Origin of the sequence: Nonomuraea africana (assembly GCF_014873535.1) — a bacterium.
GTDB classification, from domain to species: Bacteria; Actinomycetota; Actinomycetes; order Streptosporangiales; family Streptosporangiaceae; genus Nonomuraea; species Nonomuraea africana.
In genome coordinates, this window is sequence record NZ_JADBEF010000001.1 from 8,403,239 (window position 1) to 8,457,748 (window position 54,510).

At 69.6% G+C, this 54,510-nt stretch carries 68 protein-coding genes (2 of these 68 only partly in view); 54 read left to right on the forward strand and 14 right to left on the reverse strand.

Features of this window, described 5'->3' with window-relative positions; translation table 11 throughout:
- From rplB to truA, 32 genes are all read left to right on the forward strand, one after another.
- Positions 1–513, forward strand: the 3' portion of a protein-coding gene (gene rplB, locus H4W81_RS40290) for a 50S ribosomal protein L2 (protein ID WP_192779596.1). Its footprint begins 324 nt before the window's first position; only the last 513 of its 837 coding nucleotides appear in the window; its start codon lies beyond the left edge, outside the window; the stop codon is at positions 511–513.
- A gap of 11 nt (positions 514–524) precedes the next feature.
- On the forward strand, positions 525–803 hold the full coding sequence (gene rpsS, locus H4W81_RS40295) for a 30S ribosomal protein S19 (RefSeq protein WP_012887835.1): 279 nt from the start codon (positions 525–527) through the stop codon (positions 801–803).
- A gap of 30 nt (positions 804–833) precedes the next feature.
- Entirely contained in the window at positions 834–1,187 is a 354-nt protein-coding gene (gene rplV / locus H4W81_RS40300) for a 50S ribosomal protein L22 (RefSeq protein WP_192779597.1), read from the forward strand.
- Positions 1,187–2,041: a 30S ribosomal protein S3 gene (gene rpsC / locus H4W81_RS40305; protein ID WP_192779598.1), complete on the forward strand. Its 855-nt coding sequence runs from the start codon at positions 1,187–1,189 to the stop codon at positions 2,039–2,041. Before rplV ends, rpsC begins: the two co-directional genes overlap by 1 nt.
- 2 nt (positions 2,042–2,043) lie before the next feature.
- Positions 2,044–2,463 (forward strand): 50S ribosomal protein L16, encoded by a 420-nt coding sequence (gene rplP, locus H4W81_RS40310; RefSeq protein WP_192779599.1) that lies wholly within the window; start codon positions 2,044–2,046, stop codon positions 2,461–2,463.
- On the forward strand, positions 2,463–2,699 hold the full coding sequence (gene rpmC / locus H4W81_RS40315; RefSeq protein WP_192779600.1) for a 50S ribosomal protein L29: 237 nt from the start codon (positions 2,463–2,465) through the stop codon (positions 2,697–2,699). The genes rplP and rpmC overlap by 1 nt, the downstream gene beginning before the upstream one ends.
- Positions 2,692–2,967, forward strand: a complete 276-nt coding sequence (gene rpsQ, locus H4W81_RS40320) for a 30S ribosomal protein S17 (RefSeq protein WP_192779601.1) — start codon at positions 2,692–2,694, stop codon at positions 2,965–2,967. The genes rpmC and rpsQ overlap by 8 nt, the downstream gene beginning before the upstream one ends.
- 192 nt (positions 2,968–3,159) lie before the next feature.
- The gene (gene rplN, locus H4W81_RS40325; protein ID WP_043623452.1) at positions 3,160–3,531 is read left to right on the forward strand and encodes a 50S ribosomal protein L14; all 372 of its coding nucleotides are present in this window, start codon (positions 3,160–3,162) and stop codon (positions 3,529–3,531) included.
- Positions 3,532–3,539: 8 nt separating this feature from the next.
- On the forward strand, positions 3,540–3,830 hold the full coding sequence (gene rplX, locus H4W81_RS40330) for a 50S ribosomal protein L24 (RefSeq protein WP_225960718.1): 291 nt from the start codon (positions 3,540–3,542) through the stop codon (positions 3,828–3,830).
- Positions 3,830–4,405 carry a 50S ribosomal protein L5 gene (gene rplE, locus H4W81_RS40335; protein ID WP_183650874.1) on the forward strand — a complete coding sequence of 192 codons (576 nt, stop codon included), beginning with the start codon at positions 3,830–3,832 and terminating at the stop codon, positions 4,403–4,405. Before rplX ends, rplE begins: the two co-directional genes overlap by 1 nt.
- Positions 4,406–4,407: 2 nt before the next feature.
- Complete coding sequence (locus H4W81_RS40340; protein WP_192779603.1) at positions 4,408–4,593, forward strand: type Z 30S ribosomal protein S14; 186 nt, start codon at positions 4,408–4,410, stop codon at positions 4,591–4,593.
- Positions 4,594–4,755: 162 nt separating this feature from the next.
- Positions 4,756–5,154, forward strand: a complete 399-nt coding sequence (gene rpsH, locus H4W81_RS40345) for a 30S ribosomal protein S8 (protein ID WP_192779604.1) — start codon at positions 4,756–4,758, stop codon at positions 5,152–5,154.
- An 18-nt stretch (positions 5,155–5,172) separates the two neighbouring features.
- Positions 5,173–5,715 (forward strand): 50S ribosomal protein L6, encoded by a 543-nt coding sequence (gene rplF / locus H4W81_RS40350; RefSeq protein ID WP_192779605.1) that lies wholly within the window; start codon positions 5,173–5,175, stop codon positions 5,713–5,715.
- A 2-nt stretch (positions 5,716–5,717) separates the two neighbouring features.
- Complete coding sequence (gene rplR, locus H4W81_RS40355; RefSeq protein ID WP_192779606.1) at positions 5,718–6,101, forward strand: 50S ribosomal protein L18; 384 nt, start codon at positions 5,718–5,720, stop codon at positions 6,099–6,101.
- A 25-nt stretch (positions 6,102–6,126) separates the two neighbouring features.
- Positions 6,127–6,759, forward strand: a complete 633-nt coding sequence (gene rpsE / locus H4W81_RS40360) for a 30S ribosomal protein S5 (RefSeq protein WP_183650857.1) — start codon at positions 6,127–6,129, stop codon at positions 6,757–6,759.
- Positions 6,760–6,761: 2 nt separating this feature from the next.
- Positions 6,762–6,944 (forward strand): 50S ribosomal protein L30, encoded by a 183-nt coding sequence (gene rpmD / locus H4W81_RS40365; protein ID WP_020542293.1) that lies wholly within the window; start codon positions 6,762–6,764, stop codon positions 6,942–6,944.
- Positions 6,945–6,946: 2 nt separating this feature from the next.
- Positions 6,947–7,402: a 50S ribosomal protein L15 gene (gene rplO / locus H4W81_RS40370; RefSeq protein ID WP_192779607.1), complete on the forward strand. Its 456-nt coding sequence runs from the start codon at positions 6,947–6,949 to the stop codon at positions 7,400–7,402.
- Between the two features lie 169 nt (positions 7,403–7,571).
- Positions 7,572–8,888, forward strand: coding sequence for a preprotein translocase subunit SecY (secY, locus tag H4W81_RS40375; RefSeq protein WP_192779608.1), 1,317 nt, complete (start codon positions 7,572–7,574; stop codon positions 8,886–8,888).
- On the forward strand, positions 8,888–9,538 hold the full coding sequence (locus H4W81_RS40380; RefSeq protein WP_192779609.1) for an adenylate kinase: 651 nt from the start codon (positions 8,888–8,890) through the stop codon (positions 9,536–9,538). The genes secY and H4W81_RS40380 overlap by 1 nt, the downstream gene beginning before the upstream one ends.
- A 119-nt stretch (positions 9,539–9,657) precedes the next feature.
- The gene (gene map / locus H4W81_RS40385; RefSeq protein WP_192779610.1) at positions 9,658–10,464 is read left to right on the forward strand and encodes a type I methionyl aminopeptidase; all 807 of its coding nucleotides are present in this window, start codon (positions 9,658–9,660) and stop codon (positions 10,462–10,464) included.
- A 34-nt stretch (positions 10,465–10,498) separates the two neighbouring features.
- Complete coding sequence (locus tag H4W81_RS40390; RefSeq protein ID WP_225959025.1) at positions 10,499–10,885, forward strand: DUF1707 SHOCT-like domain-containing protein; 387 nt, start codon at positions 10,499–10,501, stop codon at positions 10,883–10,885.
- Between the two features lie 96 nt (positions 10,886–10,981).
- Positions 10,982–11,380: a hypothetical protein gene (locus tag H4W81_RS40395; RefSeq protein ID WP_192779612.1), complete on the forward strand. Its 399-nt coding sequence runs from the start codon at positions 10,982–10,984 to the stop codon at positions 11,378–11,380.
- A gap of 189 nt (positions 11,381–11,569) precedes the next feature.
- Entirely contained in the window at positions 11,570–12,133 is a 564-nt protein-coding gene (locus H4W81_RS40400) for a hypothetical protein (RefSeq protein WP_192779613.1), read from the forward strand.
- Complete coding sequence (locus tag H4W81_RS40405) at positions 12,130–12,840, forward strand: class F sortase (RefSeq protein WP_225959026.1); 711 nt, start codon at positions 12,130–12,132, stop codon at positions 12,838–12,840. The genes H4W81_RS40400 and H4W81_RS40405 overlap by 4 nt, the downstream gene beginning before the upstream one ends.
- 196 nt (positions 12,841–13,036) lie before the next feature.
- On the forward strand, positions 13,037–13,258 hold the full coding sequence (gene infA / locus H4W81_RS40410) for a translation initiation factor IF-1 (RefSeq protein WP_012887858.1): 222 nt from the start codon (positions 13,037–13,039) through the stop codon (positions 13,256–13,258).
- Positions 13,259–13,283: 25 nt separating this feature from the next.
- Positions 13,284–13,397: a 50S ribosomal protein L36 gene (rpmJ, locus tag H4W81_RS40415; RefSeq protein WP_003956441.1), complete on the forward strand. Its 114-nt coding sequence runs from the start codon at positions 13,284–13,286 to the stop codon at positions 13,395–13,397.
- A gap of 193 nt (positions 13,398–13,590) precedes the next feature.
- Positions 13,591–13,971 (forward strand): 30S ribosomal protein S13, encoded by a 381-nt coding sequence (rpsM, locus tag H4W81_RS40420; RefSeq protein ID WP_049576926.1) that lies wholly within the window; start codon positions 13,591–13,593, stop codon positions 13,969–13,971.
- A gap of 123 nt (positions 13,972–14,094) precedes the next feature.
- Positions 14,095–14,499 (forward strand): 30S ribosomal protein S11, encoded by a 405-nt coding sequence (gene rpsK, locus H4W81_RS40425; RefSeq protein ID WP_020542285.1) that lies wholly within the window; start codon positions 14,095–14,097, stop codon positions 14,497–14,499.
- Between the two features lie 20 nt (positions 14,500–14,519).
- Positions 14,520–15,146, forward strand: coding sequence for a 30S ribosomal protein S4 (rpsD, locus tag H4W81_RS40430; RefSeq protein ID WP_183650836.1), 627 nt, complete (start codon positions 14,520–14,522; stop codon positions 15,144–15,146).
- 226 nt (positions 15,147–15,372) lie between these two features.
- On the forward strand, positions 15,373–16,389 hold the full coding sequence (locus H4W81_RS40435) for a DNA-directed RNA polymerase subunit alpha (protein ID WP_192779614.1): 1,017 nt from the start codon (positions 15,373–15,375) through the stop codon (positions 16,387–16,389).
- Positions 16,390–16,669: 280 nt separating this feature from the next.
- The gene (rplQ, locus tag H4W81_RS40440; RefSeq protein ID WP_192779615.1) at positions 16,670–17,206 is read left to right on the forward strand and encodes a 50S ribosomal protein L17; all 537 of its coding nucleotides are present in this window, start codon (positions 16,670–16,672) and stop codon (positions 17,204–17,206) included.
- 62 nt (positions 17,207–17,268) lie between these two features.
- Complete coding sequence (gene truA, locus H4W81_RS40445) at positions 17,269–18,126, forward strand: tRNA pseudouridine(38-40) synthase TruA (RefSeq protein WP_192779616.1); 858 nt, start codon at positions 17,269–17,271, stop codon at positions 18,124–18,126.
- On the opposite strand, the gene H4W81_RS40450 is transcribed toward truA, so the two are convergent.
- The 3 genes from H4W81_RS40450 to H4W81_RS40460 form a co-directional block, all read right to left on the reverse strand.
- Complete coding sequence (locus H4W81_RS40450) at positions 18,116–20,521, reverse strand: hypothetical protein (protein WP_192779617.1); 2,406 nt, start codon at positions 20,519–20,521, stop codon at positions 18,116–18,118. The genes truA and H4W81_RS40450 overlap by 11 nt on opposite strands.
- 195 nt (positions 20,522–20,716) lie before the next feature.
- Positions 20,717–21,520: a hypothetical protein gene (locus tag H4W81_RS40455; RefSeq protein WP_192779618.1), complete on the reverse strand. Its 804-nt coding sequence runs from the start codon at positions 21,518–21,520 to the stop codon at positions 20,717–20,719.
- Positions 21,521–21,555: 35 nt separating this feature from the next.
- Positions 21,556–22,317, reverse strand: a complete 762-nt coding sequence (locus tag H4W81_RS40460) for a CAP domain-containing protein (protein ID WP_192779619.1) — start codon at positions 22,315–22,317, stop codon at positions 21,556–21,558.
- A gap of 308 nt (positions 22,318–22,625) precedes the next feature.
- Between H4W81_RS40460 and rplM the strand changes: the two genes are divergently transcribed.
- Genes rplM through H4W81_RS40480 form a run of 4 tightly spaced genes read left to right on the forward strand, consistent with a single transcriptional unit; the run spans position 22,626 to position 25,495 of the window.
- Entirely contained in the window at positions 22,626–23,069 is a 444-nt protein-coding gene (rplM, locus tag H4W81_RS40465) for a 50S ribosomal protein L13 (protein WP_192779620.1), read from the forward strand.
- Between the two features lie 28 nt (positions 23,070–23,097).
- Positions 23,098–23,622: a 30S ribosomal protein S9 gene (gene rpsI / locus H4W81_RS40470; RefSeq protein ID WP_192779621.1), complete on the forward strand. Its 525-nt coding sequence runs from the start codon at positions 23,098–23,100 to the stop codon at positions 23,620–23,622.
- 1 nt (position 23,623) lies between these two features.
- A complete protein-coding gene (glmM, locus tag H4W81_RS40475; RefSeq protein WP_192779622.1) occupies positions 23,624–24,973 on the forward strand; it encodes a phosphoglucosamine mutase in 1,350 nt (449 codons plus the stop codon).
- Between the two features lie 54 nt (positions 24,974–25,027).
- Entirely contained in the window at positions 25,028–25,495 is a 468-nt protein-coding gene (locus H4W81_RS40480; protein ID WP_192779623.1) for a hypothetical protein, read from the forward strand.
- 189 nt (positions 25,496–25,684) lie between these two features.
- Here the strand turns inward: H4W81_RS40480 and H4W81_RS40485 are convergent, their stop codons facing one another.
- The 5 genes from H4W81_RS40485 to H4W81_RS40505 are packed head-to-tail and all read right to left on the reverse strand — an operon-like array spanning position 25,685 to position 30,025.
- Positions 25,685–26,401, reverse strand: coding sequence for an ABC transporter permease (locus H4W81_RS40485; RefSeq protein WP_192779624.1), 717 nt, complete (start codon positions 26,399–26,401; stop codon positions 25,685–25,687).
- Entirely contained in the window at positions 26,401–27,315 is a 915-nt protein-coding gene (locus tag H4W81_RS40490) for an ABC transporter ATP-binding protein (protein ID WP_318782372.1), read from the reverse strand. The genes H4W81_RS40485 and H4W81_RS40490 overlap by 1 nt, the downstream gene beginning before the upstream one ends.
- Entirely contained in the window at positions 27,312–28,166 is an 855-nt protein-coding gene (locus tag H4W81_RS40495) for an ABC transporter permease (protein ID WP_192779625.1), read from the reverse strand. The genes H4W81_RS40490 and H4W81_RS40495 overlap by 4 nt, the downstream gene beginning before the upstream one ends.
- Complete coding sequence (locus tag H4W81_RS40500; RefSeq protein ID WP_192779626.1) at positions 28,159–29,052, reverse strand: ABC transporter ATP-binding protein; 894 nt, start codon at positions 29,050–29,052, stop codon at positions 28,159–28,161. The genes H4W81_RS40495 and H4W81_RS40500 overlap by 8 nt, the downstream gene beginning before the upstream one ends.
- Before the next feature lie 10 nt (positions 29,053–29,062).
- Positions 29,063–30,025 (reverse strand): DUF389 domain-containing protein, encoded by a 963-nt coding sequence (locus H4W81_RS40505; protein ID WP_192779627.1) that lies wholly within the window; start codon positions 30,023–30,025, stop codon positions 29,063–29,065.
- Between the two features lie 63 nt (positions 30,026–30,088).
- On the opposite strand from H4W81_RS40505, the gene H4W81_RS49020 reads away from it, so the two are divergent.
- Positions 30,089–30,220 (forward strand): hypothetical protein, encoded by a 132-nt coding sequence (locus tag H4W81_RS49020; RefSeq protein WP_264083225.1) that lies wholly within the window; start codon positions 30,089–30,091, stop codon positions 30,218–30,220.
- Here the strand turns inward: H4W81_RS49020 and coaA are convergent.
- Complete coding sequence (gene coaA, locus H4W81_RS40510) at positions 30,192–31,094, reverse strand: type I pantothenate kinase (RefSeq protein WP_192781329.1); 903 nt, start codon at positions 31,092–31,094, stop codon at positions 30,192–30,194. The two genes, H4W81_RS49020 and coaA, sit on opposite strands and share 29 nt — an antisense overlap.
- A 411-nt stretch (positions 31,095–31,505) precedes the next feature.
- Between coaA and H4W81_RS40515 the strand changes: the two genes are divergently transcribed.
- The 12 genes from H4W81_RS40515 (at position 31,506) to tsaD (ending at position 40,653) form a co-directional block, all read left to right on the forward strand.
- The gene (locus H4W81_RS40515) at positions 31,506–31,670 is read left to right on the forward strand and encodes a hypothetical protein (protein WP_192781485.1); all 165 of its coding nucleotides are present in this window, start codon (positions 31,506–31,508) and stop codon (positions 31,668–31,670) included.
- A 19-nt stretch (positions 31,671–31,689) separates the two neighbouring features.
- Positions 31,690–32,040, forward strand: coding sequence for a holo-ACP synthase (locus tag H4W81_RS40520; RefSeq protein WP_192779628.1), 351 nt, complete (start codon positions 31,690–31,692; stop codon positions 32,038–32,040).
- Between the two features lie 9 nt (positions 32,041–32,049).
- Positions 32,050–33,513, forward strand: coding sequence for an NAD(P)H-hydrate dehydratase (locus tag H4W81_RS40525; protein ID WP_192779629.1), 1,464 nt, complete (start codon positions 32,050–32,052; stop codon positions 33,511–33,513).
- A 12-nt stretch (positions 33,514–33,525) separates the two neighbouring features.
- A complete protein-coding gene (gene alr / locus H4W81_RS40530) occupies positions 33,526–34,668 on the forward strand; it encodes an alanine racemase (protein ID WP_192779630.1) in 1,143 nt (380 codons plus the stop codon).
- Entirely contained in the window at positions 34,665–35,714 is a 1,050-nt protein-coding gene (locus H4W81_RS40535; RefSeq protein WP_192779631.1) for an alpha/beta fold hydrolase, read from the forward strand. Before alr ends, H4W81_RS40535 begins: the two co-directional genes overlap by 4 nt.
- Positions 35,711–36,166 (forward strand): tRNA (adenosine(37)-N6)-threonylcarbamoyltransferase complex ATPase subunit type 1 TsaE, encoded by a 456-nt coding sequence (tsaE, locus tag H4W81_RS40540; RefSeq protein ID WP_337959980.1) that lies wholly within the window; start codon positions 35,711–35,713, stop codon positions 36,164–36,166. Before H4W81_RS40535 ends, tsaE begins: the two co-directional genes overlap by 4 nt.
- A gap of 137 nt (positions 36,167–36,303) precedes the next feature.
- Positions 36,304–36,999: a hypothetical protein gene (locus H4W81_RS40545; protein WP_192779632.1), complete on the forward strand. Its 696-nt coding sequence runs from the start codon at positions 36,304–36,306 to the stop codon at positions 36,997–36,999.
- A gap of 11 nt (positions 37,000–37,010) precedes the next feature.
- The gene (locus H4W81_RS40550; RefSeq protein ID WP_225959027.1) at positions 37,011–37,550 is read left to right on the forward strand and encodes a class F sortase; all 540 of its coding nucleotides are present in this window, start codon (positions 37,011–37,013) and stop codon (positions 37,548–37,550) included.
- Between the two features lie 19 nt (positions 37,551–37,569).
- The gene (locus H4W81_RS40555; RefSeq protein ID WP_192779634.1) at positions 37,570–38,502 is read left to right on the forward strand and encodes a phosphotransferase family protein; all 933 of its coding nucleotides are present in this window, start codon (positions 37,570–37,572) and stop codon (positions 38,500–38,502) included.
- 39 nt (positions 38,503–38,541) lie between these two features.
- Complete coding sequence (gene tsaB / locus H4W81_RS40560; protein WP_192779635.1) at positions 38,542–39,186, forward strand: tRNA (adenosine(37)-N6)-threonylcarbamoyltransferase complex dimerization subunit type 1 TsaB; 645 nt, start codon at positions 38,542–38,544, stop codon at positions 39,184–39,186.
- A gap of 11 nt (positions 39,187–39,197) precedes the next feature.
- On the forward strand, positions 39,198–39,629 hold the full coding sequence (gene rimI / locus H4W81_RS40565; protein WP_192781331.1) for a ribosomal protein S18-alanine N-acetyltransferase: 432 nt from the start codon (positions 39,198–39,200) through the stop codon (positions 39,627–39,629).
- Positions 39,622–40,653 carry a tRNA (adenosine(37)-N6)-threonylcarbamoyltransferase complex transferase subunit TsaD gene (gene tsaD, locus H4W81_RS40570; protein WP_192779636.1) on the forward strand — a complete coding sequence of 344 codons (1,032 nt, stop codon included), beginning with the start codon at positions 39,622–39,624 and terminating at the stop codon, positions 40,651–40,653. The genes rimI and tsaD overlap by 8 nt, the downstream gene beginning before the upstream one ends.
- A gap of 6 nt (positions 40,654–40,659) precedes the next feature.
- On the opposite strand, the gene H4W81_RS40575 is transcribed toward tsaD, so the two are convergent.
- The gene (locus H4W81_RS40575) at positions 40,660–41,592 is read right to left on the reverse strand and encodes a WD40 repeat domain-containing protein (protein WP_192779637.1); all 933 of its coding nucleotides are present in this window, start codon (positions 41,590–41,592) and stop codon (positions 40,660–40,662) included.
- Between the two features lie 52 nt (positions 41,593–41,644).
- Between H4W81_RS40575 and H4W81_RS40580 the strand changes: the two genes are divergently transcribed.
- Positions 41,645–41,917 (forward strand): hypothetical protein, encoded by a 273-nt coding sequence (locus H4W81_RS40580; protein ID WP_192779638.1) that lies wholly within the window; start codon positions 41,645–41,647, stop codon positions 41,915–41,917.
- A 10-nt stretch (positions 41,918–41,927) separates the two neighbouring features.
- Here the strand turns inward: H4W81_RS40580 and H4W81_RS40585 are convergent, their stop codons facing one another.
- The 3 genes from H4W81_RS40585 to H4W81_RS40595 are packed head-to-tail and all read right to left on the reverse strand — an operon-like array spanning position 41,928 to position 46,657.
- A complete protein-coding gene (locus H4W81_RS40585) occupies positions 41,928–44,345 on the reverse strand; it encodes an endo-beta-N-acetylglucosaminidase (RefSeq protein ID WP_192779639.1) in 2,418 nt (805 codons plus the stop codon).
- Between the two features lie 14 nt (positions 44,346–44,359).
- Complete coding sequence (locus H4W81_RS40590; protein WP_192779640.1) at positions 44,360–45,580, reverse strand: glycoside hydrolase 5 family protein; 1,221 nt, start codon at positions 45,578–45,580, stop codon at positions 44,360–44,362.
- Between the two features lie 45 nt (positions 45,581–45,625).
- The gene (locus H4W81_RS40595; RefSeq protein WP_192779641.1) at positions 45,626–46,657 is read right to left on the reverse strand and encodes a LacI family DNA-binding transcriptional regulator; all 1,032 of its coding nucleotides are present in this window, start codon (positions 46,655–46,657) and stop codon (positions 45,626–45,628) included.
- Positions 46,658–46,756: 99 nt separating this feature from the next.
- Here H4W81_RS40595 and H4W81_RS40600 point away from each other — a divergent pair, with 99 nt between their 5' ends.
- The 4 genes from H4W81_RS40600 to H4W81_RS40615 are packed head-to-tail and all read left to right on the forward strand — an operon-like array spanning position 46,757 to position 52,807.
- The gene (locus H4W81_RS40600) at positions 46,757–48,034 is read left to right on the forward strand and encodes an ABC transporter substrate-binding protein (protein WP_192779642.1); all 1,278 of its coding nucleotides are present in this window, start codon (positions 46,757–46,759) and stop codon (positions 48,032–48,034) included.
- Entirely contained in the window at positions 48,034–48,906 is an 873-nt protein-coding gene (locus tag H4W81_RS40605; RefSeq protein ID WP_192779643.1) for a carbohydrate ABC transporter permease, read from the forward strand. The genes H4W81_RS40600 and H4W81_RS40605 overlap by 1 nt, the downstream gene beginning before the upstream one ends.
- Position 48,907: 1 nt before the next feature.
- Positions 48,908–49,774 (forward strand): carbohydrate ABC transporter permease, encoded by an 867-nt coding sequence (locus H4W81_RS40610; RefSeq protein WP_318782374.1) that lies wholly within the window; start codon positions 48,908–48,910, stop codon positions 49,772–49,774.
- Between the two features lie 27 nt (positions 49,775–49,801).
- Positions 49,802–52,807 carry an alpha-mannosidase gene (locus tag H4W81_RS40615; protein WP_192779644.1) on the forward strand — a complete coding sequence of 1,002 codons (3,006 nt, stop codon included), beginning with the start codon at positions 49,802–49,804 and terminating at the stop codon, positions 52,805–52,807.
- Between the two features lie 377 nt (positions 52,808–53,184).
- Here the strand turns inward: H4W81_RS40615 and H4W81_RS40620 are convergent, their stop codons facing one another.
- On the reverse strand, positions 53,185–54,510 hold the 3' portion of the coding sequence (locus H4W81_RS40620; protein ID WP_192779645.1) for a coiled-coil domain-containing protein. Its footprint extends 255 nt past the window's final position; 1,326 of the gene's 1,581 nt are visible here — the last part of the coding sequence; its start codon lies beyond the right edge, outside the window — the gene reads right to left on this strand; it ends in the stop codon at positions 53,185–53,187.

The window sequence follows — 54,510 nt, forward strand, 5'->3', positions numbered from 1 at the left end:
ACCGGCCTCAAGCAGGGCGACTCGATCGAGAACGGCCCCGCGGCCGACATCAAGCCGGGCAACTGCCTGCCGCTGCGCAACATCCCGACCGGTACCTTCATCCACGCGGTGGAGCTCCGTCCGGGCGGCGGCGCCAAGCTCGGCCGGTCCGCCGGCGCGCAGATCCAGCTGCTCGCGAAGGAGGGCCAGTACGCCACGCTGCGTATGCCCTCCGGCGAAATGCGCATGGTCGACGTGCGCTGCCGCGCGAGTGTCGGTCAGGTCGGCAACGCCGAGCAGGCCAACATCAACTGGGGTAAGGCCGGCCGTATGCGGTGGAAGGGCAAGCGCCCGACCGTCCGTGGTGTGGCCATGAACCCCGTCGACCACCCGCACGGTGGTGGTGAGGGTAAGACCTCCGGTGGTCGCCACCCGGTCAACCCCAAGGGCAAGCCCGAGGGCCGTACCCGTCAGGCGAACAAGGCCAGCGACAGGCTGATCATCCGCCGTCGGTCCAAGAGGAAGAAGCGGTAGGAGCAGCCGAAATGCCACGTAGCCTTAAGAAGGGTCCCTTCGTGGACGACCACCTTCAGAAGAAGGTCGACGTCCAGAACGAGAAGGGCACCAAGAACGTCATCAAGACGTGGTCGCGGCGTTCCATGATCGTGCCCGACATGCTCGGTCACACGATCGCCGTTCACGACGGCCGCAAGCACGTCCCGGTGTTCGTCACCGAGTCGATGATCGGTCACAAGCTCGGCGAGTTCGCTCCCACGCGGACCTTCCGTAGCCACGTCAAGGAAGACCGCCGCAGCCGGCGGTAAGCGCCTTCAGAAGCATCAGAGGAGTAAGCGATGGAAGCCAGGGCTCAGGCGCGGTTCGTCCGTGTCACGCCCCAGAAGGCCCGCCGCGTGGTGGACCTTATTCGCGGGCTGCCCGCTTCGGAGGCGCAGGCCGTGCTGCAGTTCGCCAGCCAGGCGGCGAGCGAGCCGATTTACAAGGTGCTCTCGAGCGCGATGGCGAACGCTGAGCACAACTTCAAGCTCGACCCGCAGACGCTCGTCGTGAGCCGCGCGTGGGTCGACGAGGGCCCGACGCTGAAGCGGTTCCGTCCGCGTGCACAGGGTCGCGCCTATCGGATCAACAAGCGGACGAGCCACATCACCGTGATCGTGGAGTCCCGCGAGCCGAAGGGAAGGACCCGATAGTGGGCCAGAAGGTTAACCCGCACGGGTTCCGCCTCGGCATCACGACCGACTTCAAGAGCCGGTGGTACGCCGACAAGCTGTACAAGTCGTACGTCGCTGAGGACGTGGCGATCCGTCGCATGCTGCAGAAGGGCATGGAGCGGGCCGGCATCTCCAAGGTCGAGATCGAGCGTACGACCGACCGCGTCCAGGTCGACATCCACACCGCGCGTCCCGGCATCGTCATCGGTCGCCGCGGCGCCGAGGCCGACCGCATCCGCGGCGACCTGGAGAAGCTGACCAAGAAGCAGGTCCAGCTCAACATTCTCGAGGTCAAGAACCCCGAGATCGACGCCCAGCTCGTCGCGCAGGGCGTGGCCGAGCAGCTCTCCAGCCGTGTCTCGTTCCGCCGCGCCATGCGCAAGGCGATGCAGTCGGCCATGAAGAGCGGCGCCAAGGGCATCAGGGTCGCCTGCTCGGGTCGTCTGGGCGGCGCCGAGATGTCGAGGTCGGAGTTCTACCGCGAGGGTCGTGTGCCGCTGCACACGCTTCGCGCGGACATCGACTACGGCTTCTACGAGGCCCGCACCACCTTCGGCCGCATCGGCGTGAAGGTGTGGATCTACAAGGGTGAGGCTCCGACGAGCCGCGCCGAGCGTGAGGCGGCTGCCGCCGGCGCTCGTGCCGGCCAGCGTCGTGACCGCGACGACCGTCGCGGTGGCGGCGGCGGCGACCGTCCCCGTCGTGGTGGTGGCGCCGGTGGCGCCCGCCGCGGTGGCGCCGGTCGCGGCGACCGCGCCCCCAGGACTGAGGCGGCTTCGCAGGCCGCCCCCGAGACCGGCCCGGCTGCGCAGCCGGGTGCTGAAGGGAGCTGACCATGCTGATCCCTCGCAGGGTCAAGCACCGCAAGCAGCACCGGCCCGACCGCAGTGGCGCCGCCAAGGGCGGCACCAGGGTTGTGTTCGGCGAGTTCGGCATTCAGGCCGTTGAGCACTCCTACGTGACCAACCGCCAGATCGAGTCGGCTCGTATCGCCATGACCCGCCACATCAAGCGTGGTGGCAAGGTGTGGATCAACATCTACCCCGACCGTCCGCTCACCAAGAAGCCCGCCGAGACCCGCATGGGTTCCGGTAAGGGTTCGCCGGAGTGGTGGATCGCGAACGTCAAGCCTGGGCGCGTGATGTTCGAGCTGTCCGGCGTCGCCGAGCCCATCGCTCGCGAGGCGCTGACGCGCGCGATCCACAAGCTGCCGATGAAGTGCAAGATCGTTAAGCGTGAAGTGGGTGAGGCGTGATGGCTAAGGGCCTGACCGCCGGAGAGCTGCGGCTCGAGGACCAGGACACCCTGGTTCAGAAGCTGAAGGAGGCGAAGGAGGAGCTGTTCAACCTCCGCTTCCAGGCGGCGACCGGTCAGCTGGAGAGCCACGGGCGGCTGCGTGCCGTCCGCCGCGAGATCGCCCGTATCTACACCGTGATGCGTGAGCGCGAGCTCGGCATTGTCACGGTCGAGAAGGAGACGAGCGATGTCTGAGGCAACCGAGAAGACCGCGCGGCACTACCGCAAGACCCGTGAGGGCCTGGTCGTCAGCGACAAGATGGACAAGACCGTCGTCGTCGCTGTCGAGGACCGCGTGAAGCACCCGCTGTACGGCAAGGTCATCCGCCGTACGACCAAGTACAAGGCGCACGACGAGGCCAACACCTGTGGCGTCGGCGACCGCGTTCTCCTCATGGAGACCAGGCCGCTGTCCGCCACGAAGCGCTGGCGTGTCGTCGAGGTGCTTGAGAAGGCCAAGTAAGGTCTTCCGCATAGATGCGCGCCTCGTGGGGGGTGGAGACACCCCCCATGACGGTGTCCAAGGACGCGGGGGCGTGCGCCCTCGCGTCGCCTGCGGTGCGGCCCCTTCGGGGGTTGTGGCCGGAGGACCAAGACCACACAGAGTTCCGCCAGGCTCAGCGATGAGAACCGGCGGAGACCAACAGGAGTTGACGTGATCCAGCAGGAGTCGCGACTCAAGGTCGCCGACAACACGGGTGCCAAGGAGATTCTCTGCATCCGCGTTCTCGGTGGCTCGGGTCGGCGCTACGCGGGAATCGGCGACGTCATCGTCGCCACGGTGAAGGACGCGCTTCCCGGCAGCACTGGTGTGAAGAAGGGCGACGTGGTCAAGGCCGTCGTCGTCCGTACGGTGAAGGAGCGCCGCCGTCCCGACGGCTCCTACATCCGCTTCGACGAGAACGCCGCCGTCATCATCAAGGACAGTGGTGACCCTCGCGGCACCCGCATCTTCGGCCCGGTGGGCCGTGAGCTGCGTGACAAGAAGTTCATGCGCATCATCTCGCTCGCGCCGGAGGTGCTGTGATGACGAAGCTGCACGTGAAGAAGGGTGACCTGGTTCAGGTCATCGCCGGCAAGGACAAGGGTGCCAAGGGTCGTGTGATCTCGACGAACCCGCGCGAGGACCGCGTGGTGGTCGAGGGCGTCAACATGATCAAGAAGCACTCCAAGGAGAACCTCAACGGTCCTCGCGGCGCCAAGCAGGGCGGCGTCGAGACCATGGAGGCTCCCATCCACGTGAGCAACGTCAAGAAGCTCAAGGATGAAGAGAAGCCTGCCAAGAAGGCCGACAAGAAGGCCGACGAGTCGGGTGAGGACAACTGATGACTGCGACGACCACTGAGACCGAGCGTCCGACGCCGCGCCTCAAGACGAAGTACCGCGAGGAGATCATCGCGAAGCTTCGTGAGGAGTTCGGCATCGAGAACATCATGCTGGTGCCCGGCCTGACCAAGATCAAGGTCAACATGGGTGTCGGCGAGGCGGCTCGCGACTCGAAGCTCATCGAGGGCGCTGTCCGTGACCTCACCACGATCACCGGCCAGAAGCCCGCGGTCGTCAGGGCCCGCAAGTCCATCGCGCAGTTCAAGCTGCGTGAGGGCATGCCGATCGGCGCGCACGTCACGCTGCGCGGCGACCGCATGTGGGAGTTCCTCGACCGTCTGCTCTCGCTGGCGCTGCCCCGCATCAGGGACTTCCGCGGCCTGTCGCCCAAGCAGTTCGACGGCAACGGCAACTACACCTTCGGTCTCACCGAGCAGGTCATGTTCCACGAGATCGACCCGGACAAGGTCGACCGGCCGCGAGGCATGGACATCACGGTCGTGACCACGGCGAAGAACGACGATGAGGGCCGGGCGCTGCTGAAGCTCCTCGGGTTCCCCTTCAAGGAGGCCTGATCATGGCGAAGAAGTCGCTGATCGCCAAGGCGGGGCGGAAGCAGAAGTTCGAGGTTCGCGCTTACACGCGTTGCTCGCGTTGCGGCCGTCCGCGCGCCGTCTACAAGAAGTTCGGCCTGTGCCGCGTGTGCTTCCGTGAGATGGCACACCGCGGCGAGCTGCCGGGCATCACCAAGTCCAGCTGGTAGGTACCCTGAGGGGCGGCCCGTTGCGGACCGCCCCTCGGTACTGCTGGCCGTACCGAGAAATATCAACCGGGCGCTGATCCAAGCGCCCATGACCGCGCCGAAGGTCCACCGGCAGAGCAATGCTTGGCCGACTGGAAACCGCGGCGAGGAAGGCCGTTGGCCATGACGATGACCGACCCGATCGCAGACATGCTGACACGTCTGCGCAACGCGAATTCGGCGTACCACGACTCCGTGACCATGCCGTATTCGAAGATCAAGGCGCACATCGCCGAGATCCTCCAGCAGGAGGGCTACATCCAGTCTTGGACCGTCGAGGACGCCAAGGTTGGAAAGAACCTCGTGGTGGAGCTGAAGTTCGGGCCGAGCCGTGAGCGTTCGCTCGCGGGGCTGCGCCGGGTTTCCAAGCCCGGGCTGCGTGTTTACGCGAAGAAGGACAACCTGCCTCGAGTCCTGGGCGGGCTGGGCGTCGCGATCATCTCGACGTCCGCCGGTCTCATGACCGACAAGCAGGCTGGCAAGCGTGGAGTAGGCGGGGAAGTCCTCGCCTACGTCTGGTAGCGGGGGGAGGAACACAGCATGTCGCGAATCGGACGGCTGCCCATCCCTGTGCCCAGCGGCGTCGACATCACGATCGACGGCCAGGATGTCCAGGTCAAGGGCCCGAAGGGCACGCTTTCACACAAGGTCGCCGAGCCCATCACTGTGGCTCGCGAAGAGGACGGCACCATCGCCGTCGCTCGACCGAACGACGAGAACAAGAACCGCGCTCTGCACGGTCTGTCTCGGACGCTGATCGCCAACATGGTGGCCGGTGTCACCCAGGGCTACTCCAAGACCCTGGAGATCGTCGGTGTCGGTTACCGCGTCGCGGCCAAGGGCCCGACGCAGCTGGAGTTCGCTCTGGGCTTCAGCCACCCGGTGATCGTCGATGCCCCCGAGGGCATCACCTTCCGCGTCGAGAAGCCGACCCTGTTCCACGTGGACGGCATCGACAAGCAGAAGGTGGGCGAGGTCGCCGCCAACATCCGCAAGCTGCGCAAGCCTGACCCCTACAAGGGCAAGGGCGTGCGTTACCAGGGCGAAGTAATCCGCCGCAAGGTCGGAAAGGCTGGTAAGTAGGCATGGCTCCCAAGACTGCGTACAGCAAGCACACGGCTGCTCGCACCGTCTCGCGGGCCCGCCGTCACGGCCGCGTCCGCAAGAAGGTTGTCGGTACGGCCGCGCGTCCGCGCCTGGTCGTCAACCGCTCGACCCGTCACCTGTTCGTGCAGATCGTGGACGACACCGTCGGCCACACGCTGGTCAGCGCCTCCACCATGGACGCCAGCCTGCGCACTGCCGAGGGCGACAAGACCGATAAGGCCAAGAAGGTCGGCGAGCTCCTCGCTCAGCGGGCCAAGGAAGCCGGGATCACCGCCGTCGTCTTCGACCGTGGCGGTAACCGCTACGCGGGTCGCATCGCGGCTCTCGCGGACAGCGCTCGCGAAGGCGGGCTCGAGTTCTAATGGCTACTGAGAAGAGGAACCACTGATGGCTGCAGCTCCGCGTCGCGGTGGCGGCACCGGTGGCGAGCGGCGTGACCGTCGTGACGATCGCCGCGGTGGCGCCGCTGACAAGGGCGTCTCGTACATCGAGCGCGTAGTGAAGATCAACCGAGTGGCCAAGGTCGTGAAGGGTGGTCGTCGCTTCAGCTTCACCGCCCTGGTTGTCGTCGGTGACGGCAACGGCCTGGTCGGCGTCGGCTATGGCAAGGCCAAGGAAGTCCCCGCGGCCATCGCCAAGGGTGTCGAGGAGGCGAAGAAGCACTTCTTCCGCGTCCCCCGCATCCAGGGCACCATCCCGCACACCGTGCAGGGTGAGGAGGCGGCCGGCGTCGTCTTCCTTCGTCCGGCCTCCGCTGGTACCGGTGTCATCGCCGGTGGTCCGGTGCGCGCCGTTCTGGAGTGCGCCGGTATCCACGACGTCCTGTCCAAGTCGCTCGGCTCGGACAACCCCATCAACATCGTGCACGCCACCGTGGCGGCGCTGAAGGGCCTCTCCACGCCCGAGGCGATCGCGGCGCGTCGTGGCCTGGCGATCGAGGACGTCGCTCCCGCGAGGATGCTCAAGGCTCGCGCCGAGGGCCTCGCCGAGGCTGCTGCGGCGGCTAAGGCGGTGAGCTAGTCATGGCACGCCTGAAGATCACTCAGGTTCGCTCGAAGATCGGTGGCAAGCAGAACCAGCGTGACTCGCTGCGTTCGCTTGGCCTGAAGCGAATCGGCGATGTCGTCGTCAAGGAGGACCGTCCCGAGATCCGTGGGATGGTCGCCGTGGTGACGCACCTCGTCGAGGTGGAAGAGGTCGACTAGTCATGACTGACAAGGCTCCGCTGAAGATCCACGACCTGCGTCCCGCCAAGGGCGCCAACAAGGCCAAGGTCCGCAAGGGTCGTGGCGAGGCGTCCAAGGGCAAGACGGCCGGTCGTGGCACCAAGGGCACGACGTCGCGGACCACGGTTCCCCTCGGTTTCGAGGGTGGCCAGATCCCGCTGCAGCGTCGTCTGCCCAAGCTCAAGGGCTTCTCCAACGCCCTGTTCAAGACGACCTACCAGGTCGTCAACCTGGACAAGATCGGTGAGCTGTTCCCCGAGGGTGGCGATGTCACCGTCGAGACGCTGGTCTCCAAGGGCGCTGTTCGCAAGAACCAGCCGGTGAAGGTCCTCGGTACCGGCGAGATCTCCGTCGCGGTGAACGTGCAGGCTCACGCCTTCTCGGGTTCCGCCAAGGAGAAGATCGCCGCTGCTGGTGGGTCTGTTACCGAGCTGTAAGTGGCATTACGCGGCACGGGGGTTCTGACAATGGGCCCCCGTGCCTGTAGTGCGTTAGAGTTCGCGAGACGGCAGGCTTCTGTCCTGCTCGCCTGACCTTGAGACTTCAGATGGCTGATCCCCGCACCATCGCAGACCCATACCGCCATCATGGCGTGCTGGAGGGACCGTGCTGACCGCGTTTACCCGGGCGTTCCGGACGCCGGACCTGCGCAAGAAGTTGCTCTTCACCTTGGGCATCATCGCGCTGTTCCGCCTCGGCTCGGTTCTTCCGACTCCGGGTGTTCACACCGAGAACATTCGCGCCTGTCTCGCCCAGGCCCAGGCTGGCGACTCCGGCAACATCTACGGCATGGTGCAGCTGTTCAGCGGCGGCGCCCTGCTGAAGCTGTCGGTGTTCGCGCTGGGCATCATGCCCTACATCACGGCGAGCATCATTCTTCAGCTGCTCGTGGTCGTGATTCCACGACTCGAGGCCCTGAAGAAGGAGGGCCAGGCAGGACAGACGAAGATCACGCAGTACACGCGGTATCTGACGATCGGTCTCGCCGTCCTCCAGTCGACCGCCTTCATCGCTCTCGCGCGCTCGGGACAGCTGTTCCCGCAGTGCAACCAGCAGGTGCTGCTCGAGCCCAACAACGTGTTCAGCATCGTGACGATGGTCGTCATCATGACGGCCGGCACCTCGGTCATCATGTGGCTGGGTGAGCTCGTCACCGACCGCGGCGTCGGCAACGGCATGTCGATCCTCATCTTCACGCAGGTCGTCGCGGTCTTCCCGTCGGAGCTGCTGAACATCTACCGCGTGAACCCGTTCACCTTCGCGATCGTCATGGTCGTCGGCATCTTCATGATCGCCGCAGTGGTCTTCGTCGAGCAGGCCCAGCGTCGCGTCCCCGTGCAGTACGCCAAGCGCATGGTCGGCAGGCGCATGTACGGCGGCACCTCCACCTACATCCCGCTGAAGGTGAACCAGGCCGGCATCATCCCGGTCATCTTCGCCTCGTCGCTGCTCTACCTCCCGCAGCTGCTGGTCTCCCTGTTCGCCAACGCGACGGCGGAGGACATCAACCCGGTGGTCGAGTGGGTCTCGCGGAACCTGGTCACGGGTGACACCCCGGTCTACATGGCCACGTTCTTCCTTCTCATCGTGTTCTTCACCTACTTCTACGTGTCGATTACCTTCAACCCCGCTGAAGTCGCCGACAACATGAAGAAGTACGGTGGGTTCATCCCGGGCATCCGTCCGGGTCGGCCCACGGCCGAGTACCTGAACTTCGTTCTGACCCGTCTCACCGCTCCCGGTGCGCTCTACCTCGGTCTCATCTCGATGGTGCCGATCGTCGCACTGGCGGTCGCGGGAGCCAGCCAGAACTTCCCGTTCGGAGGGACGAGCATCCTGATCATGGTTGGTGTCGGCCTTGACACGGTGAAGCAGATCGAGAGCCAGCTGCAGCAGCGCAACTACGAAGGTTTCCTGCGGTAGTGCGTCTCGTTCTGGTCGGGCCCCCCGGAGCGGGTAAGGGGACACAGGCCCAGTTCATCGCATCGAACCTGTCCATCCCGAAGATTTCGACAGGTGACATCTTCCGTGCCAACGTCTCGGGCGGCACGGAGCTCGGCAAGCTCGCCAAGACCTACATGGACCGCGGCGACCTTGTGCCCGACGAGGTCACCATCGCCATGGTCCGCGACCGCCTCTCCGAGGACGACGCGCAGGACGGTTTCCTGCTCGACGGGTTCCCCCGTAACGTCCCGCAGGCCGAGATCCTTCGCGACATGCTCAAGGACTGGGTTCAGAAGCTCGACCTGGTCCTGGAGCTCGTGGTCGACGACGAGGAGGTCGTCCGGCGACTGGCCGGGCGGCGCACCTGTAGCCAGTGCGGTCGCATCTGGCACGTCGAGTTCGACGACAAGAAGGACGACGTCTGCGACGCCTGCGGCGGCACGCTCTTCCAGCGTGACGACGACAAGGAAGACACCGTCAGGCACCGCCTGGAGGTCTACCAGCAGCAGACCGCGCCGCTGATCCGCTTCTACGCCGACGAGGGCATCCTGATCGGGGTCGACGCGACAGGCCCGGTCGAGGAGATCACCCAGCGCGCGATGAAGGAAATCCGTCCGTACGCCGGTTAGCACGAAGCGACGACGCCGACCCCAGATGACCGGGGTCGGCGTTGTTGCGTCATCAGCCCCGCTATGGGGGAATTGGGCTCCGGTGTTCGCCCGTTGAACCACCCTGGGGGGTGTCGAACTTGTTCAAGAAGAACAGGCATGGAATCCAGATCAAGTCGCCCGAGCAGCTGGAGAAGATGCGCGCGGCCGGTCTGGTGGTCGGGCGCACGCTGGACCTGCTGAAGAGGTCGGTCGAGCCGGGCATGACGCCGCTCGACCTCGACGCGATCGCGGAGAAGGCGATCAGGGACGAGGGCGCGATCCCGTCCTTCAAGGGCTACCAGGGTTTCCCGGCGAGCATCTGCGCCTCGGTGAACCACGAGGTGGTCCACGGCATCCCCTCGACCGAGCGCAAGCTGCGCGAGGGCGACATCATCTCCATCGACTGCGGGGCGATCCTCGACGGGTGGCACGGGGACTCGGCGGTGACCGTACCGGTGGGCGAGGTCTCGCCCGCGCTCACCGAGCTGATGCGGGTGACGGAGGAGTCGATGTGGCGCGGCATCGCCGCGCTGACCGTCGGCCGCCACCTGTCGGACATCGGCTACGAGGTCGAGAAGTACGTCCGCTCCCAGGGACGCTACGGCATCCCCCAGGAGTACGGCGGGCACGGCATCGGCACCGAGATGCACATGGACCCGTGGGTGGCCAACCACGGACGTCCGGGCCGCGGTCCCGTGCTCGAGGCGGGCATGTGCCTGGCGATCGAGCCCATGGTGAACCTGGGCACCCAGCGCACCCGCGTGCTGGACGACGACTGGACCGTCGTGACGATCGACGGTAAGGCCTCCGCGCACTTCGAGCACAGCGTCGCCGTGACACATAATGGACCTTGGGTGCTAACCGCCCTCGATGGGGGCAAAGAGCGCCTGTCGCAGCTGAACTGACGCGGGAGTGGTGGGGATGGCGCAGAGCCCCGAAATGCGTGCATCAGACGTCGACCGCGACCGGGTGGCAGCCATCCTCCGCGAACACACGGCGCAGGGACGCATCACGGTCGAGGAGTTCAACGAACGGCTCGAGCAGGTCTACCAGAGCAAGACCTACGGCGAGCTGGCCAAGGTGACCGTGGACCTGCCCGAGGTCGATCTGCGCGCCCAGCCCGCGCGCGTGTCCGCGCCCAGCCCCGCCCCCGCCGGTCTGCACTCCGGCATGAAGGGCGCCTGGGCGGCGTGGGCCTCCGCCGTCGCGGTCACCTCGGTGATCTGGCTGCTGACCGACTTCGGCGGCTACTTCTGGCCGATGTGGGTGGCGGGGCCGTGGGGCGCGCTGTTGCTGGTGAGCACCATCTTCGGCGGCAAGAAGTAGGGCTTTGTGTGCACTAGTGCACTGTGTGGATTTCTGCGCGGAAGGTCCGGTGCGCTCTTCCTAACGTGAGTCGTACATCACTCACAGGAGGAAACAATGCGCAGGATTCTCGTTGCGGCAGCCCTCGCCGGCTCGGTCGCCACCGGCCTCGCCGCCGCTCCGGCCGCCCAGGCCGCCACCACCGAGGCGGCCGCCTCGACCAGCGGCTGGGGCAAGTACTTCTCCAGCGACGGCAAGGCCTACACCTTCGGCAAGTCCTACCAGACGCACGGCAAGGTCTACACGCACTGGTACGGCGTGGACAAGCCCGGCGGCAAGCGGGGCTACGTCTGGTTCGAGTACTACAAGGGCGGCCACTGGTACAAGTTCAGCCAGGGCTGGGACGGCAAGCACAGCGGCTCGTGGGGTGCCAAGGGGATCAAGAAGATCTACACCTACACCTGCTGGGGCGACTCCAAGTTCGACAACTGCGGCGGGAAGTACCGCATCTACTAGACCAGGGGCTTTTCAGGGGGGTTCTGACGTAGAAGGCCCGCCGGTGACAGTGATCATCGGCGGGCCTTCGCTGTTCCTCTGTCCCGGTACGACAGCCAATAGACGCAGTCTTTACCGCTGGTGGTAGTTGGCGGCAGTCGGGCCGGGTAGGTGATCTTTGACGAGGGAAACCGTCGCATTGGGGGGACGATGGGCCTGGGGCGGTATTCCGGTCGGCTGGCGCGGGTCACGCTGCTGGCGGCGGCGACCGGGACGCTGGCGGCGGGAGCCCTACCGCAGGACCAGGCGGGCAGGGATGAGGAATACGTCTATATGACGCCGAATCCCGCCAAGCCCGGCAGCCAGGTGGCGATCACCACCAACGCCTGCCTCAAGTCCACCAACGTGTCGGCCGTGTCCAGGGCCTTCCCTGGATACAGCGTGTTCCTCTCGCTCAAGAACGGCCGGATGCACGGCTCGACCACGCTCCCGCGCAGCCTGTATCCGAGCCAGTACGCGGTCGCGGTGCGGTGCGCGAACGAGGAGGCGACAGGCTACTTCAGGGTCATCCAGCACGCGCGCCATCCGACCTTCGGGCCGCACACCGGCGGCGGCGGGCTGGCGCTGGGGTCCGATCCGGCGGAGCGGGCCGGATCGGAGTCGTCCAGAGCGCCGTGGCTGGCCGGCGCGATCGCCGTCCTCGTGACGGTGGCGGGCACCGGCGCGGTCCTCGTCAGGAGAAGGCGTCGTCCAGGGCGAGACGGCGCCCCATGAGCACGTGTCCGCCCGGCCCCGCGTGTCGGCGGCCGATGGGGCCGGGTGGACACGTCATCGTCGCGGTCACGCTGCTGGCCGCGGCCGGCTGCATGCCGGTCGAGGCAGCGCCGCGTCCTGCGGCACGGACACCGGTGGCGGCGGCGCCCCGTCCCGTGGCGCGGGTGCCGCCGTTCTTCAGCGAGTCGACGGTGCGCGACCCGTGGCCCACGCCGCTGGCGGGGGAGTTGTCGAGATCCGAGCCGACGCACGTGCTCATCCCGCGCGTCGGGGTGAGCGCGCCGCTCGTGGTGCTGGGGGTGGGAGACGACGGCCAGCTCGCCGTGCCTCCGCTGGACCACGCCAACATCGCGGGCTGGTACGGCGGTGGCCCCACTCCTGGGGAGAGGGGCTCGGCGGTCATCGCCGGGCACCTCGACACCACGACGGGGCCCGCGGTCTTCGCGAGACTGTCCGACGTGCGCGTCGGCGACACGGTCGCCGCGGTCAGGGGTGACGGTACTGTGGCGGTGTTCTCCGTCGAGCGGATGGAGCGGACTCCCAAGTCGCGCTTCCCCGCCGACGAGGTCTACGGCTCCACGAGCGAGCGCAAGCTCGTGCTGGTGACCTGCGGTGGGGCTTTTGACCGGATCCGCCGGTCGTACACCGACAACCTCATCGTGCACGCGGTGTTCCGAGCGGCGTACGCAGCCTCGGACCTGAGGTAGCCTAGAGCATGGTTGTGTCAGGACACCTGGCATGCGTTTCGCATTTCGCGCCCAGGTGTCGTACACTCCTTAGTCGGCTCACTATGGCCATCCTGTGTTGGCGGTCCTGCAGACCGCCGCTCTCATTCGATGCGGATGGCCGCGGCTGCTTAGTGAACCGAAACCTCAGACGACCGATCAGTGAAACGCGAGGGACATGGCCAAGAAAGACGGCGCCATCGAGATCGAGGGCACTGTGGTTGAGTCGCTCCCGAACGCGATGTTCAGGGTGCAACTCGACAACGGCCATAAGGTCCTGGCCCACATCAGCGGACGGATGCGGATGCACTACATCCGAATCCTGCCGGACGACCGGGTAGTCGTGGAACTGAGCCCTTACGACCTCAGTCGTGGGCGGATCGTCTACCGATACAAGTAAAACGTCTGAGGAATCACGAAGGACTATGAAGGTTAAGCCGAGCGTTAAGAAGATCTGCGACAAGTGCAAGGTGATCCGCCGGCACGGTCGTGTCATGGTGATCTGCGACAACCTGCGCCACAAGCAGCGCCAGGGCTAGGTCGCCACAAGGCTTTTCCGAGTCCGCCCCTCGAGGGAGCGGGCTCGACGCATGAGAAGCCTGAACCGGTAATCGCGCTTCACACCCGCTCTCGAGCGGGACACCCTCGGTCGGAGGCCGAGGCCCTCACCCCGGGCATGGGGAGGGGAGTGGGGCGCCAGACCTCCGCCACAGTGAAGGAGAATGCCCGACCATGGCTCGCCTGGTTGGCGTCGACCTCCCCCGCGAAAAGCGGCTGGAGATCGCTCTCACCTACATTTACGGAATCGGCCGCACCCGGGCCCAGGAGATCCTCCAGGCCACCGGCGTCAGCGGTGACCTTCGCGTGCACCAGCTGAGCGACGCTGAGCTCGTCCCGATGCGTGACTACATCGAGGCGAACTTCAAGATCGAGGGTGACCTGCGCCGCGAGGTCCAGGCCGACATCCGTCGCAAGATCGAAATCGGTTGCTACCAGGGCATCCGGCACCGGAAGGGTCTTCCCGTCCACGGCCAGCGCACCCAGACCAACGCGCGTACCCGTAAGGGCAAGAAGAAGACCGTCGCCGGTAAGAAGAAGCCCGGTAAGAAGTAGTCCCCGGAGCGGCGAACGCTCAGGCCCGAGAGCGGAAGCTCGCGTAACCAGCGAGGGCCCAGAGAGTGCGACCGTTCTACACAGTAGCCGCGGGACCGATGAACTCAGGAGTGAAGGCAAAGAATGCCTCCTAAGAGCCGCCAGGGTGCGCCCAAGAAGGTGCGCCGCAAGGAAAAGAAGAACGTCGCTCACGGGCACGCCCACATCAAGAGCACGTTCAACAACACGATCGTTTCGATCACCGACCCGAACGGGAACGTGATCTCCTGGGCCAGCGCCGGCCACGTGGGTTTCAAGGGCTCCCGTAAGTCCACCCCGTTCGCCGCGCAGATGGCTGCGGAGAACGCCGCCCGCCGCGCCATGGAGCACGGCATGCGCAAGGTCGACGTCTTCGTGAAGGGCCCCGGCTCCGGCCGCGAGACCGCGATCCGTTCGCTGCAGGCGACGGGCCTCGAGGTCGGCTCCATCCAGGACGTGACCCCGGTTCCGCACAACGGCTGCCGTCCGCCGAAGCGCCGCCGCGTCTGACACCCAGGAGATAGTGACAAATGGCTCGTTACACGGGCGCGGACTGCAAGCTCTGCCGTCGCGAGAAGACCAAGCTCTTCCTCAAGGGCAGCAAGTGCGAGTCCGCGAAGTGCCCCATCGAAATCCGTCCTTACCCGCCGGGTGAGCACGGTCGCGGTCGTCCCAAGGAGTCTGAGTACCAGCTCCAGCTTCGTGAGAAGCAGAAGACCCGCCGCATCTACGGCGTCCTCGAGAAGCAGTTCCGCAACTACTACGAGGAAGCCAACAAGAAGGGCGGCAAGACCGGCGAGAACCTCCTCCAGATCCTGGAGAGCCGTCTCGACAACGTGGTCTACCGCGCCGGTTTCGCCCAGTCGCGCGACGCCGCTCGCCAGCAGGTCCGTCACGGCCACATCCTGGTGAACGGCAAGAAGGTCGACATCCCGTCGTACCGCGTGCGTGAGCACGACATCGTCGAGGTCCGCGAGAAGGCCGCCAACCTGCTGCCCTACGAGGTCGCCAAGGCGACCGCGGGCGACAAGACGGTCCCGGCCTGGCTGGGCGTCGTGCCGGAGAAGCTCCGCGTCCTGGTTCACCAGCTGCCGGTTCGCCAGCAGATCGACACCCAGGTCCAGGAGCAGCTGATCGTCGAGCTCTACTCCAAGTAAGAGCTCAACCCTGAGAGCCACCCGCGATCGCGGGAGGCCTCAGGAGCCCGACGTCGCGGGCTCGAGGTCTGCTCGAGTCCGCGGGGCCGGACAAAAGCTTCCCCTTTGGCTGGGGTTACCTGGCCACGGGGCAAGAATGGGGTACGGCGTGCCGTACCCCATTTAGGCTGTTCATCGGAGTGGCGTCATATAGCGGGCGCCGCACGACAAGGGGAGACCCGAAGACATGCTGATCGCTCAGCGTCCGACTCTTCTCGAAGAGTCGATCGACGAGACCCGGTCCAAGTTCATCATCGAGCCGCTGGAGCCGGGCTTCGGCTACACCATCGGCAACTCGCTGCGCCGCACGCTGCTGTCGTCCATTCCGGGCGCGGCCGTGACGAGCATCCGCATCGAGGGAGTGCTTCACGAGTTCTCGACTGTTCCCGGGGTCAAGGAGGATGTCACCGACATCATCCTGAACCTCAAGGAGCTGGTCGTCTCCTCCGAGCACGACGAGCCCGTCGTGATGTACCTGCGCAAGCAGGGCCCCGGCGAGGTCACCGCCGCCGACATCGCGCCTCCGGCCGGTGTCGAGGTGCACAACCCCGACCTGCGCATCGCCACGCTGAACGGCAAGGCGAAGCTGGAGATGGAGCTGACCGTCGAGCGCGGTCGCGGCTACGTCTCCGCCGCGCAGAACAAGCAGCCGGGCCAGGAGATCGGTCGCATTCCGATCGACTCGATCTACTCGCCGGTGCTCAAGGTCACCTACAAGGTCGAGGCGACCCGTGTCGAGCAGCGCACCGACTTCGACCGGCTGATCCTCGACGTCGAGACCAAGGCCGCCATGAAGCCCCGCGACGCGGTGGCCTCGGCGGGCAAGACCCTCGTCGAGCTGTTCGGCCTGGCGCGCGAGCTCAACGTCGAGGCCGAGGGCATCGACATCGGCCCGTCGCCGACGGACGCGGCTCTGGCCGCCGACCTGGCGCTGCCGATCGAGGAGCTCAACCTCACGGTCCGTTCCTACAACTGCCTCAAGCGCGAGGGCATCCACACCGTGGGTGAGCTCGTGGCCCGCAGCGAGCAGGACCTGCTCGATATAAGGAATTTCGGCGCCAAGTCGATCGAAGAGGTCAAGCAGAAGCTGCACGAGATGTCGCTGGCGCTCAAGGACTCCCCGCCCGGGTTCGACCCGAGCGCGGTGGCCGGCGGCGGCTACGACGACGACGACAGCGCGTACGTCGAGACCGAGCAGTACTAGCAGACTCAGGTCCGGGGTCTCGGGGAGGGTCCTCCACGAGACCCGCGGGCCACTCGGGCGAGGGCCCTGTGTCCCTCGCCCGTCCGCAGGGGAGCAATCCCCTGCGGACGCCGTACGCCAGGGGGCCGGGGAGACCGGGCGCCAGGCGACGGGACAACGGGCGGGGGAGCTCTCCCCGGCCCGGACGCAGCTGGTTATCGCGGGCCTTTCGCGGAAGGCCTGGCGGCCCGACTCCGGTACCTGACACGGCCGGGGCGGGTTCACTCTCAAGGAGAACGCAATGCCCAAGCCCACCAAGGGTGCACGTCTTGGCGGCAGCCCGGCTCACGAGCGGCTGATCCTGGCGAACCTCGCCACGGACCTGTTCCGCCACGGCCGCATCACCACCACCGTGACCAAGGCCAAGCGCGTCCGCCCGCTGGCGGAGCGCCTGATCACCAAGGCCAAGAAGGGCGACATCCACAACCGTCGCCAGGTGCTGACCGTCGTCAAGGACAAGGGCGTCGTCCACCACCTCTTCACCGAGATCGCGGCGACCTTCGCCGAGCGTCCCGGTGGCTACACCCGCATCACCAAGATCGGCAACCGTAAGGGCGACAACGCGCCCATGGCGGTCATCGAGCTGGTGACCGAGGCTCTGAACCAGGTCAGCGTCGCGCGCACGGCTCCGGCCGCCGCCGCTGCGCCCGCCGCCCCGGCCGCTGACGAGGTCGTCGAGGAGACGACCGAGGCTCAGGCCGAGGCCGCGACCGAGGAGTCCGCCGAGAACGCGGAGGCCACCGAGGCCCCCGCCGAGGCGAAGAAGGACGAGGCCTGATCTCTCAGGCCCACGGGCCCGGCACCCCTCGGGGTGCCGGGCCTTCCCCGTTTTTCAGGAGGATGATCGTGGTACGGCTCCGCCTCGACCTCGGCTACGACGGCGCGGACTTCTCAGGATGGGCCCGCCAGCCGGGGCGGCGCACGGTGCAGGGCGAGTTGGAGGACGCGCTGGGCACGATCCTGCGGCTCGGTGAGGCGGTCTCTCTCACCGTGGCCGGCAGGACGGACGCCGGCGTCCACGCGCGAGGGCAGGTCGCCCACGTGGACCTGCCGGAGGCGTCGTTCGACGAGCTGGTGCGCGACCCGCAGCCGGCGAGCGTGGACGAGCGGCTCCCTGTGCTCCTGAGAAGGCTGGCCGGGGTCCTGCCGCCGGATGTGCGGGTTCATCGCGTCTGCGTGGCTCCTGAGGGCTTCGACGCCCGCTTCTCCGCGCTCTCCAGGCGCTACGTCTACCGGGTGCACGACGCGCCTGGGGGCGTCGACCCGCTGCGGCGCGGGGAGATCGTGTGGCACCAGCGACCCCTCGACCTGGAGGCCATGATCGAGGGCGCCGCGCACCTGCTCGGCGAGCACGACTTCGCCGCCTTCTGCAAGAGGCGCGAGGGCGCCACCACGATCAGGGAACTCCAGCGGCTCGACTGGGTGCGGCAGCCCGACGGCGTTCTCGAAGCGACCGTCGTGGCCGACGCGTTCTGCCACTCGATGGTCAGGGCGCTGGTCGGCTGCCTGCTGGCCGTGGGGGACGGCAGGCGGCCGCGCGAGTGGCCCGCGCGGGTGCTGGCGGGAGCCGTACGGGACTCGGGGGTGCACGTGGCGCCCGCGCACGGCCTGTGCCTGGAGGAGGTCGGCTACCCGCCGCCCGAGGAGCTGGCCGCCAGGGCGGCCGCGACGCGGCGGGTCCGCACGCTCACTCAGTGATCCTGCGCTCCAGCACCAGCGAGGTGTGGTCGCGGAAGGCGCCGCTGACGGTGCCCAGCCCCTTCTCCTTGGCGGTCGGGGTGTGCCCGTCGGCGTAGGTCGCGTAGCTGAAGACGATGTAGCGGCCCCACAGCAGGCCCGCGGCGTAACCGCCCGCGATGTGCACGCGGTCGGCGCCGCTGGACGCCGAGCCGGGCAGCGGACGGAACCACAGGTTCTTGCCGAGGTCCTTCGCCTGGTCGGCCGCGGCCGCCGCCTCCTTGGTCGGCAGGACGGCGATGCCCGTGGTGATCGCGTAGCGCTTCTTGCTGTCGACGTAGGTGGCCCTCAGCACCCGGCTGCACTTCTGGTCCTGCAGCGCCGTGGCGAAGGGCCCGGTGGCGGCCTGCTTGCAGTCGTCGGACATGTCGACCTTGACGCGCGTGTAGACGCGGCCGCCGACCTCGACCTCCTTGTCGGGGAAGGCCTCGTTGACCGACATCTTCTCCGGGTCGCTGCCCTCGGAGTCGAGCAGCGAGTTGCTCTCCGTGACCGCGCCCGGGCCGGTCGAGACCGAGGGCTGGGCGGTGAGGCCCGAGCTCGCGTCGGAGGGGCTGCCGGCGTTCATCGATCTGTAGGCGAAGAAGCCGCCGGTGGCCACGCCCGCGAGGACCAGCACGCCGAGGGTGGCGAGCATGGCCTTCTTGCCCTTGCCCGCCTTGGCGGGGGGCGCGGGCGGCGGGACGAGGCCGCCGGGGGGCATCGGGGCGAAGGGGTCGAAGGGAGCCACCGGTGGCGCACCGTGCGGTGGCGTCGGCAGCTCGGCCACGTGCAGACCGGACGCGCCCATGGGCGGCCCGCTCTGCGGCCCGGTTTGCGGTCCGCTCTGAGGTCCCCTTGGCGGCGCGTTCTGGGGTCCGCTCTGGGGTCCGGTTCGTGGTCCGTTCGGCGGGAGGTTCGGTGATCCGGTGGTGCCCTGCGTGGGCGGTCCCTGCGCCGGGGTGACGGATGGCGGCTGCCCACCGGGCGCTTGGACGGCCGGCTGTGGGAACGTGCCATCGCCCGGAGCGGGGGCCGATTCGGCGGCGGGGAGCGGGATGGCGCCGTGGAAGCGGGCGGGGCCGTCGCCCCCCTGCGGCGAGTCGCCGTGCTTGCCGCCGGGCGCGAACGCGCTCTCGTCGCCGGCGCGCGCGGGCTCCTGCGGAGCGCCGCCGCCCGCGGCAGGCGCGTCGTCGAGGACGTCGCCGGAGGTCTCGCCGTCCTTGGGACGTCCCCAGGTCGAGCTGTCGAACGGCAGGTCGGGGATGCGGTCGTCGGCCTCCTCGTCCGCGGGCACAGGGGGCCACACGGGGACGTCGCCCGGCTCGGCGCTCTGCCCGAACGGGACCGTCATGGAGGGGTCGAGCGGCTCGTCGTCACCGTGGGCGTCGATGGGCTCGCCGGTCGCGGCGGGCCAGGGCGGCATGGCGGGGGCGTCGTCCGGGGAGGGCCAGACCTTCATCCCCGCGGCGGCGGCGGTGAAGCCAGGAGGGGGCTGCCAGGGCGGCGCGCCGGGCACGACGGGCTCGACCCCCTGCGGCCACGGCTCCTGAGGGCTGTCGGCGGGCTGCGCCTGGTCCGGCCCGCTGTTGGCGGCCTGCCACTTCTGCTGCGCGTCCTCCGCGGGTTGCCACTGGCCCTGCGGGGACTCCGCTGGCTGCCATGCGGGTGAGGGGGCCCAGGGGGAGTCGCTGTCCTGTGGACCCTGCGGCTGGGTGGTGGCACCCCACTGTCCGTTCGGCTGCTGCGGTGTCTGCGGAGCGGGCTGCTGGGGGGTCGGCCGCGACGGGTCGGCGTCCGGTTCGGGGTCGGAGAACCAGTCGTACGGCTGGTCGTCCGCGCCGTGCTCCCACGGCTGGGCGGACTGCGTCCACGACTCGGCGGGCACGCCGGGAAAGGCCGGCAGCGGCCTGGCGCTCAGCGGCAGGCCCAGCCGTGCGTGCTCGGCCGTCGCGTCAGCACCCTGCGCAGGGAGTTCGCCGCCCTGCGGGGGGAGCCCGCCACCGTGCGGCGAGAACTCGCCGCCCGCCCCGGGGAAGGCGCCACTCGGCGCGGGGAACTCGCCACCCGATGAGGGAGCGCCGCCGCCAGGGGCGGGAGAGGCCATGCCCTGCGGGGAAGCCTCGGCGCTTTGCCGGTCGTACTCGGCGTTCGGCCGGCCGTACTCGGTGCCCGGCGATGGGAAGCCGGTGGGGAGGTCGGGGGCGGGCTCCGGTGTGGGGAGGCCGGGCGGCGGTCCCTGGAAGACGGGGATGGGTCGTACGCCCACCGCGCCCGGCCCGGAGAAGTCGGCGAAAGGGGGCTCGGCCAGCGCGTCGCCGTGCGACGGGTGGGAGCCCCCTGGGTAGGCCGGTGGGACGTTCGGCTCGGTCCGCACCGCCGGCCTGCCGAAACTCGGAGGTGGCGTCGCCGGTGCGGCCGAGCCGTCCGTCTCGCGCTCGTGCTCAGACCCAGATTCCTGGCCACGCATAGGGGGAGCCTAACCATAGTCAGGAGATCGGCATGCCCGTATGGGCGTTCTCGCCCCGATCGGCGGGGTGCTTTGGTGGCCTTAAGGGGCGACTGACTGGTTTCAGCTCGCGCGGCGGCCGCTGAGCGAACGTGAGTCGAGCGCGCGATAGACCGTCGCCTGCGTCACGTCGGCGCCGGCCTGCGAGAGCTGCTTGATGTCCTTCTTGCCGGGCTTGTGGCCGTCCTTGAACTGGAGGTAGAGCATGACCGCGTAGTGGCCGTGCGTGGCCACGTGGACGCTGGCCTCGCCCGCGCCGATGAACTTGGTGACCTCGTCGGTGCCCGCCAGCGGCTTGACGAAGAGCTTGCTCTCGCCCTTGGTGCGCACGGAGGCGGCCACCTTGGCCGCCGCCTTGCTGTCGACCAGGTTGGCGACGCCGACCGTGCCGACGATCTTGCCGGCCTTGTCCTTGAAGGTGGCCCGGAGGAGCTGCGTGCACTTGCCGGACTTGAGTGCCTTGTCGAGCTTGTCGCCCTCGGCGGCGTCGGCGCACTTCTTGTCCGTCTTGATGATCGTCACTTCGTAGGAGCGCCCGGCGACGGTGAACTTCTTCTTCGGGAAGAGCTCCTTCTGCGTGAGCGTCTGCGGGTCGGTCTCGCGGGCGGAGGCGTAGCCGTACTTGTCGGACGGCACGACGGGCGCCGCCACGGGCGGCGCGCTCGCGCGGGCCGCGGGATCGGCGGTGGGGTCGGGGCCTTCCGTGTTCCACATGACCACGAGACCGGCCACCAGCGCCCCCAGGACGGCGAGGCCACCGAGAGCGAACCACAGCGGCGTCCTGGAGCGCGGGCCCTCGTCATAGGGACTCCACATCGCGCTGCGCGGCTTGGAGGGGGTCTCTTCGGTCTTCTTGGTGGAACCCATGCGCCGAGATTAGCCGGGCTTGACCGTTGGCGAGGTCACGAAAACCCGAAGTCCTGCGTCCACCAGGGGCCTCCTGGACCCGCGACGACGCCGACCCCGATCGCGCGGTAGCCGCAGTGCAGGAGGTTGCGGCGGTGCTCGGGGCTGGCCATCCAGCCGCTCACTGCCTCGCGGGCGGTGACGTAGCCGCGGCCGATGTTCTCGGCGGCGCCGTCGCGGTATCCGGCACGTTCCATCCGGTTCCACGGCGAGGCGCCGTCGGGGGAGTCGTGGGAGAACGATCCCGTCCTGGCCATCTCCAGGGAGTGTGCGCGCGCCGAGCGGGTCAGCCGCCTGTCGACCCGCAGCGGACGGCAGCCCTTGCGGACGCGGGCGGCGTTGGTGAGCTGGACGACCTGCGTGGCCATCGTGGAGGAGACCTCGATCAGCGGCGAGCCGAGCACCTGGGTGGGGTCGCCGGGCACCTCACCGGGGACCTCGGTCAGCTTCAGGGGCGCCGCCGAGGGTGTGGCCGACGGCTTGGCGGTGCGGCGCGCGCGGCTCTCCACCTGGGCGCGCGACTTCCTGGCCGAGGGCGAGGGAGAGGCCGAGCGAGCGGGAGAGGCCGACAGCGTGGGCGTGGCGGGCGGCGCCGTGTTGTTCAGGTAGATCTGGTCGGAGGCGTCCAGGCGGCTGACCGAGAGCCTGCCGATGAGCACGCCCGCGAACAGGACGGCGAGCAGGCAGCCCAGCAGGCCCAGGAGGTTCCGGCGCCGGGATCTCGGCTGGGGGTGCCGGGTGTGAGGGGTCTGCCACATACCGCAGTCAACGATAGGGACGTCAGATATTCCGCGAGAAGGGGCTGCCGTGAACCGAAACAGAACCGTGCCGCAGGTAGACTACGGCGCGGTGGCCTCCGCTCGTTTTGACCCATGTCCATGGGTGGCGGTAACCTAAGCGTTCGTTGTATGCGAGTCGGTCCGTATGTGACCGATGCGCGGCGCGTCCGGCGTCATCTCCCATCTGCTGGAGACGGAAGGTCCGGGCTGTCGTGCGCCCGCACCGACCGACCATAGAGCTGTCGCATCCGACAGCGCCGAAGACGCTATTAAAGAAGGCTACGACCGTGCGCACGTACACACCGAAGCCCGCCGACGTCCAGCGTCAGTGGTACGTCATCGACGCTACCGACGTGGTGCTGGGCCGGCTGGCCAGCCACGTCGCGACCCTGCTCCGCGGTAAGCACAAGCCGATCTTCGCCAACCACGTCGACACCGGTGACTTCGTCATCGTCATCAACGCCGACAAGGTTGCGCTGAGCGGCAACAAGCTCGAGCAGAAGAAGGCCTACCGCCACTCGGGCTACCCGGGCGGTCTGCGTTCCGTGACCTACGGCGAGCTGATGGAGAAGCGGCCCGACCGCGCCGTCGAGAAGGCCGTCAAGGGCATGCTCCCCAAGAACGCTCTCGGCCGGAAGATGGCCAAGAAGCTGAAGGTCTACGCCGGGTCCGAGCACCCGCACTCGGCCCAGCAGCCCGTGCCGTTCGAGATCACCCAGATCGCCCAGTAGTAGTTCGCGAAAGATTTAGAGGAGAACCGTGGCTGAGCCCACCGGTGTCGAGACGGCCGTGATCGAGGCCGAGCAGGAGGACTTCTCCAGCGAGGAGTTCCCGTCCGAGTACACCACCGAGTCCGCTGCCAGCGCTGACGCTCCCGTGCGCAAGCCCGTCACCACGGGCAACTCGTACGGCACCGGACGCCGCAAGGAGGCGATCGCCCGCGTGCGCATCGTCCCCGGCACCGGCAAGTGGACGATCAATGGTCGTTCGCTTGACACCTACTTCCCCAACAAGGTCCACCAGCAGATCGTCAACGAGCCCTTCGTGGTGCTCGGCGCCGAGGAGGCCTTCGACGTCATCGCCCGCATCGACGGCGGCGGCGTCACCGGCCAGGCCGGTGCCCTCCGCATGGGCCTGTCCCGCGCGCTGGCGATCCTCGATGTCGAGACCAACCGCCCGCCGCTGAAGAAGGCCGGCTTCCTCACCCGTGACGCCCGCGCCACGGAGCGGAAGAAGTACGGCCTCAAGAAGGCCCGCAAGGCTCCGCAGTACAGCAAGCGCTAAATTGGGGCGCCTTTTCGGCACCGACGGGGTACGTGGGGTCGCTGGTCGCGACCTCACAGCCGAGCTCGCCATGGACCTCTCGGTCGCGGCGGCTCACGTCCTCGGCGATGCAGGCGCTTTCGCCGCCACGGGCCACAAGCGGCCCGTGGCGGTCGTAGGCCGGGACCCCCGCGCTTCAGGTGAATTCCTGGAGGCCGCGGTGGTCGCCGGCCTCGCGTCGTCAGGGGTGGACGTGCTGCGCCTCGGCGTGCTGCCCACCCCCGCCGTCGCCCATCTCACGGCCGCGCTCGGCGCCGATCTCGGCGTCATGCTCTCGGCCTCGCACAACCCCGCGCCCGACAACGGCATCAAGTTCGTGGCCCGTGGCGGCTTCAAGCTGTCCGACACGGTCGAGGACGAGATCGAGCGCCGGCTCGGCGAGCGGTGGGACCGTCCCGTGGGTTCGGGGGTCGGCCGGGTGCGTGAGGCGTACGGCGAGGCCGACCGCTACATCTCGCACCTGCTCGACACGGTCGAGGGCAGGCTCGACGGGCTCAACATCGTCGTCGACTGCGCCAACGGCGCGGCCAGCGTCGTGGCGCCCGAGGCGCTGCTGCGCGCGGGCGCGCAGGTCGAGGCCATCGGCGCGCGGCCCGACGGGCTCAACATCAACGCGGGCTGCGGCTCCACCCACCTCGACAAGCTGCAACAGGTCGTCATCTCGCGCGGCGCCGACCTCGGCATCGCCTACGACGGCGACGCCGATCGCTGCCTCGCGGTCGACCACAAGGGCGAGGTGATCGACGGCGACCAGATCATGGCCATCCTGGCGCTGGCCATGCACGCCGAGGGTCGCCTGGCCAAGAACACCGTGGTGGCGACCGTGATGTCCAACCTGGGCTTCAAGCTGGCCATGCGCGAGGCGGGCATCAACGTCATCCAGACCGCGGTCGGCGACCGCTACGTGCTGGAGGCGATGAAGGCCGACGGCTACAACCTGGGCGGCGAGCAGTCGGGCCACGTGATCCTGCTCGACCACGCGACGACGGGTGACGGCCTGCTGACCTCGCTGCACCTGCTGTCGGTGGTGGCCAGGTCGGGCAGGTCGCTGCACGACCTCGCCTCGGTGATGACGGCGCTGCCGCAGATCCTGATCAACGTCAAGGACGTCGACAGGGGCAAGGCGGCGGCGCCCCAACTGTCGGAGGCCGTCGCCGCGGCCGAGGCGGAGCTGGGCGAGACGGGCCGCGTGCTCATCAGGCCCAGCGGCACCGAGCCGATGATCAGGGTGATGGTCGAGGCCTCTTCGGAGGAGCAGGCCAGCAGGGTCGCCGGTCAGCTCGCGGACGTGGTCCGCACGGCCTGCGTCTGAGGGTTTTCGGAGAGGTACGGCACGCTTGTGCCGTACCTCTCTATATTTGTCCGGGTGATCTCCTTACGTGCGCTCGCGGGCGCGATTCTCGCCTCAGCCCTCCTTCTCGGCACCGCGCCCGCCGCTGAGGCGGCGGCCAGACCAGGCAACGGCAGGGTGCTCTACGCGGGCCTCAGCGGCGGCGAGGGCCATCTCAAGGTGAAGAACGGCACGACGAGGGACGCCGTCGTCACGCTGGTCAGAGGCAAGCAGAAGGCGCTGAGCTTCTACATCCGGGCGCGGTCGAACGCGACGCTCAAGGGTGTCGTGGATGGGACCTACCGGGTCTACTACACGACGGGGACCCACTTCAGCACCTCCAAGAAGCGGTTCACGCGGAGCGCGACCTATCGGCGTTTCGACAGTTCGCTGAGGTACCGGACGACCTCGAGGTCGGCGACGATCTGGACGCTGACCCTCAAGCCGGCGATCGGCGGCAACGCCACGACCTCCGGCGTCGACCCGAAGGACTTCCCCTCCTGACCCTCTGGCGTATGACACCTACGTGGGGCGGTGGCCGGGGTTCTTCTGGGATATCGGGAGGGCCCGGGCTGGCGTCCCACGGGCTTTCTGGGGTGTCGGGAGGGCCCGGGCTGGCGTCCCACGGATGACCACCGACGTGGGGCGGTGGCCTGGGTTTCCCGGGTGTCGGGAGGCCCCGCCCGGGGTGGGTTACTCGTCGCCGGTCAGGGAGAAGGCGCGTAGGCGCTGGCCCGCCCACAGCACGCTGCCGACCGTGACGACGATCAGCGCGGGTACGGCGAAACTCAGCTTCACGTCGGTCGACAGGAACGGCGAGGTGCTGATCTGGTCGGCGATCGACCGGGCCCACTGCTGCACGGAGAACTGCCTGACCCCGGACACGAAGTTGCCGATCAGGCCCTCCCACACTAGCGCGTAGATGATTCCGGTGGTGACCGCGTGCCTGGTGACCACGCCCAGCAGCAGGAAGAGCGCGGCATAGGCGACGCCCCCGGACAGCGCGCCCACGGTGAAGCCGGTGGCGATGCCCGACTCCCCTCCGACCAGGAGCCACGCCGCCACGAAGGTCGGAACGGCGGCGAAGACGGCCAGCAGCGAGGCGGCGACGGCGAACTTGGTCTGCGCGATGACGGGCCGCGAGATCGGCTTGGACAGCAGGTGCAGCACGGTGCCGTCGTCGATCTCCGGCGCGATCACGCCGGTGCCCGCGATCAGTCCGAGGAGCGGCAGCATGGTGCCGACGGCGAAGCTCTGCATGAGCGTGACGGCCGAGCGCTCGTCCGCGCTGCCGACCAGCCGCAGCAGCACCGCGAGCCCCACGAGGCCGAGCGGGAGCAGGATCAGCAGCAGGATGCGGCGGCGGCCGAGGACCGCGCGGTAGGTGATGCCCGCTACGACGCCGTTCACTACGAGCTCCTCGTGATCAGGTAGGCGAAGACGCTCTCGAGGTCCTCGTCGGCGGGGGAGACCTGGTGCAGGTGGACGCCCTCGTGCCGGGCGACGCGCGGCAGCAGCCAGGCGAAGCGGCGGAACTCCGTCGCCTGGACCTCCAGCCCGTTGGGTGTGAGGGTGACGCCGCCCGCCGAACGGTCGGCGATCAGCGCGGCGGCCAGCTTCCTGTCGTCGCTGGAGCGGATCCTGAACAGGTGCGGCCGGTCGGTCATCAGCCTGCGGATCTCGCGGAAGTCGCCGGAGGCGGCGTGCCGGCCCGCCACCACGACCTCGATGTGCTGGGCGACGCGCTCGACCTCCTCCAGGATGTGCGAGCTGAACAGGATGGTCTTGCCCGCGGTGCCCATGGCCTTGATGAGGTCCATGAGGTGCATCCGCTGGCGGGGGTCCATGCCGTTGAAGGGCTCGTCGAGCAGGAGCACCTGGGGGTCGTGGACGAGGGCGGCGGCGACCTTGACGCGCTGCTTCATGCCCTTGGAGTAGGTCTCGACGCGGCGGTCGCGCGCGGGTTCCATCTCGACCATGGCCAGCGCCTTGGTGGCGGCGTCCTCGGGCGCGGGCAGGCCGTGCAGCCTGGCCGCCGACAGCACGAACTGCCAGCCGGTGAGGAAGCCGTAGACGCCCTCGCGCTCGGGCACCAGCCCGATATGGCGGTAGATCTGGTGGTTCTTCCAGGTCGGCGTGCCGTCGAGGGTGACCGTGCCGCCCGAGGCGGCCAGGAATCCGGCCATCATGTGCAGCAGCGTCGACTTGCCGGCGCCGTTGGGCCCGAGCAGTCCGGTGACGCCGGGGCCGATGGTCATGGTGATGTCGTTGACGGCCACCACGTTGCCGTACCAGCGCGAGGCCTGGGATAGCTCGATCTTCACCGGGAGGCCGCCTTCCGGTAGCGGAGGATGAACGCCGTCAGGCTCAGGCCGAGGAGCGCGACGAGCACGATCGCCGAGAACACACCGCTGGGGTAGGAGTAGCCGTTGGCGGGCGCGGTGCCGAACAGCCCCGACTGCACCGAGTCGACCAGGAAGAACGGGTTGATCAGCCACGACCACTCGGCCACGTCGGCGCGTCCCATCGACTCGAAGGTCGCGAACAGCACGGTCGAGACGGCGGAGGCGAGCAGGTAGACCGCGATGACGGAGGCGACGCCGAGGCCGCGGCGCGGGGTGAAGGAGGCCAGCGCGAGCCCGAAGGTCGACAGCAGCAGGGCGAGCAGCAGCGCGGCGACGAGCCCGGCGACGTACTCCTTGGTGTGCGGCGGTCCCGGCGGGTCGACCAGGAGCTCGCCGACGTACATCACCGTCAGCGGCAGGGCGACCAGCGCGAACAGCGCGGCGCTCATGGCCACGACCTTGGCGGCGACGTAGTCGAGCGTCGAGACCGGCCGCGACAGGTAGAGCGGGAGCACCTTGAAGCGCAAGTCGGGCGCGGTGATCGTGGGCGACTGCGCGGCCAGGAAGATCGCGATCACGGCCTGCATGATGACCGGGTAGTTGGTGTAGCCGATCTCGTTGCGGCCGAGCATCGCCATCATCGCGATGGAGACGACCGGCAGCAGCAGCATGGAGGCGGCCAGCAGGAACGGCATGAGCTTGCTGCGGGCCCTGCGGCCCAGGCCGAAGATGCTGCGCAGGTTCTGGGTGATCAGCGCGCGTACGGTGTGGGCGCGGCCCAGCCGTACCCCTTCGTAGTGGCGGTAGCCGATGTCGTAGATCTCAGACACGGAACACGTCCTCGATTCGCTGCCTGCCCTGTTCGAGGCGGATGAGGCACAGGTCCAGGTCGCACACCGCGTCGCGGATGGTGTCGTAGGTCTCGGGGCCCCTGACCTGCACCAGGAGGCCGCGCCCGTGCGCGGTGACGGACTGCCCGAGCTCGGACAGCCTGGCCGCCAGCGGCTCGGCGCCCTCCTCGACCTCGACGGTGAGGACCTGGGTGCTCTGGGTGAACTCGGTGATGGCGCTGGAACGCAGCAGCCGGCCGCCGTCGATGACGATGACGTGGTCGCAGACGCGTTCGAGCTCGCCGAGCAGGTGGGAGGTGACCAGGACGCTGATGCCGAACTCGGTGCCGATGCGCCTGATCAGCGTGAGCATCTCGTCGCGGCCCTGCGGGTCGAGGCCGTTGGTCGGCTCGTCGAGGAAGACCAGCTGCGGGTCGTGGACGAGCGCCTGCGCGAGCTTGACGCGCTGCTTCATGCCGGTGGAGTAGCCGCCGATGGCGCGGTAGCGCTCCTCGTACAGGCCGACGTGGCGCAGCACGTCGGCGGCGCGCTCACGGGCGGCGGTGCGGGGGAGTCCGGAGATCTGCGCGAGGTGGACGACCAGTTCGGTCGCGGACACGTCGGGCGGCAGGCAGTCGTGCTCGGGCATGTAGCCGACGAGGCCGCGGATCTGCGGGCCCTGCGTGACGACGTCGAGGCCGAACACCTCGGCCCGGCCCGCCGTGGGCGGCAGCAGGCCGAGCAGGATCTTGATCAGCGTGGACTTGCCCGCTCCGTTGGCGCCCACGAGGCCGGTGACGCCCGCTTCGACCGTGACGGAGAGCTGGTCCAGCGCGGTCACCGTGGGGAAGCGTTGGGTCAGCCCCTCGGTCGCGAGGATGTGCATGATCCGGACACTACCCGCGAAGAGCCCCAGGCGGCCTCGTTCGCGCGGACGAACCGTGGCTCATCCCATGGGGCCAGATCGTGCGCTGGAGGTACAGAACGGCCGTGCCCGAGATGACCATGCCCACGATGTTGACGAACAGTTGCAGCGCCGACCCGCCCACCTCGGGCCAGTTGCCGAGGGCCATCGCGACGGCGGCGTACCCGGCGGCCGGGATCGTGGTGACCGAGATGAAGACGCCGACCAGCGCGGAGGACTTGCCGGCGGTGATGGACAGCACGCCCGCCGCGCCGGCCAGCAGGGCGACGATGAAGGACCACTTGTCGGGCTTGACGATGAACTGGACCTCGTCGTGGCCGATGTCGAGGGAGTTCTGGTCGATCCAGCCGAGCCCTCGGGAGACCAGCGCGCAGGCGAGGGTGATCGCGATGCCGGCCGCGAAGCCAATCGCGAGGATCTTGAGCGCCCTGCCGACCAGGTGGAGGCGGCCGGTCAGCAGGCCGAAGCAGGCGGCCGCGATCGCGCCGAACTCGGGACCGAGGACCATCGCGCCGACGATCAGCACCAGCGAGTTGGTCACGACGCCGATGCCGGCGAGCTGGGTGGCGATGGCGATGAAGGCCAGGTAGGCCCAGGTGAGGCGCAGGTCGTCGTCGACGCGTTGAGCGAGCTCGGCCCACACCACGGCGTCGTCGCCGTCGCCGGGGGCCTGTTCCTCGGCCTCGGCCGCGGCGTGCGATATCGACAGATCGACGTTCTCGACCGCGATCGAGCCCTCCTGCTCGAGCCACCTGACCCTGTCGATGACCTCGTTGGCGGCCTCGCGCGCCATGTCGCAGAAGATCAGGTCGCCGCGGGGCTCACGGGCGGCGCCCTCGACGACGGCGATGTTGGTCACGCCCGTGCAGCTCTCCAGGATCCCGACGACTTCATCGGTGCGGGGAGAGGGGCTGATGAGTCGCAGATGCAGCACGCGCCCATTGTCGTCCATTCGATGTTGACAGCGCGTTGACGAGCCTCCGGCAGGCTGCCCTCCATGACGATCCGCTGCCATGAGGAGGGCGAGCCGTGCTGGTTCGCCGATATCGACGATCTCGGGTGCCAGGGCCGGTTCGCGGCCTATCTGGCGGAGGAGCTGGTCAGGTCCGGCGTAGCCGTACCCGCTTGATGGCGTGGTCGGCGCCCTTCTGCAGCACCAGGCCCGCGCGCCCGCGTGTGGGCAGGATGTTCTCGACGAGGTTGCGCTCGTTGATGTCGCGCCACACGTTCCTCGCGAAGGCGGTGGCCTCCTCCTCCGAGAGCTCGGCGATGTGCTTGAAGTAGGACTTGGGGTCCTCGAAGGCGGTACGGCGCAGCTGGTGGAAGCGGTGGACGTACCAGTTGCGGATGTCCTCCACCTTGGCGTCCACGTAGATGGAGAAGTCGAAGTAGTCGTTGACCGCGAGCGCGGCGGGCGGGGCGGGCTGCAGCACGTTCAGCCCCTCGATGATGAGGATGTCGGGCTTCTTCACGATCTGGCTCGCGCCGGGGACGATGTCGTACTCCAGGTGGGAGTAGACGGGCGCGTGCACCTCGGCGCCGCCGGCCTTCACCTCGGCCACGAACCGCACCAGCGCCCGCCGGTCGTAGCTCTCGGGGAAGCCCTTGCGGTGCATGATCCCCCTGGCCTCCAGCACCTCGTTGGGGTAGAGGAAGCTGTCGGTGGTGATCAGCGCGACGTTCGGGTGCTCGGGCCATCTGGTCAGGAGGGTCCTGAGCAGCCGCGCCGTGGTCGACTTGCCGACCGCGACGCTGCCCGCGATGCCCAGGATGTACGGCACGCGTTCCCCGTCGTTGCCGAGAAAGGCGCTCAGCACGCTGCTGCGCTGCTTGGACCCGGTGAAGTGGAGGTTCAGCAACCGGGTCAACGGGAGGTAGATGTCGGTAACCTCGGCCAGGTCGATCGGGTCGTCGACGCCACGGAGGTCTTCCAGCTCGTCTGCGGTGAGAGTCAAGGGCGTGTTCTTGCGGAGCTCGCTCCACTGCTCCCTGCTCAGTTCCACGTAGCCGTTGTTCACCCTGAAAGCCTATTGACCGAAAGACCTTGCTCGGATGCGGGGGGTCATGCACAGCCTGTGGACAAACACCTGGGATTACCGATGCGGGAAAGTGGGTAACCCTCGGAGTCCTCCTGGGTCGGCGATTTCTGACATATGGCGCTTTGGTGGCATGGGATAAACGTGACGTGAAGGTCGCCAGGGAAGGCCGATGGAACGTCGCCGTTTCCCGCAGGGGTCGCGGCGGGAGGCGGTACGGCGACGCTCCAGATGACCAGGGACGGCCAGGTGCTGCGCAGCGCGCCCTCGCTCAACGGCACGCAGTTGACATCCTCCTCACAGATAAATCCGGGGGATTCCCACCCTCGCGGGTCGGATCTTCCTGCTTCACTGGCGACTGCCCACGCACACCCAAAGGTGGGCGACGGTCTTACGCGGCTCGAGCCGGTGCCGGGTGACTCCGGCGCGGAGTTCGCCGGCTCCACCTTCGGCCCCGGCGGGCGCACGCTGTACGTCAACATCCAGTCCAGCAAGGGACTGTCGTTCGCCATCTGGGGCCCGTGGCAGCGAGGGGGCTTCTAACCGTCGTTACGCTGGGTGGATGATTCTGGGCATTGGTGTCGACGTGGTCGATGTGGCCAGGTTCGAAGCGACCATGGCGCGCACGCCCGGCCTGCGCTCGCGGCTGTTCACCGAGGCCGAGCGGACACTGGGGGTCCAGTCGCTGGCGGCCAGGTTCGCCGCCAAGGAGGCCGTGGCCAAGGCGCTCGGCGCCCCGCCCGGTCTCAGCCACCTCGACGCGGAGGTCCGCACGGGCGAGTACGGCAGGCCCGAACTCCACATCAGCGGTCAGGCCGCCGAGGTGGCCTATGGGCTCGGGGTGAAGCGCTGGCACCTCTCGCTCACCCACGACGGGGGCATCGCGCTGGCCTACGTGATCGCCGAAGGTTAGTTTCGGATCATGCGCACCGCCTACACCGCCGACCAGATCAGGGCCGCCGAGCTGGCGCTGATGGCCACGCTGCCCGAGGGCACGCTGATGCAGCGCGCGGCCACCGGCCTCGCCGTCGTCTGCGCGGGCCTGCTCGGCAGGGTGTACGGCTCGCGCGTGCTCCTGCTCGTCGGCAGCGGCGACAACGGCGGCGACGCCCTCCACGCGGGCGCACGTCTCGCGAGGCGGGGCGCGCGGGTCGAGGCGCTGCTCGCGGGCTCCAGGACGCACGAGGAGGGCCTGGAAGCCTTCCTGCGGGCGGGCGGGCGCGTCACCGGCGACATGGGCGAGGTCGACCTCATCGTCGACGGGCTCGTGGGCATCGGCGCGACGGGGGCGCTGCGGGAGCCGTACGCGTCGCTGGCGAACCGCGCGAACGCCGCGCAGGCGCTGGTGGTCGCGGTGGACGTGCCCAGCGGGGTGGACGCGAGCACGGGACGCGTCGCGGGGCCCGCGCTGCGGGCGCATCTCACGGTCACGATGGGCGCGGTCAAGACGGGCCTGCTCGTCGATCCGGGCGCCGCCCACGTCGGCGCGCTCGAACTCGTCGACATCGGGCTCGGCCCCTACCTGCCCGATCCCGACGTGGCCGCGCTGACCGCCGAGGACGTCGACGACCTGGTGCCGCGGCCCGGCGCCGAGTCCGACAAGTACCGCAGGGGCGTGGTCGGCGTCGCGGCGGGCAGCGACCGCTACACGGGCGCCGCCGTCCTCGCGGTGGGCGGCGCGCTGCGGGCCGGCGCGGGGATGGTCCGCTACGTGGGTACGGCACCGCCCGTGCGCCAGGTGCGCGCCAGGTGGCCGGAGGCGGTGATCACGGAGCTGGAGCGGCCCTCGATCGAGGGGGTGGGACGGGTCCAGGCATGGGTGGTCGGCCCGGGGCTCGGCACCGACGACTGGGCGCACGAGCTGCTCGCCCGGGTGCTGGCCACCGACGTGCCGGTCCTGGTGGACGCCGACGCGCTCACGATCGTGACGAGGGAACGGGGGCTGCTGCGCCGTACCGCGCCGGTGCTGATCACCCCGCACGCCGGCGAGCTGTCGCGGCTGCTCGGCGTGCCGGCCGACAGGGTGGCGGCGGCGCGGCTCGAGCACGCCCGCAGGGCGGCCGCCGAGCTCGGCGTCACGGTGCTGCTGAAGGGGTCGACGACGGTGATCGCCGAGCAGGACCGGCCGGTCAGGGTCAACACGACGGGAACGCCGTGGCTGGCCACGGGCGGCACCGGCGACGTGCTGTCGGGCGTGGGGGGAACGCTGCTGGCCGGCGGGCTCGGCGCCTACGACGCGGGAGCCTGCGCCGCCTTCCTGCACGGGCTGGCGGGACGCATGGCCGCCGACGGCGCGCCGCTTGCCGCCGCCGACGTCGCGGCCGCGATCCCGCTCGCGATGCGGGCGCTGAGAGGCGAATCACGCTCACGAGGTCGGCGGAGCTGACAAACTGGAAACATGAGCTTCCGTGAGGCGACGCCCGCGCAGGCACGGGTCGACCTGGCCGCCATCAGGCACAACGTCGGGCTCCTCAGGGAGCGGGCGGGCGGCGCCGAGCTGATGGGCGCGGTCAAGGCCGACGCCTACGGGCACGGTCTGGCCGCCACCTCGAGAGCGGTCGTGGAGGGCGGGGCGAGCAGGCTCGGCACCGCCTACGTCAGGGAAGGGCTCGCGCTGCGGGCGGCGGGCTTCACCGTGCCGATCCTGTCGTGGATCCTGACGCCGGGCGAGCCGTTCGAGGAGGCGCTCGAGGCCGACCTGGAGCTGTCGGTCTCCGACGAGGGCAGGCTGGCGGAGATCGCCGCCGCGGCCCGCCGTACGGGCCGGACGGCCCGGGTGCACCTCGAGGCCGACACGGGCATGAGCAGGGGCGGCGCGCCCCTGGCCGCCTGGCCGGGGCTGCTGCGCGAGGCGGCCGCGCTCCAGGCCGAGGGCGCGGTGGAGGTCGTCGGGCTCTGGTCCCACTTCGCCTGCGCCGACCTGCCCGGGCACACCTCGATCGACCTGCAGATCGACGCCTACGAGAGCGCGCTGAAACTGGCCGAGCAGGCGGGGGTCGCGGGCTCCCAGGTGATCAGGCACCTGGCCAACTCCGCGGCGATCCTGACGCTGCCGAGCACCCACTACGACCTCGTCAGAGCGGGCATCGCGATGTACGGCCTGAGCCCCATCCCCGAGCAGGGCGACTTCGGCCTGCGCCCCGCGATGACGCTGGCCGCGAGGATCGCGCTGGCCAAACGGGTGCCCGACGGCGCGGGCGTCTCCTACGGCCACCTCTACACCACGCGAGGGGAGTGCACGCTCGGCCTGGTCCCCCTCGGCTACGCCGACGGCATCCTCAGGAGCGCCACGGGCCGCGTCGAGGTCCTGGCCGGTGGCCGGCGCAGACCGGTGGTCGGCCGGGTCTGCATGGATCAGTTCATGATCGACGTCGGTGGCGACCCGCTGGCCGACGGCGACGAGGTCGTCCTGTTCGGCCCCGGCACGCACGGCGAGCCGACCTGTCAGGAGTGGGCCGACAATCTCGGCACGATCACGCATGAGATCGTGACGAGGATCGGCGCGCGCGTGCCGAGGGTGTACCAGGAGGTGAAGGCATGACGACCACGAGACGGCAGAAGGTCGGCATCGCGGGCGCGATCGTCGGAGCCGCCTCGGCGGGTGTCGCGGCGGTGGCGCTGGCCAAGCGTTACGCGGTGGGCCGCATCAGGCTCCGCCCCGACCCCGAGGCCGACGAGCCGTTCGGCGAGCTGAAGGGCAGGCAGCGCACGCTCATCACCTCCGACGAGGTGGCGCTCCACATCGAGATCGACGGCCCGGAAGACGCGCCGGTGACGATCGTGTTCTGCCACGGCTACACCCACAACCTCGACTCCTGGCACTACCAGCGGCGCGACCTGCGCGAAGACTTCAGGGTCCTGCTGTGGGACCAGCGCTCCCACGGCCTGTCGCAGCGCAACGGTGACCAGGACAGCTCGATCGAACGGCTGGGCCAAGACCTCTACGAGGTGCTCGAGACCTTCGTGCCGGGGCCGTGCGTGCTGGTCGGCCACTCGATGGGCGGCATGACCATCATGGCGCTCGCCGACAGCCATCCCGAGCTGTTCGGCGACCGGATCCGCGGTGTCGCGCTCGTCGCCACCAGCGCGGGCAAGCTCGCCGAGATCACCCTCGGCCTGCCCGCCCTGCTGGCCAGGGGCCTGCACAAGGTGGCCCCCACCACCGTCTCCGTGCTGGGCAGAGGCGGCCCCCTGGTCGACAAGACCCGGCACGTGGGCAACGACGTGGCCTTCCTGGTGCTGCGCCATTTCGGTTTCGGCGACTCGAAGAACGTCAGCCCGACCGTGGTCGACTTCGTCGAGTCCATGATCCGCTCGACGCCGACCGAGGTGATCGCCGACTTCTATCCCGCGCTGATGAACCACGACAAGCTGTCCGCGCTGGGGGTCCTCGACGACGTGCCCACCGCGATCCTGGTCGGTGAGAAGGACTGGCTGACGCCGCCCGAGCACAGCAGGGCGATCGCGGCGGCGCTGCCGAAGGCCCAGCTGACCGAGGTGCCCGAGACCTCGCACCTGATCCAGCTCGAACGGCCCGCCGTGGTGAACGAGGCCCTGCGCGACCTGATGAAGAGGGTGGAGCTGTGACCGTCGTCGCCACGACCGAGGACATGCGCGCTCTGGGCGTGCGGTTGGCCGCCTCGCTCAGGGGCGGCGACCTGGTCATCCTGTCGGGCCCGCTGGGCGCCGGGAAGACCACGCTGGTCCAGGGCATCGCCGAGGGCCTCAAGGTGCGCGGCCCCATCACCTCGCCCACCTTCGTCATCGCCCGCGTCCACCCCTCGCTGGTCGAGGGGCCGCCGCTGGTGCACGCCGACGCCTACCGGCTCGGCGGCGACCTCGAGGTCGACGACCTCGACCTCGACGCCTCGCTGGAGGAGTCGGTGACCATCGTCGAGTGGGGCGAGGGGCTCGTGGAGGGCCTGTCCGACGAGCGGCTCGAAGTCCACATCGGCCGATCGGGCGACGACGACGTGCGCACGGTGACCCTGCGCGGCGTGGGCGAACGCTGGGCCGACACGCCGTCTGATCCCGTCTAACACCGAAACTCCGCCAACTCCGAGTCAAGCCTGAGATCATTTGGTCATGGGTTCACCCAGATTTTCTGGGTATCAGGTGGGGTGCAGCGTCCAATTCGGGTGGATGCTGAGGGAAAACGGCGAAGTGGGGTGCGGCGGTGCTCACGGTCAGGCGAGTCGCGTACGCGGGGGCCTTCCTCTTGTTAGGGGTGGCGGGGTGCTCGGCGCAGGCGCAGACCGGCACGCCGACCGGTACCGCCACCACGACGGCGACCAGCACGGCGACGGGGACGGCCACCGCCACGGCGACCGCGACCGCGACGACGACCAGGCAGAACGTCGACGTCAGGCTCAACCCCGACAGGGTGACCGCCGGCGACAACTCCACGGTCTGGATCCTGGCCAACTGCCCGGTGCCGACCGACGGGCCCGAGCACAGCGGCACCGCCACCTCCAAGGCCTTCCTCGCCGCGGTCCCGCTGGACCCCGTGCCGCCGCCCACGCCGACCGCCACCCCCACCACGACCGCCACGCCTGCCCCCGTGCCATGGGTGCGTGGTGACGCCCAGGTCTCCAGCACCGTGAAGCGCGGCAGCTACGCCGTGAGCGTCAAGTGCGACGGCACCAACGACACCGGCCGGGCCACGCTGCGCGTCGTCGCCGCGGGCCCCACCGCCACGCCCACGTCGACCAGGACCGTCGTGCCGACCAAGGCGCCGGGAGCGGGCGGCGGCGGCACCTTCGCAAAGAACGCCGAGGACGAGTCGGGCCTCCCGCTCGCTCCCGCGGGGGTGCTGCTGGCTCTCGCACTGGCCGGTGGGATCGGCCTGGCGCTCCGGCGCCGCCGTAGCTAGACATGGCCCGGATGTCACGGGTGGTCCTCGCGGGGGCGGCCACAGGTCTCGTGCTGGTCGCCTTCGGCAGGACGCTGCAGGTGAAGGAGGAGGCCGCACCGGCCTCCGTCGTGCCGGAGAGCATCGACATCCCCGCCATCGACCTCGACGCGCCGCTGATGAAGCTCGGGCTGACCAAGGGCGGGGAGGTCGAGCTGCCGCCGTACGAGAAGCCGAAGCTGGCGGGGTGGTTCAAGCACAGCGCGGTGCCGGGGGAGGAGGGCGCCTCGGTGATCATCGGGCACGTCGACACCAAGACGGAGCCGGCCGTCTTCTACAAGCTGCGGCAGCTGCGCAAGGGGCAGGTCGTCAGGGTGACGCGCAGCGACGGGAAGGTGGCCGAGTACCGGGTCGACTCGGTGGAGCAGGTCGACAAGGAGCGCTTCCCCGCGCAACGGGTCTACACCGAGTCGGGTCTGCGCCTGGTGACCTGCGGAGGGAACTTCGACTACGCCAAGCACGAGTACCAGGACAACGTCATCGTCTACGCCTCGCCGATCAAACTGGCCTGAGAACCGCGATGATGGGCCGATGAGCGACGAGATCTACCCACCCGCCGCGGGCGTGCGCCTGCCCTGGGAGGACGTGCCCGAGGCGCTGCGCCGCCAGATCGCCGACTTCCTCGGCGGTGACGTGGTCGAGGCGGTCACCCAGACGGGCGGTTTCTCCCCGGCGGCGGCCGTACGGCTGCGCACCGGCAACGGCAGGCGCGCCTTCGTGAAGGCGTGCGGCAGCTCGCCCAACCCCGACTCCATCAAGATCTACCGATGGGAGGCGGGGATCGCGGGCACCCTCCCGGCCGAGGTCCCGGCGCCGAGACTGCTCACCTCCTTCGACACCGGCGACTGGGTGGCGCTGGTCTTCGAGGACATCGAGGGACGCGGGCCCGCGCTGCCGTGGCGCGACGACGAGCTGCGACGGGTCCTCGACGCGATCGGCAAGCTGACGGCCGCGCTCACCCCATCGCCCGTCGCGGCCCCGACGTTCGGCGAGCGGCACAAGGACTCCTTCACCGGCTGGCGGCGGCTGCTGCTGGAGGAGGACAAGACGGGCCTCGACCCGTGGGCGCTGCGCCACCTGGACGCGCTGGCCGAGCTGGAGTCGGGGTTCGCGGCGGCGGCCGAGGGCGACACGCTCGTGCACGCCGACCTCAGGGCCGACAACCTCCTGCTCACCGAGGACCAGGTGTACGTCGTGGACTGGCCGTGGGCGTGCGTCGGCGCGCCGTGGATCGACATCGTGGCCATGCTGCCCTCCGTGCGGATGCAGGGCGGACCGCCGCCGCAGGACCTCTTCGACGACCCCGACCCCGCCGTGACCGCGGTGCTCGCGGCGCTGACCGGTTACTTCGTCAGGAACGGCCGGCAGCCCGACCCGCCGGGCCTGCCCACGGTCAGGGCCTTCCAGCGGGCGCAGGGCGTGGTGGCGCTGGAGTGGCTGCGCCACCGAACGGGTTGGCCGTAGTCGGGCAGCACCCGCCGCGACGCACTAGGCTAAATATTCGTGCTGGTCCTGGCCTTTGATACCGCAACCCCCGCCGTCACCGCCGCGCTGCACGACGGCGCCTCGGTGCTCGCAGAGTCGACGGTCGTCGACGCCCGCCGTCACGGTGAGCTGCTCGTTCCCACCATCGAGAAGGTCCTGAGCGAGGCGGGCGCCGCGTTGCGCGACGTCACCGCGATCGTCGCGGGCTCCGGCCCCGGCCCCTACACGGGTCTGCGCGTCGGGCTGATGACCGCGCAGGCGCTGTCCACCGCGATGGGGGCGCCCGCGTACGGCATCTGCAGCCTCGACGCCGTCGCCTACGGCAGCGGGCTCACCGAGGAGTTCCTCGTGGCCACCGACGCCCGGCGCAAGGAGGTCTTCTGGGCCCGCTACGCCGACCTGCGCACCCGGCTGGCCGGCCCGTTCGTCGACCGGCCCGCGGACGTGCCCGTGCAGGGGCTGCCCGTCGTCGGGGCGGGCGCGGGGCTGTATCCCGACTTCCTCGGCGGTAGGGACGCGCCGCCGTACCCCTATGGCAGGTTCATGGCGGCGCTGGCCGCGGAGCGGCTGGCGGCGGGCGTCGCGCTGGACGAGCCCAGGCCGATCTACCTGCGCAGGCCCGACGCGGTGGTGCCGAAGCCGCCGAAAAAGGTGACGGCGTGAAGCTCAGGCAGATGACCGAGGCCGACCTGCCCGCGGTCATGGCGATCGAGCGGGCGACGTTCCCTCTCGACGCGTGGAGCGAGGGGATGCTCCGCGGCGAGCTGGCCGACCAGCCGCGCACCAGGCACTACGTCGTCGCGGTCGAGGACGAGCAGATCATCGGCTACGCGGGCCTGGCCGTGGCCGCCGACCAGGCCGACGTGCAGACGATCGCGGTGGTGGCCGAGCGCCAGAGCCAGGGCACGGGCGGCGCGCTGCTGACCGAACTGCTGGCGGAGGCGCGGCGGCGGGGAGCCGTGGAGGTCTTCCTCGAGGTCCGCGCCGACAACCCGCGCGCCAGGTCGGTCTACGAACGGTTCGGATTCGAGGAGATCGGTGTGCGCCGCCGCTACTACGACGACGGCACTGACGCGATCATGATGAAGAGGAAGCTGGATGGCTGACGAACCCCTGGTCCTTGGCATCGAGACGTCCTGCGACGAGACCGGCATTGGCATCGTCAGGGGCCACACACTGCTGGCCAACACCATCGCCTCCAGCATGGAAGAGCACGCGCGGTTCGGCGGCGTGGTCCCCGAGGTGGCTTCGAGGGCGCACCTCGAGGCGATGACGCCGACCATCGAGACGGCGCTGGCCGGCGCGGGGGTGAAGCTCTCCGACATCGACGCGATCGCCGTCACGGCGGGGCCTGGCCTGGCGGGCGCGCTGCTGGTGGGCGTCGCCGCGGCGAAGGCCTACTCCCTCGGGCTCGGCGTGCCGCTCTACGGCGTCAACCACCTGGCCGCGCACGTCGCCGTCGACCAGCTCGAGCACGGCCCGCTGCCCAAGCCGTGCATCGCCCTGCTGGTCTCGGGCGGCCACTCGTCCCTGCTGCTGGTGCCCGACGTGGCGCAGGATGTCATCTCGCTCGGCTCCACGGTCGACGACGCGGCGGGCGAGGCCTTCGACAAGGTGGCCAGGGTCCTCGGGCTGCCCTTCCCCGGCGGGCCGCACATCGACAAGGCGGCCGTGTCGGGCGACGGCGCGGCGATCGGCTTCCCGCGCGGCAAGATCGACGACGGCACCTTCGACTTCTCCTTCTCCGGGCTCAAGACCGCGGTGGCGCGCTGGGTGGAGGCCAAGGAGGCGTCGGGCGCGTCGATCCACGTCCCCGACGTCGCCGCCTCCTTCCAGGAGGCGGTCGTGGACGTGCTGACCCGCAAGGCGCTGCAGGCGTGCAAGCGGTACGACGTGCACGACCTGCTCATCGGCGGCGGCGTGGCGGCGAACTCCCGGCTGCGGGCGCTGGCGCAGGAGCGCTGCGACCAGGCGGGCGTACGGCTGCGCGTGCCGCGCCCCGGCCTGTGCACGGACAACGGGGCGATGGTGGCGACACTCGGGTCCGACCTGGTCGCGGCGGGCGTGGCACCGTCGTCGCTGGAGATCCCGGCCGACTCCTCGCTGCCGATCACCACGGTCCACGTCTAGGCGCGATCACCAGGCGGCGGTGGGCAGCATGCCCTCGCCCGGATGGGCGGCGACCTCGATCGGCATCGAGGTGGTCGAACCGTCGTGCAGGTCCACCCGGTGGAAGCGCCAGCCGTGGGTGTGGAGCAGGTATCTGCCGGTGCCGTCGAGACTGAACCGGAGGCCCAGCGACGCGTCACGGGGCAGCGTGACCTTCGCCAGGACCTCCGGCGCGGCTCCTTCATGAAGGGGGAGGCGTTCGATGGTGTGGTTCGCCGAGTAGACGAGCGCGTCGCCTTCGGGAGTGAAGGCCACCGATTCGAGTAGATGGAGCCCCTTGCGTGGCTTCACGAGGCGGGTCGCGGCGAGCAGGTCGGACCCTGGCAGGGTCGTGTCGAGGACGCTCACCTCCCGGCCGCCCGCCACGAGCGCGAGCCGCTGCCCGTCCGGCGCCCAGGCCAAGCCGAGCACCATGGAGAACGCCCGCGTGGTCCAGTCGCGGCGCGCTCCGGTGGCGAGCTCGACCACCGTCACCTTCGCTCCTCCTCCCAGGACGGGAGCGGCGTGGGCGAGCCTGGTGGCGTCGGGGCTCAGGGCGAGGGCGGTGCCGGGGTTGTTCCCCTCGCCCTCGAAGCCCGGCACGAGCTCGGGCTCCCCGGGCCGGCCGTCCTCGGACAGGCGGACGCGGAAGAACCGGAGAGCAGAGTGCGGGCCGGTCCATCCGGAGAGCAGGAAGGTGCGGTTGTCGGGTGCGGCGGCGACGAGCTGCCACGAACTTCGCACGCCCTCCGGCAGCCGGATGTCGGCGATGAAGGCCCCGGTCGTGGCGTCGTGGACGGCGGGCGGCACCGGGGTCTGGATCGCCGTCTTGGAGTTCTCCGGAAAGTAGGCGATCGGCACCCGCGCCGTCACGACGAAGCGAGGCGGGCCCGTCGGGGACAGCGCGGGGCGCGTCGTCATGGGCTGTGGCGGTGGGAGATCCGCTGGGGATGACGGCGGAACGGCAGGGGAGGTGAGCGTCGTCGCGAGCCGGGGAGGCGGGGTAGGCGACCCGGACGGAAAGGGCGACCAGGTCGCGCTCGACTCAGGGGATGACACGGGTAAGTCGAGCGAGACACGTTCGACGGAGGGCTGGTCGCCGCAGGCGCTGACGAGCGTGAGGGCGATCAGCGAGGCCGCGGCGACGGCTGGGCGCGGGGGCACATCGTCGATGATCAGGGGTGGCGACGCCAGGGTCAATGTCGCGGGGAAGGCCGGCGCGGTCCACTGCGCCGGCCTTCCCTGATCAAGGGCGGCTACGGGGTGGCGCCCCAGGCTTCGAATTCGTAGATGCGGGCGGCGGGGTCGGAGTTCTGGGTGGGTTTGGTGATCGTCAGACGGACGTGGCGGGCCGTGGCCGTGACGGGGTGCGTGGTCGTGGCCGCGGTGTTGCCGGTGACGGTCACGGCCGTGGTCCAGGGATCGGACGCGGCGGCGCGCACCTGGATCGTGAAGTCACGGGTGTTCCAGCCGGCCGACTCCCCGCCCGCCTGGGCGTGCTTGACGACGAACCTGCTGAGCTGCCTGGCCGAACCGAGATCGACCTCCATCCACTTGGTCGCGGTCACCGCGCACCACTTGTCGGTGTTGCCGCCCGTCACGCTGCCGTTGACGGCCTTGGCGGGCCCCTCGTTCGCGTTGCACTGGCTGGAGGCGGTGGCGGGGCGGTTGAGCGCCAGGTTGGCGTCGGTCGGCGGGGTGCCCGACCAGGAGATCGTGGTCGTCGCGGGGGCCGAGCGGCCGTACTCGGCGCCGACCGCCTCCACCTCGATCGTCGTGGTGGTCTCGGTGCCGACCCTGTCGACCCGCGGAACGAAGTAGGCGTCGTTCGGCGTGGCGCCCAGGTAGGTGCGGGTGCCGTCCGGGTTGCGGCGGTACACGTCGTAGTGGTGGGCCGGCCCGGCGGTCGTCCAGGCCAGGCGGAGCGACTTGCGGGTGGCGGACACGTCGGTGGCGCCGAGCACGGTCAGCCCCGTCGGAGCGGCGACGGTGTCGACCGCGCCGTCGTAGACGGCCAGCTGGCCCACTCTGATGTCGTAGGAGGCGGAGGAGCCGGCGGCCTGCAGGCCGAGCTGCGCGATGGTCTTGCCCGCGTGGGCGGACAGGTCGAGGGTCTTGCGCTCCCAGCCCGTGCCGCTGGTGGAGCCGAGGTCCAGCGTGGTGAAGGTGGTCGGCGCGTCGGTGAACGCGACCGCCGCCTTCAGGTTCGTGGCGCCCGCGGCGGGCGTCTTGACCACGACGGACAGTTTGGTGTCGGCGGCCACCGGCAGGCGGGTCTGGTAGAGCCGCACCGTGTTGACGGCGTCGAGGCGGCCGGTGAGGCGCAGCGACGAGCCGCCCTCGTAGGCGTCGGCGTAGTCGATCGAGGGCGTCAGCCTGCTGCCGGTGGACGACACGATCCACTGATAGGTGGGCGGCACGTCCTGGACCGACAGGTTGTTCCAGCCGCCGTCGCGCACGCGGACGCCGCCGACGTTGTAGAAGTCGCCGTGCCCGGTGTTGAAGCCGGTCACGAACGGCTTCGCGGTGACGGGGGTCGACTCCGCGATGTAGTGGGCCAGGCCCTTCCACGCCGACGAGGTCGAGGTGTTCGACGGGTCGGCGTTGGCGCCCACCCAGTAGCGGGAGTCCTTGGCGCGGAAGTCGGCGGGGCTCGTCGACGACTTCCAGGTCCACTCGGGGCGGTAGATGCCCAGCGAGGTGACGTGCGGCTGCCCCGAGGGGAACACCGCGTCCCACGGCACGCTGCTGTTGTAGCCGTTGGCCTCGGTGTCGATGCCGGCGTACAGCTCGTGCTCGTCGCGGCCGAGCGAGCGGGCCAGGTCGCGGGAGGACTGCAGCTTGCCCGCGCTCCAGCCGAAGTCGAGGAACATCGAGTCGGACACCCTGGCGGGGTCGGACAGGAAGGCGTCGTTGGCCGTGGTGAGCGCGTCCTGCCAGGAGATTGAGCCGCTCTCGGTCATGGCGTCGTACCACATGAACTCGACGGGGCCCTTGGCCCTGGCGTACTTCATCAGCGAGCGCAGCTCGGTCGCCAGCGCGGCGTCGCCGCCGGCCGTCTCCTGGTTGATGAACCAGCCGTCGAAGCCGTAGTGCTGGGCGACCTCGACGAGCTTGTCGGCGACGGGGTAGGAGGAGCCCGACTTCTTGACGAAGTCGTGGACCCACTGGATCTGCCCGCCGTACGCCGTGGGCGGGAAGAAGACGGTGCCGTAGACCTTGACGCCGTTGCGGTGGGCGGCGTCGATCACGGTGGCGTTGGGGGCGAGGATCAGGCCCTCGCTCGCCGAGCCGCCCCAGAACACCAGGGTGTCGACGTACTGCCAGTGGGTGAAGGCGTAGTAGTTCGGGTCGAGGGCGCCCTGGGAGGGGTTGGCCGAGGTGGGGGCGAACGACACCAGCGAGGCGACGCGGCCCTCGCCCGCGCGGGCGTTCGCGTTCGCCTTCAGCGCGGGGTCACTCGCGCGCGGCCGCAGCGGGACGCGCGAGCGGTTGAAGCGGGCGTCGGCGTCGGTCGCCGGGTTCCAGTCGAGGATCGTGTTCGGGTGCCAGTAGGAGGCGTAGGGCTGGTCGCCTCCGGCGGCGGCCTTCTTGGGTACGGCCTGCGCGGGGGTGGCGACGAGGGCCGTCACGGTGAGCACCCCGCACAGCAGGGGTAACAGCTTCCTTCGCATCTGGTCTCCTTCACTCATGCCTGGGTGGTGAGGACGGTGGTGATCCCCCGAGCTGTGAGATGGCCGGTGTCGGCGGCGCGGCCGGCGGTGACGATGGCCAGCGGGCCGGACCGGCGCAGCCGTACCCACTCGGTGTGGAAGGCGCTGCCGGGCGCGACCTCGGCCCTGCGCTCCGGCTCGGACCTCAGGTCGACGTCGCACACCAGCGCGGGCCTGTTCACGACGGGACGGCGGCGCTCCTTGATGACCGCCGCCAGCTCCTCGGCCGCGGGCTTGGCCCGGTGGTCGACGGTGAACAGGCCGAGGTCGTACTCCCGGTCGGGGAAGTCGGCCAGCGCGCGGTCGAGATCGTGGGAGCACCACCAGGTGACGCCCCACAGGGCGGGGTTTGTGGTGACGGTGTCGAGCAGACCGCGGACGAACTCGGGGGCGTCGGCCGCGGAGATGTCCGGCCTGGGAGCGCCGACCTCCTGCAACCAGACCGGGCGAGCCGGGTCGAGCGAGGTGGCGGCGGCCAGCTCGACGAGGTAGTCGGCATGCGTGACGGTGGCCGGCCCGAGCGGGCCGTCGATGGCGGAGACGCCGTTGAACACCCACGAGTGGACCGTCGTCAGGTCGCCGAGGTCGACATTGTCGGCCGGGTGGAAGGGGTGGGCCGGGTCGTACCAGGTGGCGTCGTAGAGCGAGTGCAGGGCCAGCAGGCCGGGCGCGGCGGCGCGGACCACGTCGATCAGCTCGGCCGCCCAGCGGGCGGACGCCTCGGGCGTGGTCGGGTTGGCCGGGTAGAGGTTGTTGACCTCGTTGCCGAGCGTGACGGCGAACACGTTGTCGCGCTCGGCGACGGCGCGGGTGAGCCGGTCGGCGTAGACGGCGATGCCGTCGCGGACGGCCGGGTCGGTGAAGAGGCTGCGCTCGTGCCAGGTCAGCACCCACGACGGCAGGAAGTCGAAGCTCGACAGGTGCCCCTGCAGCAGGTCCACGGCGACGGACAGGTCGAACTCGGCGGCGATGTCGATCAGTTCGAGCAGGTCGTCGATCCCGCGCTGCCTGATCAGCGTGCGGTTGGGCTGGATCCACGGCCAGATCGGGAACACCCTGACGTGGTCGAGCCCGATGCCCGCGAGGTCCTCGAAGTCGCGGCGGGTGGCGTCGGGCGAGGGGTCGAGCCAGCTGTAGAACCAGCCTGCCGGAGGCACGTAGTTGGCGCCGAAACGGATGGGGTGGGACAGGGGCACGCGTCCTCCGAGCGGTGAGTCGATCTCCCCGGACCCTAAACCGCTTTAGTCGTCCTGCCAAGTCCCTGGGGCCGCGGTGCTGCGCCTGACGACCAGACGGGGAGTGGCCGTCTTGAGGTCCTGGCGGGCCTCGGGATCGGCGATCAACGCCAGCATGACCTCGGCGACCTGGCCGCCCAGCGCGAAGGTGTCGCGCGAGAGCGCGGTGATCGCGGGGTGCGCGATGCGGGTCAGCACCGAGTCGTCGAAGGCCACGATCGACAGCTCGTCGGGCACCCGCACGCCCATCTCGCCCGCGACGCCCAGCCCGGCGAGCGCCATCACGTCGCTGTCGTAGACGATGGCGGTCGGCCTGGTGCCGCGCGACAGCAGCGTCCTGGTGGCGGCCGCGCCCTCGGAGTCGCTGAAGTCGGTCGCCACCGACACCGCGTCGGCCAGCGCGAGCCGCCGGGTGGAGTCGCGCAGCGCGCGCATGCGGCGCTGGGTGTGCCGGAACGCGGGCAGCCCGGCGACGTGGGCGATGCGCCGGTGGCCGAGCGCCGCCAGGTACTCGACGATCGACAGCATCGCCTCCCTGTCGTCGGCCCACACGCTGGACAGCGAGCCGTGCCTGCCGGGGCCGCCCAGCACCACGGTCGGCACGCCCAGCTCCTCGAGCACCTCGATCCGGGGGTCGCGGACCTTGAGGTCGACCACGATGAACCCGTCGACCCGGTGCGCCGAGGCCCAGTCGCGGTAGATCTCCGTCTCCGCCTCGACGTCCTCGACGATCAGCAGGTGCATTGCCACCGACTGCGCCGACAGACCGGCCTGCAGGCCCGAGAGCAGCTGCGCGAAGAACGGCTCCACGCCCAGCGTGCTGGCCGGCCTGGCGATCACCAGGCCGACCGCCTCAGCCCGCGCGCCGCCCAGCGCCCTGGCGGCGCTGTGCGGACGCCAGTTCATCTCCTTGGCCATCTGGAGGATGCGGGCCCTGGTCGCCTCGCCCACCCCTGGGCGCCCGTTCAGCGCGAACGACACCGCGCCCTTGGACACCCCGACCCGCTCCGCGATGTCGGCGATCGTCGGACGGCCCACGGCTGGCTCCTTCACGAGTTCATCTCAACTATTGACACGGGAGTCTAGCCCGGTGGATAGTCCCGCAACTAGAGCGGTTTAGTGCCGAAGGAGAGCGTCATGCGAAGGTACTGGGCAGGACTGGCCGTCGTGGCCACGATGGTAGCCGGGGGCTGCGGGCTGGGCGCGGAGGAGCCTGAGGCCGCGGCGCCGAGCGCGAACGCCTCGGGGGAGGTGAAGGGCAAGGTCAGCCTGCAGACGTGGGCGCTGAAGCCGAAGTTCACCGACTACATGCAGGGCGTCATCGACGCCTTCGAGAAGAAGCACCCGGGCGTCGAGGTCGAGTGGCTCGACCAGCCCGGCGACGGCTACTCCGAGAAGGTGCTGAGCCAGGCCGCCGGCGGCACCCTGCCCGACGTCACCAACCTGCCGCCCGACTTCGCGCTCCCCCTGGTGAAGCAGGGCCTGCTGCTCGACGTCTCCCAGACCGACCAGAAGCTCGCCGACGAGTACGTCGCGGGCGGCATCGACGCCTACAGGTTCGCCGGCTTCCAGGGCGTCTACGGGTACCCGTGGTACCTCAACACGGACGTCAACTACTGGAACTCCGAGCTGATGACCAAGTACGGCCTCGACCCGAAGAAGCCGCCGACCACCTTCGACGAGCTCGTCGCCCAGGCCAGGATCCTCAAGGAGAAGTCGGGCGGCAAGGTCTACCTGATGAGCCGCAGGCCCGAGCTGGGCGACCTGTTCAAGGAAGGAGTGAAGCTCATGGCGGACGACGGCAAGAGCTTCACCTTCAACACCCCCGAGGCCGCCGCGCTGCTCGACAAGTACCGCGACGCCTTCAAGGAGGGCCTGCTGCCCCGCGACGTGCTGACCGACACCTACGCGGGCAACGCCAAGCTGTTCAACGAGGGCACCGTGGCCTGGACGACCGCCGGCGCCAACCACATCACCAGCCTGGCCACCGACAACCCGACGCTCGCCCCCAAGGTGGTGCCGTCGACCGCGATGGGCACGCCGCCGCTGTACGTGCAGGGCCTGTCGGTCTCCAAGAAGACCCAGAACGCCCCCGCCGCGATCGCCCTGGCCCGCTGGGTGACCAGCCCCGAGAACCAGGCGGCCTTCGCCCACCTGGTGAGCATCTTCCCGAGCACCAAGGCCTCGGCGAACGACCCGTTCTTCAGCAAGAGCGACGGCACCAACGCCAGTGAGGCCAAGGTCATCGCCTTCGCCTCGCTCGCCCAGGCCAAGATGCTCCAGCCGGTCGAGGTCACCGACGCGATGAGCAAGTTCATCAGGCAGCAGTTCGCGCTCGCGATCAGCGGCGAGATCACCTCCAAGGAGGCCCTCGACGCCGCTGTGGCCAAGTGCGACGAACTCCTCCAGAACTGATGACCCATCGGCGCTGGTTCACTCCATGGCTGTTGGTGGCGCCCGCCGCGGTCTGGCTGTTCGTGTTCAACATCTGGCCGTCGATCAACACGGTGGTCCTGGCGTTCACGAACGCCAAGCCGCTGGGCGGCGGGCGCTTCACCGGCCTGGCGAACTTCACGCGGGTGCTGAACGACGATCAACTCGCCGACGCGCTGCTCAACAGCATCGTGTTCATGGTGGTCTGCCTGCCGCTGCTCACGATGCTGCCGCTGCTGATCGCGGTTCTGGTGGAGAAGAAGCTGCCCGGCATCATGTTCTTCCGCACCGCCTTCTACACCCCTGTCGTTGCCTCGGCCGTCGTGGTCGCGCTGATCTGGGGCTGGATGCTGAACGACCGCGGCCTGGTGAACGGCTTCGCCCAGTGGCTCGGCGTCATCGCCGCGCCGATCCCCTTCCTGACCGACCGCTGGCTGCTGCTCTTCAGCGCGATCAGCCTGACCGTCTGGAAGGGGCTCGGGTACTACATGATCATCTATCTGTCGGCCCTCGGGAACGTCAGGCGCGAACTCCACGAGGCGGCGGCGGTCGACGGCGCCGGTCCCGTGCGCAGGTTCTGGAGCGTCACCGTGCCTGGCGTGCGCAACACGATGCTGCTGGTCTCGGTACTGGTGTCGGTCTCGGCCCTCAGGGTCTTCTCCGAGCTGTACGTGCTCTCCAACGGCACGGGAGGGCCTGGCGGCCGGGACATGTCGGTCGTGATGCTGATCCAGATGTACAGCCGGGGCTTCACCGGCCATCTCGGCTACGCCTCCGCGCTCAGCATCGTCCTGCTCGTCGTCACGATCGGCCCGATGCTCCTGCTCCTGCGGCTCAACAGGAAGGCGGCCTGAGGTGGCGGCACACGCCAAGTCCGCGCGCCACAGCGGCTTCAACACGATCACCACGGGCGAGAAGGTGCTGCGCTACACGCTGCTCCTGGTCGTGCTGGCGATCACCGTCTCGCCGTTCCTCTGGCAGCTGTCCACCTCGCTCAAGAGCCTGGACGAGGACATCTACGCGCAGACGCCGACCTTCCTGCCCGAGCACCCGACGCTCGACAACTACGTCAAGGTGGCCGAGACCATCCCCGTCTGGTCCTACGCCGCCAACTCGCTCGTCGTGGCCGTCATCGTGGTCGCGGGGAACGCCGTCGGCGCCACCATCGCGGGATACGCCCTGGCCAAGCTCCGTTTCAGGGGCGCGAAGCTGCTGATGGGCCTGTTCCTGGCCACGCTCGTGTTGCCGGGCGAGGTGACGATCATCTCGCAGTACGTCACCGTCCGCGGCCTCGGCCTGGCCGACACCCTTGTGGGCGTGGCATTGCCCGGCGCCATCGGGATGCTTAACGTGCTGTTGATGCGTACGGCGTTCCAGGCGATCCCCCCCGAGATGGACGAGGCCGCCATCATCGACGGCGCGACGGCCTGGCAGCGGCTGCGCCACATCGGGCTGCCGAACGTGCGCGGCATGCTCAGCGTCATCACGATCTTCGCCTTCATCGGCGCCTGGGATGATTTCCTGTGGCCGCTGATCGTCCTCACCAATCCGGAGAACTACACCCTCACCGTCGGCCTGCAGTACCTCAACGGCACGTTCAGCGCCAACCCCCGGCTCATCGCGGCCGGCACGATGATCTCCTTCCTGCCGATCGTGATCGTGTTCGCCGCACTCCAGCGGTTCTTCTTCAGGGGCGTCGAGGAAGGCGCGATCAAGGGTTGATCGTTCACATCACCAGGGAGTCCTTCGATGCATGACGACCGCAATCTGGTCGAAGCCCGTCTCAAGCGCGTCCTCGACGAGCGCATCCGCCCGGCCGTGTACCCCGAGGCCGTGCCGCTGGAGGTGACCGTCTGGCACGCGCCGGGCGAGCCGGTGCCGGTGGCCGAGGGGCTGGCGGCCGTGCCCGAGCCGATCGCGGTCGGCGACAGGTGGGGCGCTCCCTGGGGCACCAGCTGGTTCACCGTGACGGGCACGGTGCCCGTGGAGTGGGCCGGCAGAAGCGTCGAGGCGATCCTCGATCTCGGGTTCGACGAGAACATGCCAGGCTTCCAGTGCGAGGGGCTCGTCTACCGTCCCGACGGCACCCCGGTGAAGGGGCTCAACCCGCGCAACCAGTGGGTCCGCGTGGGCGCGCCGGTCGAGGGCGGGGAAGAGGTGCGGCTGCACGTCGAGGCCGCGTCCAACCCCGTCATCCTCGACTACCACCCTTTCCTGCCGACCAAGCTCGGCGACAAGGAGACGGCGGGCACCGAGCCGCAGTACCGGCTGGCCCGCATGGACCTGGCGGTCTTCGACGAGGTCGTGTGGCAGCTGGTGATCGACCTGGAGGTGCTGGGCGAGCTCATGCGCGAGCTGCCGGTCGAGGGCGCGCGCCGCTGGGAGATCCTGCGCGCGGTGGAGCGGGCGCTCGACGCGGTCGACCTGCAGGACGTGAACGGCACCGCGGCCGCCGCCCGCGAGCACCTCGCCGGTGTCCTGGCCACGCCCGCGGAGCCCTCCGCGCACCGCATCAGCGCCGTCGGCCACGCGCACATCGACTCGGCCTGGCTGTGGCCGCTCCGCGAGACCGTCCGCAAGGTGGCCCGCACCACGTCCAACATGACCGCGCTGCTGGAGGACGAGCCGGACTTCGTCTTCGCCATGTCACAGGCCCAGCAGTGGGCCTGGGTCAAGGAGCACCGGCCCGAGGTCTGGGCCAGGGTGACCAAGGCGGTGGCCGCGGGGCGGTTCGTGCCGACGGGCGGCATGTGGGTGGAGTCCGACACGAACATGCCCGGCTCCGAGGCGATGGCCAGGCAGTTCGTGCACGGCAAGCGGTTCTTCCTGGACGAGTTCGGCATCGAGAACGACGAGGTGTGGCTGCCCGACACGTTCGGCTTCGCGGCCGGACTGCCCCAGATCATCAAGGCCGCGGGAGCGAAGCGGCTGCTCACCCAGAAGATCTCGTGGAGCCAGACCAACAAGTTCCCGCACCACACCTTCCTCTGGGAGGGCATCGACGGCACCAGGATCTTCACCCACTTCCCGCCCGTCGACACCTACAACTGCTCGATGAAGGGCAGCGAGATCGCCCACGCGGCGCGCAACTTCAAGGACAAGGGCGTCGCGCGGCACTCCCTCGCACCCACCGGCTGGGGCGACGGAGGCGGCGGCACCACCCGCGAGATGGTCGCCAAGGCGGCCAGGCTGCGCGACCTGGAGGGCTCGGCCACCGTCACGTGGGAGACGCCCGCCGACTTCTTCGCCAAGGCCGAGGCGGAGTACCCCAACCCGCCCGTGTGGGTCGGCGAGCTCTACCTCGAGCTGCACCGGGCCACGCTCACCAGCCAGGCCAAGACCAAGCAGGGCAACAGGCGCAGCGAGTCGCTGCTGCGCGAGGCCGAGCTGTGGGCCGCGACCGCCGCCGTCAGGACCGGCCACCCCTACCCCTACGAGCAGCTCGACCGCATCTGGAAGACGGTGCTGCTGCACCAGTTCCACGACATCCTGCCCGGCTCGTCCATCGCCTGGGTGCACCGCGAGGCCGAGAGGACGTACGCGGCCGTGGCGGCGGAGCTGGGCGGCGTCATCGACGCCGCGCAGCGCGCACTGGCCGGTGACCCCTCCTCCGGCGGACAGCTCGTGTTCAACGCCGCCCCGCACGCCCGCCACGGCGTCGCGGCGGGCGGCGCCTCGGCCGCCGTCGCCGAGCGCGCCACGGACCTCCGTCCTCGCGACGGGGGCGGCTACGTGCTCGACAACGGCCTGCTCCGCGTGGAGATCGACGAGCACGGCCTGGTCAGGTCGGCGTACGACCTGGCGGCCGAGCGGGAGACCGTCGCTCCCGGCAGGGCGGCCAACCTCCTGCAGATCCACCCCGACTTCCCCAACATGTGGGACGCCTGGGACGTCGACGAGTTCTACCGCAACACGGTCACCGACCTCGTGGACGCCGACGAGGTCGCCCCCGGCGACGAGCCGGGCTCGGTCCGCGTCGTCCGCTCCTTCGGGAGCTCGAAGGCCGTGCAGTCGCTCAGCCTGAGCGGCAAACGACTCGACATCAGGACCGAGGTCGACTGGCACGAGACCGAGAAGTTCCTCAAGCTGGCCTTCCCCCTCGACGTGCACGCCGAGCGCTACGCCTCGGAGAGCCAGTACGGCCACGCCCACCGCGCCACCCACACCAACACGAGCTGGGAGGCCGCCAAGTTCGAGGCGTGCAACCACCGCTTCGTGCACATGGAGGAGCCCGGCTGGGGCGTGGCGCTGGTCACCGACTCGACCTACGGCCACGACGTGACGCGCACGGTCCGCGCCGAGGACTCCGGCACGACCACCACGCTCAGGATCTCGCTGCTGCGCGCACCGCGCTTCCCCGACCCCGAGACCGACCAGGGCGTGCACCGCTTCCACCACGCGCTCGTGCCCGGCGCGACGATCGGCGACGCGGTCCGCGAGGGCTACTTCGTCAACCTGCCCGAACGGCGGGTCCCCGGCGCCGCCGAGGTCCCCCCGCTGGTCACGATCGACAACGACGCGGTCGTCGTGACGGCCGTCAAGCTGGCCGACGACGGGAGCGGCGACGTGATCGTGCGCTTCCACGAGGCGCACGGCGGCAGGGCCAGGGCGACGCTGACCGCGGGCTTCCCCGTCACCGGCGTCTCGGCGACGGACCTGCTGGAGCGGCCCCTCGCGCAGCCGCGGCGCGAGGGGAACACGGTGGCCCTGGCGCTGCGGCCGTTCGAACTGGTCACCCTCCGCCTGAGCCGCTGACGCGGGGCGCTTCCTGACGGGCTTTTTTCGGGTGCGGTGGTGCCTCAGAGGGTGACCACCGTGCCCGACAGGCGGGCGCGCTCCGCCGCCCAGACGACGCGATGGGTGGCCAGGCTCGCGGCCGCGTCGGAGCGCAGCAGACCCGGATCGCCGGTGGAGACGGTCCCTTTGAAGCGCGGCCGCGTCTTGGACCACAGCCTCTTCTTTGTCGCGGCCGGTCCTCTGGGGCGCGGCCTCTCCGTCGGATAGTGGCCCGCCCCCGAATTCAGGCCGACCCCCGAGATCCAGGGCGGCCCCTCAATCCAGGCCAGCCACTCACAGCCAGGTTGGCGCCCCGGATCGCGGTCGCTTCTCCAGGGCGCGGTGGCCCTTCGGGGTTAGTCCTTCGGGTTGCGGCTGGGGCGCAGGAGCGCCTCGGCCAGGGCGAGCATGGTCTCCTCCAGCGCTCCGAGCCGCTTGGTGAGGTCGGTGGTGGCGGGCTCGACGATGCCGGTGACGCTCTCGGCCAGCTCGGCGCGGTCGGGACGGGCCGCGACGGCGTCGGCGAGAGCGGCCGCCGCGGCGGTCAGCCGCTCGTCGATGGCGTCGAGGCGCTTGACGTGCGCGATCGTCTGGGTGTCGAGCAGCTCGCCGACGCGCTCGCTGATGCTCAGCGTGACGGGCAGCTGGCCGACGCGCTGGTTGACGGCCTCCACGCGGTCGTCGATGGCCTCGAGGTGCTCATTGGCCTTGTCGGCGGTGGTGGACATGCCGGTGAGCGTGGCGTCGACGCCGTCGAAGCGGGTGACGATGCGCTCCTCGACCTCCGACAGGCGCTCCTCGAGCATGTCGAGGTGGGTGCCCAGGTCGTTGAAGCGGCCCTCGACACGGGTGGCGGTCTCGCTGAGCTGGCTGCCGGTGCCCGCCATGCGCTCGTCGAGCGCGGTGAAGCGGCCGTCGATGCGCCCGTCGAGCCCGTCGAAGCGATCGTCGTGCCGGCCGAGGTGGCCGTCGACGCTGCCGAGCCGCTGGTCGAGGCCGGCCAGGCGGGAGTCGAGCCCGCCGAGGCGGCCGTCGACGCCGTCGAGGCGGGTGTCGATGTCGGCCAGGCACCCATCGGCCGTCTCGATGCGGCCGTCGACGCTGTTGAGCCTGGCGTCGACGGCGATGAGGCGGCCGTCGACCCGGTCGACCCTGCTGTCAAGGCCGTCGAGCCGGCCCGCGAGCCGGCTCTCGGTGTCGCCGAGCTTGGCGCCGACCTCCTCGATCGAGGCGGACAGCAGCTCGGTGGAGGCGGTCATGGCCTCGTCGACGGTCTTGAGCTTGGCGTCGAGGGCCCCGGGCAGCGCGCTCACCCCGGTCTCGATGCGGTCGGTGCGGGCGGTCAGCTCGGCCATCGACTTGTCGAGCCTGGTGAAGCGGTTGGCCGCGGCCTCCATGCTCGCGTTGAGCTGGCTCAGCTTGCCCGCGAAGTCGCCCAGGCGCTGGGAGATGCCCTCGCTGCTCTCGATGACCGACTGGAGCCGGTTGAGCGCCTCGTCGACGCTCTCGCTCACGGTGCCCACGTCGGCCCAGAGGCTGGGCAGCTCGATCACCGGCTTGACCCGCTCGCTGACCGACTCGACGCGCGCGTCGACGTTGCCGACCTGCTCGCCGACGGCGTCGACGTGGTCGCGCACCGCCTCGACGTGCTGGGCCAGGCCCTCGGCCCAGGACGGTGGTCT

Coding starts and splice junctions, on each gene's coding strand:
- H4W81_RS40605 (WP_192779643.1), top strand. CDS start 48,034: ATGACCCATCGGCGCTGGTTCACTCCATGGCTGTTGGTGGCGCCCGCC.
- alr (WP_192779630.1), top strand. CDS start 33,526: ATGAGCTTCCGTGAGGCGACGCCCGCGCAGGCACGGGTCGACCTGGCC.
- H4W81_RS40340 (WP_192779603.1), top strand. CDS start 4,408: ATGGCGAAGAAGTCGCTGATCGCCAAGGCGGGGCGGAAGCAGAAGTTC.
- H4W81_RS40615 (WP_192779644.1), top strand. CDS start 49,802: ATGCATGACGACCGCAATCTGGTCGAAGCCCGTCTCAAGCGCGTCCTC.
- H4W81_RS40395 (WP_192779612.1), top strand. CDS start 10,982: ATGCGCAGGATTCTCGTTGCGGCAGCCCTCGCCGGCTCGGTCGCCACC.
- H4W81_RS40455 (WP_192779618.1), bottom strand. CDS start 21,520: ATGGGTTCCACCAAGAAGACCGAAGAGACCCCCTCCAAGCCGCGCAGC.
- rpsE (WP_183650857.1), top strand. CDS start 6,127: ATGGCTGCAGCTCCGCGTCGCGGTGGCGGCACCGGTGGCGAGCGGCGT.
- H4W81_RS40585 (WP_192779639.1), bottom strand. CDS start 44,345: ATGCGAAGGAAGCTGTTACCCCTGCTGTGCGGGGTGCTCACCGTGACG.
- rpsH (WP_192779604.1), top strand. CDS start 4,756: ATGACGATGACCGACCCGATCGCAGACATGCTGACACGTCTGCGCAAC.
- rpmD (WP_020542293.1), top strand. CDS start 6,762: ATGGCACGCCTGAAGATCACTCAGGTTCGCTCGAAGATCGGTGGCAAG.
- truA (WP_192779616.1), top strand. CDS start 17,269: ATGATCGTGGTACGGCTCCGCCTCGACCTCGGCTACGACGGCGCGGAC.
- rpsS (WP_012887835.1), top strand. CDS start 525: ATGCCACGTAGCCTTAAGAAGGGTCCCTTCGTGGACGACCACCTTCAG.
- H4W81_RS40600 (WP_192779642.1), top strand. CDS start 46,757: ATGCGAAGGTACTGGGCAGGACTGGCCGTCGTGGCCACGATGGTAGCC.
- rpsM (WP_049576926.1), top strand. CDS start 13,591: ATGGCTCGCCTGGTTGGCGTCGACCTCCCCCGCGAAAAGCGGCTGGAG.
- tsaD (WP_192779636.1), top strand. CDS start 39,622: ATGGCTGACGAACCCCTGGTCCTTGGCATCGAGACGTCCTGCGACGAG.
- H4W81_RS49020 (WP_264083225.1), top strand. CDS start 30,089: ATGACGATCCGCTGCCATGAGGAGGGCGAGCCGTGCTGGTTCGCCGAT.
- H4W81_RS40525 (WP_192779629.1), top strand. CDS start 32,050: ATGCGCACCGCCTACACCGCCGACCAGATCAGGGCCGCCGAGCTGGCG.
- rplE (WP_183650874.1), top strand. CDS start 3,830: ATGACTGCGACGACCACTGAGACCGAGCGTCCGACGCCGCGCCTCAAG.
- H4W81_RS40550 (WP_225959027.1), top strand. CDS start 37,011: ATGTCACGGGTGGTCCTCGCGGGGGCGGCCACAGGTCTCGTGCTGGTC.
- H4W81_RS40435 (WP_192779614.1), top strand. CDS start 15,373: ATGCTGATCGCTCAGCGTCCGACTCTTCTCGAAGAGTCGATCGACGAG.
- infA (WP_012887858.1), top strand. CDS start 13,037: ATGGCCAAGAAAGACGGCGCCATCGAGATCGAGGGCACTGTGGTTGAG.
- rplP (WP_192779599.1), top strand. CDS start 2,044: ATGCTGATCCCTCGCAGGGTCAAGCACCGCAAGCAGCACCGGCCCGAC.
- rpsD (WP_183650836.1), top strand. CDS start 14,520: ATGGCTCGTTACACGGGCGCGGACTGCAAGCTCTGCCGTCGCGAGAAG.
- H4W81_RS40460 (WP_192779619.1), bottom strand. CDS start 22,317: ATGTGGCAGACCCCTCACACCCGGCACCCCCAGCCGAGATCCCGGCGC.
- H4W81_RS40405 (WP_225959026.1), top strand. CDS start 12,130: ATGAGCACGTGTCCGCCCGGCCCCGCGTGTCGGCGGCCGATGGGGCCG.
- H4W81_RS40535 (WP_192779631.1), top strand. CDS start 34,665: ATGACGACCACGAGACGGCAGAAGGTCGGCATCGCGGGCGCGATCGTC.
- rpmJ (WP_003956441.1), top strand. CDS start 13,284: ATGAAGGTTAAGCCGAGCGTTAAGAAGATCTGCGACAAGTGCAAGGTG.
- rpsK (WP_020542285.1), top strand. CDS start 14,095: ATGCCTCCTAAGAGCCGCCAGGGTGCGCCCAAGAAGGTGCGCCGCAAG.
- rplO (WP_192779607.1), top strand. CDS start 6,947: ATGACTGACAAGGCTCCGCTGAAGATCCACGACCTGCGTCCCGCCAAG.
- H4W81_RS40400 (WP_192779613.1), top strand. CDS start 11,570: ATGGGCCTGGGGCGGTATTCCGGTCGGCTGGCGCGGGTCACGCTGCTG.
- rplR (WP_192779606.1), top strand. CDS start 5,718: ATGGCTCCCAAGACTGCGTACAGCAAGCACACGGCTGCTCGCACCGTC.
- rplQ (WP_192779615.1), top strand. CDS start 16,670: ATGCCCAAGCCCACCAAGGGTGCACGTCTTGGCGGCAGCCCGGCTCAC.
- rimI (WP_192781331.1), top strand. CDS start 39,198: ATGACCGAGGCCGACCTGCCCGCGGTCATGGCGATCGAGCGGGCGACG.
- rpmC (WP_192779600.1), top strand. CDS start 2,463: ATGGCTAAGGGCCTGACCGCCGGAGAGCTGCGGCTCGAGGACCAGGAC.
- rplV (WP_192779597.1), top strand. CDS start 834: ATGGAAGCCAGGGCTCAGGCGCGGTTCGTCCGTGTCACGCCCCAGAAG.
- H4W81_RS40390 (WP_225959025.1), top strand. CDS start 10,499: ATGCGTGCATCAGACGTCGACCGCGACCGGGTGGCAGCCATCCTCCGC.
- H4W81_RS40575 (WP_192779637.1), bottom strand. CDS start 41,592: ATGACGACGCGCCCCGCGCTGTCCCCGACGGGCCCGCCTCGCTTCGTC.
- H4W81_RS40555 (WP_192779634.1), top strand. CDS start 37,570: ATGAGCGACGAGATCTACCCACCCGCCGCGGGCGTGCGCCTGCCCTGG.
- H4W81_RS40520 (WP_192779628.1), top strand. CDS start 31,690: ATGATTCTGGGCATTGGTGTCGACGTGGTCGATGTGGCCAGGTTCGAA.
- rplF (WP_192779605.1), top strand. CDS start 5,173: ATGTCGCGAATCGGACGGCTGCCCATCCCTGTGCCCAGCGGCGTCGAC.
- H4W81_RS40500 (WP_192779626.1), bottom strand. CDS start 29,052: ATGCACATCCTCGCGACCGAGGGGCTGACCCAACGCTTCCCCACGGTG.
- rpsQ (WP_192779601.1), top strand. CDS start 2,692: ATGTCTGAGGCAACCGAGAAGACCGCGCGGCACTACCGCAAGACCCGT.